A 55,603-nucleotide genomic window follows, 5' to 3' on the forward strand; every position below is an offset into this window, starting at 1 on the left:
GGCTGCAATTGGCGCGGTCTCCTTACTGTGCAACAGGGTGTTTTCATCGCCCCGCAGGGAGTCACCGCATTGTGGCTTTTCCGGCGTCGTGGCGTAGACGTTGAAGGAGAGGCGATTCCCGCGGTCCTCAGGCAGAATTTTGAGCGGTTCGACCTGACGTTCGGGAGGAAGAGTTGTTCCATTACTGAGCCATTCGATCGTGTAGCCAGCAGGGGCTGCCTCAGTCTTATCGCACCCTGAGAATTCCGCTGGAGCCCCCATTCGAAGCTCTGACCCTACGTACGGCATTCCAACCAGGGAGACGATTCCATCCATATCAATATGGTGGAGGGGGAGAGTATCTGCCGCCGCTGCCGGCGCAGCGCCACCACCAGCCACGGTGGTTACGAGCAAGGCAGCGGTGACGCCGGCACTCGCCAACGACAGCGCCTGCACCGCGGCAAGAACTCGTTTGCTCAGTGATGAGGAGATCATTCAGGCTCATTCCTGGGAAAGGGTCACGGCTGTTGCGGACCAACGCAGGCCCTCGGTATCAACCTATCCGCAGACTCTCCGGGACGGCAGGATTAACGTGGCGCGAATGCGATCTGTGGGAGGTGGCGGCAGCGTAACAGGTAGCGTGGCCACGGTTTTGGACGAAAGACGAGTACTGACTACTCGTGCACCAAGTCTGCCTGTTGGTCTTTACTAAATGCAGCGGAATCCAAATAACTGCCAATGACCCCCAACGTTTGGCGGTTGGTGCCCAGGGGTTCCGCCGGCCTGGACCGGACAACTGCAGCCAATGCAGATGTCCGGCCCTTAGCCCGATATTAGAACCGGATGTTGGAAGTTCTCCGGGGTCACGGGTTGGCCAGTGCCTTGTCTGAGCGCGCTCGTGCACCGTCAAGGGTCGCCTTATTTGAAATCAGCAAGGATTGCCGTGATGACCCAGAGGGTGATGTTCATGATGTTTGTACTTTCTTGAGGAAGGTGCAATCAGGAACCGGCCGGGTGGCCACTATCCGCAAGGATTTCGCGGACCATGGGAACCACCCTGCTGCCGTAGAGTTCTACTGCTTTGAGCCGGTGGCTGATCGGCTGGGCTCCGGAGGTGAAGATGAGGTCGAACCGGCCGATTTCCATGGCGGCGACTGCCCGTGCGATCTTCTTGGCCACCGTCTCGGCGGAGCCGATGTACATGGAGCCGTGCTCGATTTCCGCTTCAAAGTCTGAGCGGCGGACGGGGGGCCAACCGCGGAGTGCTCCGATGCGATCACGGACTATTTTGTAGTGGGGCCAGAAGATCTCTTTGGCTTCGTTGTCGGTATCGGCTATGAACCCGGGGGAGTGCATTCCTACAGGCCATGCTGTGGTGCCGAATTCTGCGGAGGCCCGGTTGTAGAGATCAATGAAGGGCGTGAACCGCTCAGGCTGACCTCCAATGATGGCGAGCATCAGAGGGAAGCCATACCTTGCAGTCCGGACCACGGACTCGGGCGTGCCTCCAACGCCGACCCAGGTCTTGAGGCCGTGCTCCGTCTTCGGATAGACATCCGCGTTCACCAGCGGCGTGCGCGTGGAGCCGGTCCAGGTGACGGGTTTCTCTTTCAGGAGTTGGGCGAAGAGCTCAATCTTTTCCTCAAAGAGTTTGTCGTAGTCCTTCAGGTCATAGCCGAAAAGCGGGAACGACTCCGTGAAGGAACCCCTGCCCAGAATTACATCGGCACGGCCGTTGGACAGTGCATCAAGGGTGGCAAACCGCTGGAAGACCCGTACAGGATCGTCAGAGCTGAGCACCGTCACGCCGGATCCAAGCCGGATGCGGGAGGTAACAGTGGCCATGCCAGCCAGGACGGTTTCCGGGGATGACACCGAATATTCGGGACGGTGATGTTCACCAACGGTGAAGACATCCACGCCCAGCTGATCAGCGATCACGGCTTCATCCACCAATTGCCGGATGGCGCGGGCGTGGCTCACGGGTATGCCGCTATCGTCCAGCGGGATATCGCCAAAAGTATCCAAACCAAAGATCACGTGCTCACGGCCCTTCGCTAATTGATACATCAATTACTTAATTGACGCGTCAATCATCACCCCAGTATTGTTGACATGTCAAGCGAGGGGAGAAGTTGTGATGGAGCAAAGCAGCAAGGGCGTCCGGCGGAGTCCAACTGCCGATGAGCTGGCTATTTGGCGTGAATACGTGGAGACAAGTGAGGACATCAAGCAGGCGATGGCTGCAGGGCTCCAGGCCACCTCCGGCGTGTCACCGGGGGATTACTCTGTGCTCCTGGCGCTAAGCGAAGCGGACGGACACCGTCTCAGGTCCTCGGCCCTGGCTGAAGGAATTGGGTGGGAGCGTAGCAGGCTGTCCCATCATTTGGGACGCATGGAGAGCCGGGGGCTCGTCTGCAGAAAAAAGTCCGGTAACGATAATCGCGGTGCGGTGGTGGAGCTCACCGACGACGGCGCACGCACTTTCCGCGCGTCGTCCGCGCCACATCTCCGGCTCGTACGCGAGCTGTTCATTGACGCGCTCAGCCCCGAGGACCTGGATGCCCTTGCCGAAATCATCAAGCGCCTACGCCGACATTTGGGAGAAGTCCTGGAAGGTCCTGACTCCCAGAACCCTTGAACGGACCGTTGAGACCGGCATCAATATGGCGCCGGCCTCAACGGATGGTATTTGGATAGGAACGAGCCGGCGCTAAACCGTGGCGCGTCGCGCCACGTTGTAGAAGCGGATGTTCTCGTATTCTTCGAGCCCCTCGGCGCTTCCTTCACGCCCGAGACCTGACTGCTTGACGCCCCCGAAGGGGGCGGCTGCGTTGGATGGGACGCCTTGGTTGATGCCGACGATTCCTGTCTGGAGACTGTCGGCGACATTAAGGGCACGGTCCAGGTTCTCGGTGAAGACGTAGCCGGCGAGGCCGAATTCTGTGGCGTTGGCGCGGTCAATTACTTCGGCCTCGGAGCTGAAGCGCTGTATCGCGGCGATGGGGCCGAAAATCTCGGACTGGGCGACGTCGGAATCTTCCGTAACGCGGTCCAGGACGGTCGGGGCGAAGAAGTTGCCTGCGGAATCGTATCCGTGGCCGCCGGTGAGCAGTGTGGCGCCCAGGGCCACGGCGTTCTCGGTGTAGGCCTGCATTTGAGCGACCGCACGGTCGTCGATCAGCGCACCGAGTCCTGTCTGCTGTCCGAGGCCGCTTCCCACCGCGACCTGGGCGAAGCGTTCGGTGAGCGCTGCTACAAAGTCATCCGCTATTGCGTCCTGGACGTAGATTCGGTTGGCTCCAATGCAGGACTGGCCGCCATTTCGCAGTTTTGCGGCAAACGTTCCATCCACTGCCCGCTGAAGATCGGCGTCGTTGAAGACGATGAGCGGAGCGTTGCCGCCAAGCTCCATTGAGCTTCGGAGCACGTTCTGGGACGCAAGCTTCAGGAGCTGCCGGCCCACCGGCGTCGATCCGGTGAAAGAAACCTTCCTGACTCTGGGATCGAGCAGGACGGCTTCGCTGAACGCGCCTGATTTTGAGGTCGTGATGACCTGGATAAGTTCTTCCGGTACGCCTGCCTCGATGGCGAGTTGAACAGCAAAGTACGTCGTGAGGGGAGTGAGGGTTGCAGGCTTGATGACTACGGGGCATCCAGCAGCCAGAGCGGGTGCGATTTTTCGGGTTGCCATCGCCAATGGGAAATTCCATGGCGTGATCAGGACCGCCAGGCCGACGGGGGAGCGGCGCGTCAGGAGGCTCGCGCCACCATCCGGCGTTTCGCGGAAGTTCCCTGCGGGACGCACCGCTTCCTCGGCGTACCAGCGAACAAAGTCGGTACCGTATTTGACCTCGCCGCGTGCCTCTGCCAAGGGCTTTCCCATTTCGCGCGAAATCAGGTGAGCGAGATCTTCAGTGTGGGCAACGAGCTTGTCGTACCAGGCGTGCAGCACGCTGGCGCGCTGGCGAAGGGTGCTCTTGGACCAGGCCGTTCCAGCCTTGTCGGCCGTCGCAACAGCTTCCAGTGCGGTCTGAACATCAGCGTCGGGGACATGGGCTATGGTTTCGCCTGTTGCAGGGTCCTGGACTGCGATGCCGGAGCTGGGAAGGCTGATGGATTGGATGACGGCATCCGCGTGTTGGAGGCTGGCGGGGTCTGCCGCAATCAGGGATGCAGCGACGTCGGATATGAGGCTCATCGGTTCTCTCTTTCGGTAGTGGCGGTTGGCTCCCAGACCCTGGCGTTGGCGAGGACGCCGCGGAGTGGAGCATGCCTGAAGCAAATGTAGCCACGGAAAAGAGTAAACAAAAGCGAATATTTTCGACGTTTATCTGTAAGCGCTTCTTACACGAGGACAGTCTGCAGCGCTTGGGTAATTGTTTCCCGCACGGCTATCAGGGAAGCGCTGCGCTCCGAGCCGGACCGAACCAGGAACTGGATGCTGCGCTGTTGATCTGCCGGCAGCCAGGAACTAGGCGTCATCACACTGCCTGCTTCACGCACCACCATGTCAGGCAGGAAGGCAGCGGCCAGACCTTGTTCAACCAGGCGGAGGTGGAAAAGCAGGTCCGAAGAAACATAGGCGATAACCGGCTCGATGCCTAGTTCGCGGCAGACCCGCATGGCCCATTGTGAGGAGGCTGTGTGGAGTGGCTCTGCTACCCAACGCAGCTTCTTTAGATCGTCAAAGTCAGCGAACTCCGGGCCATGGGGGAGGTAGCCGCGGATGGGGTCCTGGCCGATCAGCGTGGTGTGCACTCCTCCGGGCGGAGCCACTGTAGTCCCCGGAAACGCATCGCTGACCACGGCATCGACCTGCCGCGAGATCAGCTGGACCACCGCCTGCTCGGGATCCTCGCGTCGCAACCTGACGTCGAGACCGGGATAATTTCGGGCCAGCTCCGCCAGCGCAAAAGGCATCACGCTACGGCTGATAGTGCTGAATGCCGCTATGGTCACAACCCCTTGGGGCCGTTCATGGGAGGTCGCAAGATCAGCCTCAGCGCGCTCCATCGCGGCCAGTATGGCCTCCGTATTGCGCACGAGTTCCTCGCCTGCCGGGGTGAGCCGGACATTGCGCCCCACCCGTTCGAGAAGGACGACACCAGTCTCCTTTTCCAACAAGCCGAGCTGCTGTGAGATGGCGGAGTGGCTGTAGGAAAGTTCGCGGGCGGCGGCACTCATGCTGCCGTGCAGCTTGACTTCCCTGAGGAGCGTGAGGCGATGGAGGTCGAGCATGCTGGTACCTGCCTGATTGCTGTCGGGTGCGTTCAACGGCGCACAGCCCCAGCGGCGTGACGGGGTGTGCTCCCATCCAATCAAACCAGTTGGGCAAGCCCATTGAGTGTGTCGAGCAACGCTATTGACCTTCTCCCACTCCAAAGAGCTCGCCGACTAATCAGATCAGCGTCCGCTACTGCCCGGAACCTGCCGAGCTCGACACTAATGCGACATTCGAGGATACGAGTAGATGCGGCAGATCGAGATGCCGGAGTGCGCGTGCCCCATCGGAATCGGGAAGAACGCGGTGGACATTGGTTCGCCGTGTGGATGGATCCAGGAAGTGCCGCCTGCTGTCTCATCCCCGTTGAGTAAACGTCCGGATCCGGCTTCAGCCACCCCGACTATTTCCTGCACGGATTCCATGCCAACGTTCGATTCCCCGTCGATGGCGGCGTAGGCGATTTTGAACCCTCGGCCGATCGCAGCGAACTCATCAGATCCGAGTTGGCGGATTATCCCGTAAGCGCACGTGCCGGTGGGGTCGGTTCCGATGGCTGTCACCCGCGTAGCAGTCATTCGAACATTCGAAAAGACGAGGTCGATCTGCGGCTGTTGATCGTTGAGGTAGAACCCGCGCTGTTGGCCGCCGGAGTGGTCAGTGTCGCTAAGAATAGGATCGGCGCGGGCGAGGAGGTCGTACGCGTCAGTCAGTGCTTGGAGGTCCTCGGCGCTCCCGGAATCAACGCCGAACGGCGATACGCCGAGGGCGCCGAATTCGCCGATCGCTTCAAAGATCTGCCCGACTCCCGTAATGTCGCGCCGCATTTCCGGGATGAACAATCCCTTGGATGCCGCAAGGAAGTTGCCGAAGATTGTCCGGCTGTCTCCGAAATAGAGATCGGGTGCCAGCAGGTCGATGGAGGGCGCGCACGCCTGCCAGATGTCGGCGACGTGGGGGAGCGGCCCACCACTTGGATAGATGCCAGGGCGCTGTCCTCCAGCAACAGCAAAGCCCGGAAGGTCGACGTCGATATCGCTGTCCAGCCAGGCGTTGACGAACAATGGAAGGGCAGAATGCTGCCGACCGGCATGAGCGACACGTTCGATGTGGGTGGCGATTCCGTACGCCATGAAGGCCTCGTCAGAGCGGTCGGGGGAGGGAAGTACTTCCGGCCACACGGTGATATTGGCGCCCAGTGCTTGTGTTGGTCGGCCTGCCAGGGCATCAACCACAGGCTGTGGCACTGGTTTGGCGAACGCAGCATTGGCCGGACAGGAATGATCCCGTGATGCGCCAAGGAGGCCAACCTCGTTCTCCACCTGCACCATGAGGACGGTTCTGTGATCGCCGTCGATCAGCTCGATGTGGCGCATCAGTGCAGCAAACGCCGTGGCATCCAACGACTCCTCGGTGAAGGGGGAAAGCGTGTCAGTGAGACGCCCATCCGCGAGAACGCATCGCGTAAAGCGGGTCCAGTCGCGCTTTACCCAGGCAGGGGCGTAGGTGGAGGCCCCATTCTTCCAGGCCCCGAACCAGAGGATGACCAAACGCAATCCAGCACTGCGGGTGGACTCAATCAAGCTCGTGACGTGGTCCAGTTCAAAGCTGCCCTCGCTGGGCTCGACTGTCTCCCACGACACCGGTGCCAGGACTGTGTTCGCACCAACACTGCGGGCTGACTCCAGTCCACCCTGGAGTGCTGAAGCAGACGAACTGGACGAGTTATGCAGTTCGACGCCGCGGACCAGGAAGGGGGAGCCGTCAACGATGAGTCGTGCCCGTCCAGTCGATCTATCCAGCGCCGGAACATGCGTCGAGCTCAACTTCACGTCGACAAGTACTTCGGTTGACACGATTGGGACCTCCATTGGTGAAAATGTGGCAAGTGCACGGTTTTAGAATATCAGAGCGTGGTAAATTTTCTAAAAATGTAGCGCATGCACTGTTTTTGAGCTAACGTCTTCCTTGTCGGACCTTCGTCCCCATGCAAAGGAGCATCGCACATGGCAATAACTTCCTCAGCCCCAGGCCAGTCCCAGGACGCTCTGCCGGCCCCACGACTAGGGCGCCTGGGACCACTTCTCTTCCTGGCGCACGCCGGCTGGATGCTACCGTTCAGCGCCGCCGGTGCGCTTATCCCCGCCCTCATGGCCCAGATGGATCCGGATCAAAAGGTCGCACTCTATGCCACGCTGGCAGCGGCTGGCTCGATCGCCAGCATGATAGCGACGATCGTCTTTGGTGCCCTGTCCGATCGGACGCGTACCCGTTTCGGACGGCGAAATCCTTGGATTGCAAGCGGGGGTATCCTCCTCGGCCTTGCCGCGACGATGATGTCGTTCACGAGCGAGTTCGCTGTCCTGGTCATTCTCTGGGTTGTGTTCCAGATCGGGCTTGCTGTCGTCCTCGCTCCGCTGTTCGCTGTGCTGCCCGAACGGGTGAGCGCCAAGAACCTTGGGAAGGCCTCCACCCTCATCGGACTCGGTCAGCTCCTGGCGCAGAGTCTGGGCGCAATCGTTGGTGGCGCTTACATCACCATGCCGAGGGAGGGACTTCGTTGGCTGCCTTGGCTCATTGCGGTGGCGATGATCGTCTTCGTCCTCCTCTCGCGTGAGAAGGACAACCGCGACGTCGTACGCGAACCTCTGTCCCTTGGCGCGCTGTTGCGCGGCTTCGTTCCTCCAAGGGACCGGGATTTCCTTCTCGCCCTTGTCGGGCGCTTCCTTCTTCTCCTGTCGTTCATGATGGTCTTGCTGTACCAACTCTTCGTCCTGACGGACTACATCGGACTCGATATTGCCGAAGCGGGCGCAGTTATCGGGACAGGCGGCGTGATCATGGCCGTCTCTTCAGGAATCGCCACGCTGATCTCGGGCCCGCTCTCGGACAGGATCAGGCGGCGCAAACCAATCGTCATCGTCGCTTCGTTGGTGTTCGCCGCAGCCGAACTTCCGCTCGTCTTTGCCGCCGACCTTAGTGCCTTCTACCTGTTCCTGGCCGTCGGGGGTTTCGCTTACGGAATGTATATCGCCGTTGACCAGGCGTTGCTCGCTGAAGTCCTCCCGGACGCCGAGAACCAAGGCAAGGACATGGGCATCCTTAACATTGCCAATACCGGACCGCAGATCATTGCCCCGATCGTCGCCGGGATAGTCGTATCGATCGCAGGATTCCAGCTGGTCTTCGGGATGGCGGTTGCGCTTGCGGTTCTGGCAGCGGTGGTCCTCGTTCCGATTCGCCGCGTCCGATGACGACAGACGGGGGGTCGGCCACCTGGTTGACCCCCCGGTCCGCGTAGCATTGCCACGTGACTACTTCCGCTACGCCAACCCCCAAAAGAGCTACGCGCGGCAGCTACGCGAAAACGGAAGCCCGCCGACGGCAAATCATCGAAGCCGCCACCATTGAGTTTGCCACCCGCGGTTACACCGGTGGCTCTCTCCGGGAAATCGCAAAGACCCTTTCGTTAAGCTTCACCGGCTTGATGCACCATTTTCCCAGCAAGGAACTGCTCCTCGAAGCCGTGCTTGAGCACGCGGATCAGCTGGCCGCCAGCGAGTTCGAACGCCGTCGACTTGCCGACGGCCTCCTCGAAGCGATCCTTTGGCTGGCCGAATATAACCTTGGGCATCCCCAGCTACTACGTCTCCTGGCCGTCCTCAGTGCAGAGGCATCATCACCGGGGCACCCAGCCCATGAATGGTTCACAACCCGTTATACAAACCTCCGCCAGGCTTTCACTGCTCACATTCGCGAGGATCAAGCTAAAGGACTCATCGATACAAGCTGTAACGCTGAGCTCGCCGCTGCCTCCATCGTGGCCAGCTGGGACGGGACCCAGCTTCAGTGGCTCATTGATCCAAGCTTTGACATGATGCCCGCCTTCCGCCACTCAGTCCGGACCGCAATACACGGCGTGGGGTAGAGCCAGGCGTGGTGCATCCGATGGGGATTCGAACCCACGACCCGAGGATTAAAAGTCCCCTCCTCTGACCACTGAGCTACGGATGCCGGAATCCCGCCATTCCCGGAAGGGTCAGCCACTTATCCCGGTCTCATCATGTGCTGCGCCAACAGGTTTGGACTCCGGTGATCCCCGCTGGCGAAGATAAATGGAAAGGACCACCATGGATCCCACTGCAAGGAACTCCGACTGCCAGTTCTGCAGGGTACGGTTCCAAAAGTCAGGTGATACCAGGTACTCAGCCCAGGAAAGGGGCTCTTGGAAGTTGCGCAGTTGCTCTTCGTTGAAGGCGACGTGACCTGCGATGGACTGAACCAGCCAGGACAGGACAAAAATCAGTCCCATCGTTCCGGCCAGCGAGTTCGAGAAAACCGTCAAGCGCCAATCTTTGGCCTTGGCCCATGCGGGGGACTTGGCGTTGGCGTGCTCACCCACGAGTTGTTCCTGGTCGGATTCCAGGCCGGGCTTGTCCAGCTCTTTTGATTCCGGCGACCCCTTCTGAAGCAGCCAGATGGTGGCTGTGATGTAGAGGAGAAACTGCAGGTACTCGGATTGCCAGTTTTCTGACACGTCAACCGCGAAGCTGGACGACGTGATGTATTGGACGAAGGTGATTTCATCAAGGCCGGCAGTGAGTTGGTCCTCGTTGAAGATGGCCTGTCCCGTAATGGCCTGACCCGCCAATGCGAGGATGAAGATCAGACCGAAAAACAGACTTAATCCGTTGTTCCTCAAGGCTTTTTTCACGTCGCGCCCTATCCGTGAACCAGTCCAACGGCGGCCAAATAGGCAAGTCCGCCGAAGATGAGAATGAGATAGAGAGTAAAGGTGACACGCATTGCTATCTGCCTCCTACTTCACAGGAATAGGGGGTTTCCTCCCTTGGAGTGCATCCGGCCGCAGTCACCCGCCAACTTGAGCCGGAAACAGCTACGAATACGGCATCCCCCTCGAACTGCACCAATGCTTCCCTGCCATAGGCTTCGGTTTTGACCACTTCTCCGGGGTTTCGAAGATGTGCGGACGCCAAGTGCGTCTGGCAGTCGTCACCGTCCTGCTGTTCAGCCTCTTCCCGGATTGCAGGCTGGAGCAAATCACAAGCAGCAGCCCAGTCTGAGGCATTGACGGCACGATGGAAATCCTCAGCGACCTTGGTTGCGCCGGAAGTATCTACGGCGCAACCTGTCGCAGCCAGGAGGAGAAGGGTGGCGGCAGTGGCGGGGATTATTCTGCGCATGCGCCCCAGCTTAAGAGACTGGACCAGGCAAGCGTAGCTTCGACATGCGCCCATGCGTTCCTCCCCGCCACCAACACTAAGCAACCTGATGATCTGGTATGGCTTTAGTGTAAACCCAGGATTAATTCTCCCGGTCATGGAGTCCTCGAACAGGCTCGGTCTCCTGCAAATACGCGAGTCGCGGGCCTCTGCTCACCCGACGGGCGACCCAACCCTGGTGACGCCCGCGATGTGCCGCGGGAACTGGTCCAGTTGCTCGCCAGCCTCCTCATACCACTGCGTCAGGGCGGCTGGAGGCTCGCCCAGTGTGACGGCATTGCTAAAGGACTCGAGCCATGAACCGGACTGTGCCAGATGATCGCTGATCACCGACATGTGATTGGCCATGGACTCTGCCTCGGCATGGACCTGAAGGCAGGTGATTTTCCGGCCTGATTCGTCGGCGAAGAAATGGAAAATAAGCATCCTGGGCTCGCGGCTCTCCACAAGCCGCGCCACCTCGCGGCATGCTTCGAGAGCTTCGTCCAGACGACCGGCTCGCACCGTATACGTGCTGAAGTAGATGAACGGCTCTGACATAATGGCCTCCTGAATCAACTGATCCGCACCGTGCGGATTACCTTCAGGATCCCGCTGGCGGCCCGCCCGGACATCGGCACTTCGGGCCGACTTCGCCATCGCGGCTTTGGGTAGTTCTGCCCAGTCCACCGATGCATACTGGTGATCAGGAGGTGGACGTGGCCGACGACGCAGATCACCTGGCGCGGGCCCGGACGCTCCACATGGACTACGAGTGGCGCGAGGCGTGCGACGAGTTTCGCGCCGCCGGCGGGCTCCCGGCCCTCGGGGTAGAGGATGTGGAGCGCTTCGCCGAGTGCGCACAGATCGCAGGGCTGAATGAGGATGCGATAGCCGCGCTTGAGCGTTCGTTCGAAGTGCGGGCAGCGGACGGTCAGGTGCGCGCAGCGCTGGCCTCAGCGTTCTGGCTGTGGCAGGCTTACAACCTCAATAACGAGTTCGCCCAAGCCAACGGCTGGATGGCAAGGGCTCGCGAACTCGGTCCGGACGACGTCGGCGGAGAACCCGGTTGGCTGCTCATCACCATGGCTTACGGTCGCATCGCGGCAGGTGCGTACGACGAGGCGGGCGTACTTCTGGCACGCGCCCGAGCGACGGCGACTGCCGCGCACGACGCCGATCAGCTGGCCTTCTCGACGCTTCTTACCGGCCGCGCACTGGTCAAGTCCGGCCACCTCGCGGACGGACTCGATTGGCTGGACGATGCGATGCTCCGCGTTCTGGCGGGAGAAACCACACCCAGAACCACGAGCCTGCTCTTCTGCGCGGCGATCGGCACTTGCCAGATGGAAGCCCGGGATGTGTCGCGGGTCCGCGAGTGGAGCATCGCCCTTGGATCCTGGTTGGATGCGGTGCCTCCATTCGGAGGGCCGTTCTACGGCAACTGCCTGACGTACCGGGCAGTCCACCTCCGGCTCGCGGGAGAATGGGCGGCGGCCCTCGCTGAGCTTCAGGAGGCATGTCGGAGCTTGGCGGACGGTGCAGGCACACGCCTTATCGGCCATGCCCGTTACGAGCTCGGTGAATCGCATCGTCTTCTCGGCGACTTTCCCGAGGCCGAGGCGGCTTTCCGGGCAGCTGCGTTCTCGGGAGGTCCTACGCAGCCGGGGCTGGCACTGCTGAGGCTCTCCCTCGGCGATGTTCCGGCGGCGGCCGCAGGTATCCGGCGTGCACTGGGGGAGTCCTCGGGATCGGGTGCCCGCGTGGATCTGCTGCCGGCAGCGGTGACGGTCCTCCTTGCGGCTGGGGCTCCACGGGAGGCCGCGGCCGCTGCCGAGGAGATGGGCAGTCTCGCGGAGCATTTCGCGTCCGACAGCGTTCGCGCAGCCCATGCGCGGGCCCTGGGCGAGCTGGCACTTGCCGACGGTGACTGTCAGAAGGCACTTCCCGAACTTCGACGGGCCGCTGACCTCTGGCGTGGGCTGGATGTCCCCTACGAGGTAGCGCGGTGCTCGGTCCTCCTCGCGACGGCGTGTCGGGGCGTGCGGGACAACGAGGCCGCAGGCTTTGAGCTTGAATCAGCCCGCCAGGATTTCAGGCGTCTCGGCGCCCGTGCCGACCTGGCCGAGGTGGAGAACATGCTTGTGCAGCCGGGCGTTCCCCCTCAATACGGACTCTCACCGCGCGAGTTGGAGGTGCTCCGTTTGATCGTGCGTGGCCGGACGAATCGGGAAATTGCCGGCGAGCTGTTCATCAGCGAGCGGACCGTTCACCGGCACGTTACCAACGTTCTCGAAAAGCTCGGCGTGAGCTCCCGCACGCAAGCGGCCACACATGCCATCGGCCAGGGAATCGTAAGCATCGCCCCGTAGCCGAGTGGTGCCAAGGCCAGGAAACGGGCCGCATCACGTCAAATGGTCGAAGTCTCCTCGCGCCCAGGCTGCATGCCGTTGGGCCGAATCGTGCAGAACGGCTTTGGCTTCGGAGGCGATGACGTTGTTGAAGTTGCCGTAGATCCTGTCGAACGTGAGTTCTTCCAGCTGTGCGGCGACCCGCAAAGCTACCGCTCCCGAAAGCGGTAGATGATTCGGGTAGCTGCGCATGAAGGCGATGGAGCGGCGGTCTGGATTAGGAAAGACGCTGTCACCGGTCAGCAGAACCCCTTTGCCGCCCGCTCCTGCAGTCCAGTGCGCTACTGCGCTTCCGGGGAAATGGCCTCCGGTCTGGTGCAGTGTCAACCCTTCGGTGATGGTCCTGCTGCCGGACCAGTAGGAGATGACCGCATCATCGCGGCCAACCCACCGCCGGTCGGCGTCCGCCACAAGGACGGGGACGCCGCCGAGCAGACGTGACCATTCCACCTGCACCCCGAACATGTGGGGATGACTGGCTGCGATCGCCACCACCGGGCCTCGCTCGAGGATTGCTTTCACAGCGATGTCATCAACGAATCCAACGGGATCCCACAGCAGCGAACCCTCTGGTGTCACTACAAGCTGGGTAGTTTGGCCGATCCCGACTTTCGGTGCGGTTCTGATGCCGATAAGTCCGGGCTCGTTCTCCTCCAGCAGTAACTGCTGGCCGTCCTGCGCCAACTCGTCGATTGAAAGCCACTTTTGCCCGTCCTCGGGCACGTATTGCCTTTCGTCGGTGCAGATCGGGCAGAGTTCGGGCGTCGGCTCATCGCGTTCGACGGCGCAGGTTGCGCATATCAGCATAGGTTCCCCTTCCCGGCCTAGGACCCGGCCGGATCCGGCCGGCGCCCGGATAGATTTTCGACCGCTTGCTCGATCCCCACTACCTCGCGTTCGACGTCCTCCATATACAGCCTTCCGGACGTGATCAGGCCGTCCTTTATTTCGAAGAGCGTGACCCCACGGGCTTGGAAGGGTTGTCCGTCGGTACGATTACCGGTCCATGACCATTCTGTCCACGTGCTGTTTCCGTCGTCGACTGAACGGATCATTTCTGTCCGGAAGTCAGGGATTCCAGCGAGCATCGCAGCCCAGTTCGCGTGCATCCGACCCCTGCCTGTGAACGTCCGGCCAGGGTGGGCAGGCTGCTCGCTGTGGTAATTCTCGTGGAACAGAGCTGCCATCCCCTCGAGATCGTGCGCGTTCATCGCCAGCAAGAGTCGGTCTATGACTTCGCTCAACCTTGGTTTCCTTCCGCTCAGTGATTGCCACCTTCAGCCGCGCTTCTGGACGCGCGTGATGAGATGCCCGGTTTGGCGCCAATTTACGCGCAATCAGCCCTCCACTCCAGACCGTGTATCTCCGGCAGGGTGTGGATTTCATCCGGAGGCGTGCCGCCAAAGTCCAAACAAGGCTTGCCCGTGATCCTGAAAACATATGTCGATCTATTTACGAGCGTCACATCTACGATATAAAATTGGAGATGGAAGCATGCTTGGGCGCCACAAGTGGTGGTCCGCTCCACATGCCCGTACTAGGGAGACAAAGATGTCTGGTTCACGCTCTGAAGAGATCAGGGAAAATTCACAGGAACTGACTATGGGCGCACTGCTCGATGAAGAGTTCCGCTCGGTTTTCGAAGGGTCGACGCCGGTTGCTGCACCGTGGGCGGGCCTCTACTTCATCTAGCCCGCCACCAAAAACCCCGGCGCGCCAGTCAGGGATGTAGCCTAAGACTCCAAGTCCATCCCTGAACCAATAGAGGTAGCGCTGAATGGCCAAGGCCGACGCCGCGCCCGACGTTGCCCCGACGCCGCGCCATCAACACCTGATCGTCACTGTGTATGGCTTGTATGCCCGCCATCAGGCTGGCACGTTCGCGATCGCGGACCTCGTACAACTGCTGGGGGACCTGGGAGTTGAATCAGCAGGCGTACGTTCGTCCGTGTCGAGGTTGAAGAAACGCGGAGTCCTGGTCAGCGTAAAACGGGGAAGTTCTGCGGCTTACAAGCTCTCGCCGGAACTCGAGGATGTGTTCAGTGCCGGCGACGAACGGATTTTCGCTCTCCGCCGCGCGCACAAAGACGACGCATGGCTCCTCGCCTCTTTCTCGGTCCCCGAGACACAGCGCCACCTGCGGCACAAGCTCCGGAGTATATTGACCCGCATTGGCTGCGGGCAGGTGTCTCCGGGATTGTGGATCGCACCCGGAAATCTTGCGCCCGACGTCGAACACCAGCTGCGGCGGGCCGGGCTCATGGACTATGTGGAACTCTTCAAGGCAACCCATCTGACCGGCGGCCACTTGGATGAGAAGGTGGGCCAATGGTGGGATCTGCCGTCGTTGGAAGCCCTCTACACGGACTTCATCGCACGGCATCAGCCCGTACTCCATCGCTGGGAGAAGCATGAAGACGAGGCTGCGTCAGCCGAACTGCTGAAGCAGGCCTTTGTGGATTACGTTCCCATGGTCACGCAGTGGCGGAGGCTTCCCTATATGGACCCCGGGCTCCCGGAAGAATACCTGCCGGAAAATTGGCATGGACTGGCTGCTCGGGAGCTCTTCACCAAGCTGCACGAGCTGTTGGGTCCGAAGGCCCATGATTATGCGCTGTCCATTGTTGGATCACCCGTGAAATCAGATGTGCCAGCAGTCGCATCCCTTTAGCAACCGTGTGAAAGTACGCAAACGTGAAAAGGGTTGGGACAGCTTTGCGCCCCAACCCTTTTCCAACGACCCATCCCGGGATCAGTGTCCTTGGAAGGCCTCCGCCAGCCACCAGGAGCCACCGTCCGAGGCGATCTTTGCGTCGATCACCAAGGGCCGGTCCTGCCCGCCGTCGCGGAACGCCGCAACCCATTCCCGCACTGGTTGAAGGTCCTCAAGAGTCCTGACGGTCACGCCGTCGGCTCCGTATCCCCGGGCGATCGCGGCAATATCTGTCTCCGGGAAGGACACGCTGCCCAATTCCTCTTGCGGGTGGTGCTCGGCGAAGTGGTGGACCTCAGCGCCGTACGCGGCATCGTTGTAGACGATGCATACCAGCGGCAGCTTCAGGCGGACGGCGGTCTCCAGTTCGCTGATGCCCATGAGGAACCCACCGTCTCCGGCACCCAGGACAGGCAACCGGTGTGGTTGCGCTATTGCAGCGCCGATTGCCGTGTACAGGCCAATGCCAATCGCCTGGAACGCTTGCGTAAAACAGAATCCGAATTCGTCCGGCACCGCCAGGTACTGGCTGGGGTAGCCCATGAAGTTGCCCGAGTCCACTGCGACGATCCTGTCTGCGGGAAGGATTATATCCAGTTCCCGGCTGATCACCCGTGGGTCGATGGACGTCGCAGTTCCAAGGTCCGGAGTCTCCACGTCCCGCCACCGTGCACTCTGTTTGATGGCGAGGGCGTTCTGCTCGGTGCGGTACTTTTCCGCCGCTGCGGGCTGGATCGTCCTGAGCATTTCCAAGGCGTCATCGGCCGTGAGGGCGGAATCACCCAGCACTCCCAGTGTGATCTGCCTGTTGGCGCCCAACGAGGAATCTTCGACGTCGATCTGGACTACTTTTGTTCGGGCCGAGATCAGCCGGCCGTGACGCATGGTCCACATATTCAGGGTGCAACCCCACCCGATAATCAGGTCCGCTGAGGTGATGAGTTCCGCGGTCAAGGGAGAGGAGAACCCGCCGGAGATTCCCAAGTTATGGGAATCGCCGTTGAAAAGCCCATTGGCCACGGCCGAGGTCGCCACGAGCGCCCCCGCATGCCGGGCCAGGGCCAGGACGGAATCCCGGGCGCCCCTGCCACCGCGGCCCGCGACGAACACGGGACGTTTCGCGTTCGAAATCAGCTCCACCAGTTGGTTCACTGCGCTGGTATCCGGACGAAGCCGCGCCGGTACAGGCACGACGACGCTACTCACAGTGTCTGCGGCGCTTCCGCTTTGGACATCCAAGGGCAAGCTGAGGACCACGGTCCTGCGCTCGTTCACCGCTGTTCGGAAGGCCCGGACGGTATCCGCTACAGCCGTTTCGGGGGAGTGGATCCGTTCCGCCACGGCCCCGACGCTGCGCGCCAGGGCATCCTGGTCGATCTTGAAGTTGGACCGGATGGCCGCCGCCTGCGTATCGGCCGTCAGCACGATCATGGGTGTGCGGCTCTTGGCAGCTTCTCCGACGCCGGTGATCGCGTTGGTCAGGCCACATCCTTGGTGCGTGGTCACCACGCCCACCTTGCCGGACATCCTGGAGTACGCATCGGCCATGGTGGCAGCGCCGCCCTCATGGCGGGCCGCGGTGTAGGGAATTCCGGCGTTCATCAGGGTGCTGGTGACGTCGAAGTTGCCGCTTCCCACCACGCCGAAGACGTGGCCGACTCCCAGCTTTGCCAGTGTCTGGCCCACCAGGGTAGAGACTCTTACGTGCTCGCTCATGCGCCGGGCTCCGATACTGAACTTGCTGAGCTGTCAACCAGAGCATAAACGCGGCTGGGGCTTCCCGTCCCGCCAACGATGGGCAGGGGTGCAACCACCAGCGTCGCGCCGGTGACCGGGAGGCGATCAACGTTCCGCAGCGATGTCACACCATATTTGTCAGCGCCGAGCAGGAACGAATGGACGGGGAACATAGGGTCCAGTGTTGCGGCCTGGCCGGCGTCGATGCCGACCGTTTCCACGCCGAAGCCGCTGATGGAGGCGTTTCCCGCTAGCCATTTGGCACCAGCCGCGGAGACCCCCGGAGTGTGGGGGCCGGCGTCGTCAGCGTTCATGAAGTCCGCGGCGTTGCCGCCACGGGCGGACCAGCCCGTGCGGAAGATGACCCAGCAGTTTTCCGGGAAGGGGCCATGCTCCTGCTGCCACTGCTCGAAGTGTTCGGGCTCCAGCAGGAAGTCAGCGTCCTGTGCGGCTTCGGCGGTCTTGTCAATCACCACGGCCGGCCCCACCAGGCGGTGTGGCTCGATCTGGTCAACAGACTTCCCGTCTTTGCCCGTGATCCAGTGGACGGGAGCGTCCAGGTGCGTCCCGGCGTGTTCGCCCACCGTGAAGTCGTTCCATGCCCAGGCCGGTCCGGCGTCGTCGAAATTGCTGACGGGCGTCAGCGAAAGTCCAACCGTGTTGGCCAGCGGTTTGGGAAGATTCAGAATGGGGGTGTCACCGCTGAGCGGCGTGGTGAGGTCCACGACGTCGATGGCGCCGGATGACAAGGCTGCGGTGAGCTCATTTAGAACAGACATTGTTCTCCTGTCGGGTTGATGTGTGGGTTCATTTCAGTTTCTGAGCAACCAAATGCCCCGATCCGCCGGATAGCCCAGGGCCGGGATGGGTGGACGCGCCGATGTGCCACAAGCCCTTGACGGGGGTTTTGTGGTTTGCGGCCTGGGGGAAGGGCCGCCAGAGGAGGTTCTGGAAGAGTTCCGCGGATCCGCCGTACGGATCGCCGTTGACGGCATTGGGGTTTTCCGCGGCCAGATCGGTCGGTGCCAGGATGTCCCAGGCCAGGACGGACGCCCTGGTGCCCGGCGCGAATTGTTCGAGCCTGGTCAGGACGCGCTCCATGTACTGTTCCTTAAGTTCCTGTGTCCAGCCGCCGTCCACGGCGAGCGCCCCTGCGGCATCCGCCACCGGCGAGAAGGGCACTTCCTGTAACTGCAGCCATAGCGTCGCTTTGCCTGCGGGTGCCCGGGAAGGATCCAGGACGCACTGTTGACCGACGACGACGGTAGGTTCCGTGGGCAACAGCCCCGCCTCGGCTTGGGCGCAAGCAATTGCAGTACTGTCCGAACCGTTGCTCAAGTGAACCAAGGGTACGGAATCCAACCGGGGATCGAGCCATGGGACCGGCTTGTCCAGGGCCAGGTGGATCTGCATGGCTCCGCGGCCGTTCTGGTAACGCGCGGCTGCTTCGGCCAGCCCGGCTGGTGGCTTGCGCAACAGCCTGGAATAGAGGGCCTGGGGTGACACGTTTGCCAGGACGGTGCGTGCGCTGACCAGTCCGTTGGATGTTTTCACTCCCGTTGCACCTTTGGAATCGACCAGGATTTCCTCGGCTTCTGTGTCCAGCATGATCCGGACGCCTTTATCCCTGAGGAGGGCCTCGAAAGCAGCGATGAAGTTCGAGGCTCCCCCTTTCACCACAGGGAGGCCAAAGCTGTGCATGCTCAAGGCCATGACCGGAAGCATGACGCCGCCGGTCGCTTGGTCGGGGCCGAGGCCGGCGTGAAGGAGCCAAGGGGACCACAGCTGGTCGGTTTGCCATCCGTTGAAGCGGCTGCGGAGGTAGTTGCGGCCACTCATGACTGAATCCCGGACGAAGGCCTCGGTACCCTTGACTTTTCCTCGCCTCAAGGCGCCTGCGGCGATCGCCAGCACCTCCTTGAAAGAGCGCAGTTCAGCACCGAACGCACCGAAGATGGTTCCTGCATTGCGGCCGAGGTCCTCCAGCATGGCCAGGTAGGCGCTTTCGTCTCCGTTCTCCTGCAAAGCCGAAGCAGTGAGTGCCGGGTCGCGATGGGCCACGACAACCCTGTGTTGCCCTGTCTTAGGATCGGCTGCCACGCTGGCCGTCACCGCGCCGTCGGAATTGCAGTATTCCAATCCCCTCGAATGCAGTTCGCTTCCCAAAGCCTGGTATGCGCCTCCGGAAACGAACAGGGGGTGCCAGGAAGAGAAGGAATCGTGGATGAAGCCAGGGAGCGTGCGTTCCCCCGAATGGATGAAGCCACCCAGCCTGCCGGACCGTTCAATGAGGCAGACGCGCTTCCCGGCCATGGCAAGCTCCGCGGCGGCTACCAGGGAGTTGATCCCGGAACCAATGATGGCAATATCGGTGGAGTCCGTCATAGAGGGCATCGTCATCTCAGAAGTCCGGGTGGTTGGTTGCGGCGTGGTATTTGCCGCTGTGGAACAGGAGTGGTTCCCCTCCAGCATTCTCGTACTTCTCCACCTCGCCTACGTAGATGACATGGTCCCCGGCATCGTGTCGTGAGACCGTCCGGCACTGGAACGTGGCAACGGCGCCGTCCAGCAACGGAATTCCGGCGATTCCCTCGGTGGTTTCCGCGCCGGCGAATTTATCTGTGGCCGGCGTTGCGAACTGGCGCGAGAGGACGTGCTGGTCACTGGCAAGGATGTTGATGGCGAAGTGCGTAGCGTCCTCGAAGTCCGCAAGGCTCGGAGCCCGCTTGCTGGGGCACCACAACACCAGCGGAGGTTCCATGGAAACGGACGTGAAGGAGTTGGCGGTCATGCCCACCTTCCGCCCATCGACTCCGAGGGTGGTGACCACCGTGACGCCCGTGGCGAATTGTCCCAGGGCGCCCCGGAAGTCCCTCAGGTCAAAAGCTGACGAATCTTCGTCCTTGCGTGCCTGCACGAACTCGGCGGCAGCTGCGGGATCGAACCACCATGGGTAGAACGTGCGGGGATCATCGAATCCTCCGGCGATGCTTGCGGCCAGCGCCGGGTGGTCAGTTGCTTCGGCCAGGACGGCCTGTTGGTGTTCCCGCCGGGGTTTGAGCATGTCATTCGTCCACGCCACTGCCCACTGGCCCCAGCCCCGCCAGAACTCGTCAAAGGTGCGTTCCATCCACTGCTTGTCAAAAGGCTGCTGCCCCCGCCGGATGATGGAATCCAGGTAGTACTTGGCGGCCAGCGTCGCGTTGTTGGACCCCTGACCGGTGAGGGGATCGTTGAGCAGGACGGCGTCGCCCAGGCCAAAGACAAGGTTGCCATTGCCAAGTTCGCCCACTGCTGAGCGAACGGTCGGGGTGATCCGGCCCAGCAGTGTTGCGCCCTCATCGGTGAGCGTTGCGTTGGCGAAGTTCTTCGCCTCGTGAGGGAAATGCTCTTCCAGGATTTCCAGTGATCGATTCAGCTGTTCTTCCGGACTTGTAACATCGGTCCAGTTATCCATCGGGCCGCCCACGACGCCTTCAAAGACCATCATCTGGCAAGGCCCGGACACGGTGAGTCCGGGAAAGGTGAAGAACTCCCCGACGCCGGGGACTACGGACATGCGAATGCTGTCACTGGGCTGCTCGGCCGGCCCTGTGGCTGAATCCGGTGCAACGGCATCGAATGACACCGTATCGAGTGAAACATAGTTCAGGGCGAGGACTCTTTGCGGCCGGTCGAACGGGGACTTGGACCTGTCCTTGGGGAAAATCTGGGCGATCTCTCCCTTTCCGGTGCTGACGATAACCAGTTCGTAGTCCCGTGCGAGCTCCTCCAGCATGCGCGGGGTGACTTTCTCTATACGGAAATCACCGCCGCCAGCCACAAAGGCCTCGATCCATGCCGCACTCTTGATCCGCTGATCCATCGAGTGGGCGGTCCCCTCAAGGGGCGCCTCCCACTCAATGGCGCCTGAGCCGGATTCGCCTTCCACGCGCAATCGGATGGCACTGATCCCCGGCACGGCTTCATCGTCATAGAGCTTGGTGAGAGCTGAACTTAGCTGCGCTTCGGCGGCCAGCGCTGTGGGGAACATGCATTGGCTGGACATCACCTTGCCGGTGCGGATTTGAGCGGCCGAACGGTCCGAGAACAGGGTGACTTCGTACCCCTCCCGTTGCAGGCCCAAGGCCAGTTGGGCGCCGGATTCGCCGGCTCCGATGATTGCGATCTTTCGCATGTCTGGTTTTCCTTCGAGGAACGTTGTTGCCAGGAGTAGTGGAGCGACTGTCAGGTCGCGGATACGGCGGAGTTCACGCTTGCAAGGTATGCAGTTGCCTTATCCGGGTCCATGAACCATTCCTGGAAGTCCGGCGGGTTGTTGAATCCGTTGGCGAAGCGGTGCGCGATTTCGGCCGACTGACCGGCCGCTCCCAGAAGCGAAAGGACATGCGGGGGCGGCGGAGCCAGCAGCGCGTTCGTCCACTGTGCTACGTGCTGTGCATAGTTCCAATACGTTTCGAAAGTGGCCTGCATGAATGCTGCGTCGAAGGCGCCGTCGCCGTGCGCCGCGATGCTCTGCAAGTAGGAAGCCGCGCATTTGCTGGCGTTGTTGGAGCCCTGGCCGGTGATGGGGTCGTTCAGGACCACGACGTCGGCGAGTCCCAGGACCTTCTTGCCGCTGGGAAGCGTGGCGATGGGATGGCGGACAGTGGGTGCGAACCGGCCCTGCAGGAACCCGTTGGGATCGGTCAGCTCGACGTCGGATGCCCGGCTGGCTTCCCACGGCAAGTACTGCTTCAGGATATTTTTGGACGTCTCCAGGTGTTCCCCGGGAGTCAGGCCCTTCCAGCAATCCATGGGTCCGCCGGGGATGCCCTCGAAAACCATGATTTCACACGGGCCGGTGGTGGTGAGCGCCGGGAAGGCAAAATACTCGCCCACCCCTGGAATCAGGTTGAAGGAAACGGCCGAGTGTTCTGCCCTGGGCTCCATCCCCGTGACGTACGTCAAAGCCAAAGCGCGTTGCGGTGCGTCGTAGGCGCTGCGCTGGGCATCACGGGTGAAGAGCTGCGCAATTTCTCCCTTGCCGGCAGCCACAATCACCAAATCGGAGTTCAGGGAGTACCGCTCGAGTTCATCGACGCCGGCGTCTTCGAACACGAGCTCGCCTCCCTGCGCCACGAACTCTTCCATGAACCTCGGGAATTTGACCCGCTGGTCAATGGACTTGGCCGGGTTATCCAGACGCGATGCCCAGCTGATGGCCTTCTCACCAGCAAGCTCAGGATGGGGGATCGTAAACGATATGCCGTCCACGGTGGGAGCGTCAGGCCAGAAGTCCAGGCCGAGCGCCCTCTCGTGTTCCAGGGCATCGTGGAAGATGCATTGGCTGGAGGAGACTTTTCCCTCATGGATTTCTTCGGCAGTGCGGTTGGAGATCGTGGTGACCGCGAATCCGGCCTTGAGCAAACCGATCCCAAGTTGCAGGCCCGATTGCCCTGCTCCGACGATGGTGATGTGGCGCTGTGTCATAGTGTTGACCTTGTCTTTCTGCTGTCTCTGCATCCGTAAATGATGGGGGAAGATATTTGGCCAGGCCTCGGCGTTGGCTCGGGATGGGTTTGTTCCCAGCCGGGAAGACCGATGTGTACGAGTCTGATGTCATTCATGTGTCGTCACCTCTTTTCGGCGGCGAGTAGTGGGATGGCTTCTTCGGCGCGCTCCGGCCCCAAAGCGGAGTAGCCGCCGTCGACGGCCCAGTCAGCTCCTGTCACGAAGCTGGCGGCGTCGCTGGCGAGGAAGGCGACCACGGCTCCGATCTCCTCTGGCCGTCCCACCCGCTTCAGGGCGTGGAACGGGGCTGCCACCGAGTCCGTTTTATCAATGTCGCCGCCGGACAGGGTGTCCATGATGTTGCTCCACACCCATCCAGGGCTGACCGAATTGACACGGATGCCGTCGTCGGCGAGATCCACTGCCATGCTCCGGGTCAGCTGGACCAGGGCGGCCTTGCCCGCGGGGTAGAGCCAGCGGCCTGTCTGGGCAACGGAACTCGAAATCGAGGTGAAGTTGATGATGGCTCCGTGCCGGGATGCCTTCAGGTACGGGCGCGCCGCCTTGCTTGCCATGACGGCGCTCACCACGTTGACGTTCAGTGCCTGCAGCCAATCGTTCCTGTCCGAAGCTGCACCGTCGTCCTTGTAAGTGCAGGCCAGGTTGACGAGGATGTCGATGCCTCCGTGCGTGGCTGCCGTATCGTCCATGAGTCGCGCTACGGCTGCGTCATCTGTGATGTCAGTGAGTGAAAAGCCGATGTCGCTTCCCAACGTGTGGAGCTGGGCGCCGCCGTCGGCGTCGATATCGGCGACCACAACGGTGGCACCGGCATCCCTCAACGCCATGGCGACGCCTTGGCCGATCTTGGTGACGCCGCCTGTGACGACTGCGGTCCTGCCCGAGAGTGCTGACATGGCCAAACCTTTCATAGTGAATCCATGGGGTGGGAAGTCTTGTGTATGCGTAACGCTCGTCGTTGCCGACGGAGTGGCTGCTTCACTGCCTACTTGACGGTGGGCCTGGATGCGGGCTTCGGATGAGTCCGTTTCCACTCGATTCGGCGGTCATGCACCAGCTTGACGTTCTTCATCTCTGCTCACCCTTCCGTCGGTTTCGTTGCTGCGTTTCTATGACGTGCGTCATACTTGTTCTAAGAGCGACTCTATTCACAGGCGAAAATCGGGTCTATCCGCTTGGCGCAGGGCTCATCCGAAAAACGAAAACCGGGGAAGGAACGCGCAATGGTGAGGATCCTTCCCCGTGATGTCCTCAGGGGCCTCCCGACAGTGACCACGACCGACGTGGACGAAGCGCACCAGAAGATCGCCGATTTGTTCTGCGGTCACGATCTCGTTCCGCAGACCCGGGGGACCTCGGTGGACATGAAGCTGCGTTCGCTGCACCGCGGTGATATTGGCATCGAATTCCTGGACTATGGCGCCGACGTCCGGATCAGTCCGGAAGGCCTGGAGAACTTCCATCTGATCCAGATTCCCCTCGCGGGCCACGCACACATGGAAGTGGGCTCATCCTCGGTGGAGTCCAGCCCCAAAACCGCCACAGTTCCGCCAATCGACCGCCCATTCACCATGACGTGGAATCGCGGAACCCCGCATTTGATTGTCTACGTGAGCCGTCTCGCCCTTGCTTCCGTAGCGGCGCAACTTTATAGCGAGGATCCGGGCGGTAATGACCTGCACGGCGGCGATCCGGAGAAGAGCGTGAAGCTCGGCTACGCGATGGACCTCACCGGCTCTGCCGGCCGGGCATTCCTGAGGTCTGTCGTCGAACTCCATGACGACATGATCAACCAGCAGCAAAGAACAGCCCCAGGCTTCGTCCAAAAGCTTCTCGCGGAGACGATGGTTTCCCGGCTGCTCCTGGCAATGAATCCTGTCACGGAGGCTGACCACTCCAGTCCGGCTTCCGAAAGCCGGTTGATACGGCAATTCCGGGAACTGCTGGAACGGCATGCCTCTGAGGAGCTGGCGGTTCCGGACATCGCAGAGAACCTGGGAGTCTCGGTGCGTACCCTGCAACTGGCTCTTCGCGCCGAAGTGGGGGCAACGCCGTCGGAGTTGTTGAGAAGGGTGCGCCTGGACCGGGCCCGGGAACTGCTTCTTGCTGCTGCCCCCGGACAGGAAACCATCGTTTCGATCGCTGAGCGCTGCGGTTTCTCCCATCAAGGGCGCTTCTCTGCCCTCTACCTTGACACGTTCGGCGAGCTGCCATCAGACAGCCTTCGCCGCTAGCCTCGCTATCCGATATCCCGGCTAACCGCTATTCGCTCGGGCGCAGTCTGTCCAGTTGGTCAACGTCAGCCAGCGAAGGGCGCATGCCGCGGTGGAGCACAATTCCCTCGGGAAGGTCCTCCACTTCCACCCGGGAGCCTGAGACCTTGAAGGAGAAGCGGGACCCACCCATGTCCACATTCGTAGCGTTGAAATCTCCCCAAGATGCCGGCAGCACAGGGTCGATCCAGAGCCCACCCAAGGACAGATGCGCGTCGTAACGCAAGAGGCTGCGGATCAACATGATTGGAGTGGTCGCTGCCCAGGCCTGGGGTGAACATGCCGTGGGATAGGGCAGCGGCTGGGGGTAGTCCGAGCGGCTGTAACCGCAAAACAATTCAGGCAACCTATGGTCGGTATGCTCGGCAGCCTCCATCAAGGCTGAAGCAAGCCGCTGGGCTTCCTCAACAAATCCATAGCGCAGCAGCCCAGCGACAATCAGTGCATTATCGTGCGGCCACACGGAGCCGTTGTGATAACTGACCGGGTTGTAGGCACCCATGTCCGTGGCCAGGGTGCGTACGCCCCAGCCGCTGAACATCTCCGGGGACATCAGCCGGTCAGCCACCTGCCGGGCCTTGTCGTCGTCCACGATCCCGGTCCACAGGCAATGGCCCATGTTGGAGGCACAAGCATCCACCGGCCGTTTGTCCCGGTCAAGCGCAATGGCATAGTACCCGCGTTCGGGCAGCCAGAATTGTTCGTTGAACCGTCTCTTGAGGAGCTCTGCACGTTCCCGTAGTTCGGCTGCCAGGGCGCGGTCGCCGGCGTCGTGGGCCATCCACGCACGGGCGGTGTAGGCGCTGTAAACGTAGCCCTGCACCTCGCACAACGCGATTGGCGTTTCAGCCAAGCGTCCGTCAGCGAAGTTGATGCCGTCCCAGGAATCCTTCCACCCCTGGTTGATCAGGCCCTGATCGTTGAGGCGTTCGTACTCGACGAACCCGTCGCCGTCGCGGTCGCCAAAATCCCGGATCCAGTCCAAAGCGCGGTCCGCGTGCGGTACCAAAGCGGCGATGTCCTCAGTGGCCAGGCCCCACCGGCTCACTTCACCGAGCAGGGCCACGAACAGGGGAGTGGCATCGGCGGTGCCGTAATAGGCCGACTTTCCACCCAGTGCCAAACCTGTCCCGACGCCGAGCCTCACCTCGTGCAGGATGCGGCCGGGCTGTTCCTCGGTCAGGGGGTCAACCACCATTCCTTGCCGCTCGGCCAGGGTTTGGAGCGTCCCCAAGGCCAGCGGCGCGTTGATGGGCATGACCATGAAGGAGGCCAGCAGGGAATCCCGGCCGAAGAGTGCCATGAACCAGGGCGCCCCGGCCGCGACGACCATCCGATCGGGATGCAGCGGGTCAACGATGCGTAAAGCACCGATATCGGCGTAACTGCGATAGACGGTTCGCTCAAGGGACCTGTTGCCTATTCGTACGGGAGGGATGGTGGCGTCCCAGGACTGTTGCCGCTGGAACTGCGGTGAGACAGTCTCTGAGGCCGCTGTGTGGACAGGCGGCTGGGCGGGAGCGCCGGAATCCGGCATGGGGTCGGCGGTTACCCGGACTCTCCACTCTCCATGCGCCGGAATCGAAAGGTGGAAAACGAGGCCTTCCGCCCCCGCCTCACCACCGGCCGCTCGAATGATCACGCCCTTCCGCGCACCCTCCCAGGCGGCCTCCATGATGACGGACCCGTCCCCATAGCGCCGGGTATGTTCCCATTGCCGGTGAAACCGACCTTCTTTGACCTCGAACAGATCTGCGAAGTCCGTGTCCACAAACAACTCGACGTCGCACGAGGCCGGCTGGGGTGCATGGTTCTGGATGGTGATGTCCTCAAACATCCCCACGCCGACTTCGCGCCGGCGCTCTACCGTCAACGGGCTGTCCGCCCTGCCGTCGGTGCCCACCGCCCTGCCGACGTACATTCCCTGATATGGCGACGGCGTCCACGCACCCAGGGGCTCCACAGGCTGGCCATTCACGTTGAGGGACCAGCGCGAGAGGATCCTGGTGTCCTCATGGAAGACTCCATGAGGGTGATGGGGAAAGATGTCCCCGTTCTGCAATGAGATGCAGAACGCGGATCCTTCCACGAGAGTTATGGCACCTTGCCCCACAGGACCCGCCGCGTTGTCTGCATTCCATCCGGCCACAGCAGGCTCCTTTGAAGTGCACCGCCTGTCACGTGATCTGAATCTACGCCGGTCCCGTAAAGCTTGCCAGAGCCCCTTGTCACCGGGGCCACTTTTAGCCGGGGCAGCGTCAGGTGGCCCTCACCTGCTCACTTGACCGGGAGGCCGTAGCTGCCAGCGGACGCCCCCGCAATCTTTGGAGCGTAGCGGACGGAGATTCCTTGTACTTTTCGCTGTAGTACGCGGCAAACCGCCCAAGGTGTGAGAACCCGGCGTCGAAGGCTGCTTCGGCGACCGTGGCCGCGGCTGGACCGGCCTGTCCCTCTAAAATCCGGCGTGCACGCGCCAACCTCATATCGCGCAGGACGTGCGCGGGACTCTGGCCGACGTGTGCCTGGAAGGCATTATGCAGCTGCCTTGTGCTGATACCGACGGCAGAGGCGACATCGTCAATCCGGATGTTTGCTCCCAGGTTCTGCTCCAGGTAATTGCAGGCGGACTCAACGTACGCCGGAGCCCCCTTGTTGCCAGGCAAGGGGGCGAAAGCCGGCTCCAAAAAAGGAGCAAGCCCGGCGGACATTGTGGCAAGAAGGATATTCTCAAGCCACGTGACAGATTCTCCCGGGAGGCCTTGGTCCAGCTGGCGGCAGGCTTCCAACCAGGTTTGCGACACCATGTTTGGATTGCTGAGCTGCAAGGGAACGTCGCTGGCAAGGGAAATGGGCTTGACCAGCACCCGGCTGGCCGTGGCAGCCAGATAGCTTTCCAGCACATCGGCGTCGACGCCGCCAACCAAGGCTCCGCGCAGTGGATCCGGAACCATCTTGGTCTGATGATGGGAGCTCAAAGCGAACGGAGTGTTCGCCACCCACTGGTTGCCGCAGGATTCCACGAGCATCGGACCCAGCGGGATGACGAGCAGCGCCCTACGGCCCGAGGGTGGACTGACAATGGTGACACCCGTACCGTACGAGACAAAAACCAGGCTGATGGCGCCAGCCACCAAGCCGTTGACCGTCCCGTCGATTCCGCGTCCCTGATGCGGAACCAGCAGATGCTCATCCGACGTCAGGCTGTTGACGGAGTCCCGGACAACCGCTGCCGAGGTGCTGCGGGTTAGAGCATGTGCTTCAAGGGGTCTATCCGCAGACAACTGATCTGAAACAGCGTCGACCGCCCCAGTTGAGTCCATGTAGTGACCTTTCCCTGACGGGGATCTTGATGCCGGTCCCGCCCGGAGCTCCTCTACCATCCGAACGATATATAGAGTGTCCTTGACGATAGTCATTGCTTCTATACATTGGCAAGTGCCGATTCGCGAACTCCCAGCTTCTCCAGGCGCGGGAGTACCTCCTGGACGAAGTACTCAAGCTCGCCGGCGTAGTCGACAAAGGCAAGTGTCATCCCGTCAAAACCGGCCTTGGCGAAACGGGCAATTTCTGTGGCCACTTCATCAGGTGTGCCAACGAGCGGGCAGGAGCCATGGCCCGCGGCAAAACGCGACCGCATGGTCCCCAACATGTCCTTGGTGAAGGACTCTGCGTGCAGTCCCTGGAGGTTCATCAGGTAATCCACCGCACCCCAATCAGCATTCTCTTCGGCGTAATACGCCAAGTAGTCCGTTGCCTCCTGATGGCTCGGCCTACACACCACATGGCTGAGGGTCAGAACACCAACCTCACGCTGGTACTTCGCCATCGCCTGGCTTTTCACGGTGCGGACAATTTCCGCCCCGTCCTCGGGTCCGCCGACCACGGTAAAGACGAAATCCGAATTCCTTCCAGCGAAATTCCTGCCTTGCCTGGACGAACCCGCATTAAGAATGGGAACCTTTCCACCGGTGGGCTTCGGCGACGCCTCAACATGCTTGAGCGAGAAGAACTTCCCGTCGAAATCAAAGATCTCTTCCTCTTGCCATGCTTGGCGCACCACGTCCCACCACTCCTGCGCGAAACCGTAGCGATCATCGTGGGCCTCCGCCATATCTACGCCCATGGTTTCGTACTCGGGTTGATTCCAACCGGCCACGATATTCAGTCCAGCGCGGCCACCACCGATCGCATCAAGGGTGGCGATCTGCTTCGCCGTCACCAGTGGATGGTTGAACGCTGTGTGAACCGTTGAAAAGACAGAAATCCTTTCGGTGGCGGCCAGGAGCGCGGCGGCCCATGGGATGGGCTCGAGTACTGAACCATGAAAATTCGTGTCGCCCTTGTAACCGATCCATCTCGCAATGGGCAGCAGGAAATCAATTCCTGCCTCATCGGCCGTGCGGGCCATCCGAAGGTTTTCCTCCCACGTAGCGCCCCACCTTTCGGGAATCTTTGTGACGGCCAATCCGCCGGAGCAATTTGCCGAGAATAGTCCGAGCTTGAAGTGGTCTTTTCTGTTCATGGGATGCATGATTCCTCTTTCTGGTCCAATGAAAGTGTTGGTGATATAGACGAACCGTCAGGCTTGGTTCTACGGTTTCCGCGAGTGCTGAAAGAGCAGAGGATCGAACGACTCCGGTTGCGTTATGTGCTCCACTTGGCCGACCAGAATCATGTGGTCTCCGCCCTCATAGCGGGCCCATAGCCGGCAGTCGAGTCGCAGCCCTACGTCCGGCAATGCGGGCGCGCCGGTAGATCCCACAAGGGGGGTGAGGCCTTCAAACTTGTCGCTGCCGCGCTGGGCGAAGCGGGGGACGTAGTGCCCGAGATCCTTCCCCAAAACGTGGATGGAGAAGTTATCTGTCGCCATCCAGATCTCAAAGCTGGACGATGCTTTGTCCACACACCAGGAGACAAGAGCCGGATCCAGGGAGACGGAGGCGAAGCTGTTCATGACCATGCCGGCCCGTCGGCTGCCCGCTGCGGTTGTCACGACGCTGACGCCGGAGGGCCAATGCCGCATGACGGACCTCAGGTCCGGCGGAACCACAGAGGGTTCGAAGTCTTTTGCTACAAACGGTTGCTGTTGGATGCTGTCAGTCAACATCGTGTGCCACCTCCAGTCAGTGTTGCGAACGTTCCACAATTCTGCGGACCGCAGGCTGACTGGACTATCCGTTCTTCGCTGACTTATGGCCGTTTTGCGCCAACCAGCGCCGCGTCCCAACCCCCAATCCAGCCGGGGAAAGTACGAGGCGGCGCTCCTGTCACGGGAACGCGCCCAGCTGGATGTTGACGGCAAGCACGACGGACGCCAGCGCGAGGATTCCCGCGCCGAGCTGCAAGAGGAAGCCGTCCTTGGAACGCGGCAGCCCTCCTGGCGTGGACCGTGGCATGGGGGAGACTGCACTGAAGCTGGTCACCAGTGCCGCGGCGATGATGACGCTCAAGCTCAGCATGGCGTCAGAACTTTCCCCGGCTTGGATAGCTTCCAGGGCGATACACGACGGCGTTGTCGCATGGTGGCTGCCTTTCGCAGACGAATGCAACAACAATATCGTCAATTGTTGACAATACACAAGGGGTTTGCCGCTGGCCTTCGCTCAGCCTTCTCTGGGGGCCTCGGTCGAAGGCAGGGACCGTTCGGCAAGTTCGCGCGCCATGTCGTTTCCGACTTCCCTGAGCTTTTCTGCCAAGAGTGCTGCACTGGGGGCCAATGGCCTATCCGGATGGAGCAACAGGCCCACTTGTTGAGCCAGCCCATTCAGATGAAGGCTGACAATCTTTACATCGGGTTCAGCCAAGGCCATGGACTCCGGCATGAGGGCCAGGAACCCGGCCTCCACCACGAGCGTACGCACGGTGGCCGGAGCACCGGATTCGACCTGTTGTGCAGGCGGGGCCAGTCCAGCATTCCGGAAGTTCTGTTCGAGCTCATCCCGAAGGGGCGTGTTGGCAAGTGGTACCACCCATCGGTAATCTGCCAGGTCCTGCAGGGAGACTTCGGGCATGGCATGGGCGGGGTGCCACGCAGCGGCGACGATGCGAAAGTCCTCCCGATACAGCGGGACGAGCCGCAGCCGGGCGGTACTGGGATGGTCGGTCACCCGGCCTACCAACAGGTCCAGGTCACCGTTACCCAGTTCGTGGATCAGCGTTTCGGGAGGTGCTTCGCGCAGTCGAACTTCCACCCGTGGCTTTTCGGCGGTGAGCCGGGCGACGGCCCGCGGCAACAGGAGATTGGCCCCTGTGACATGCGCGCCCACCTTGACAAGGCCCGACGCCGGATCGGCCAGTTCCTCCACCCGTCGCCGCAGGGTGCTGAGGTGGCCGACGATCGCCTTTGCATGCTCAAGGCATGCCTCCCCGGCCAGCGTAGGCACCATCCCACGCGCTGTTCTCTCGAAAAGAGGCGCGCCAATGGCATGCTCGGCTTCCCGTAAAGCCCTGCTCAACGCCGGCTGTGTCAGATAGAGTTCTTCGGCGGCCCGGACAAGGCTGCCTTGCTCCGCGACGGTGAGCACAATAACAAGGTGGCGCAGCTTTACGTGGGTTGTCAGCAGCGCCCGCAGGTCCATGTCTTCATCCTACGGGTCCTCCTCCTGCGGGCTGCTGCACCGACAGCGGGCCGTGATCAATCAGCGGGCAGCAACAGCAGCCGCCCGGCGCGGGGAGGCGACATCCCTGTCCCACTGTGCTGCCTCCCTGCCAGCGGCTTTGAGCACCTGCTTGCGCACTTTGCCGTTCTCGGTCTGGGGCAGTTCATCCACCACCCGCAGGAAGCGGGGGATAGCGAAGGAAGCGAGCCGGGGAACACAGAACTGGCACAACTCGGCAAAATCCACAGGCTCACAGAGGACCAGTGCGGCCATCACCTCATCTTCACCAAGTTCGGAATCCACTGCGTACACGGCAGCCTCCTGGACGGCGGGATGCTGCCGCAGAACCTGCTCAACCTCCACTGAGGAGATGTTCTCCCCGCGGCGCCGGATGACATCCTTGATCCGGTCAACAAACCGGACCCACCCGTCCTCTTCCAGGACAACCCTGTCCCCGGAATGGAACCAGAGATCCTGCCACGCCTTCGTTGTCGCTTCAGGCATGGCATGATATCCGGTGGCCATTGCATGGGGCTGGTCACTGCGGATGAGCAACTCACCCGGCTGTCCGTTGGGAACGGGCACTCCGTGGGCGTCCACAACACGTATGGAGAATCCGGGCCGCACCCGGCCAACGTACCCTGGGCGCCACTGAAGGGGCGTGGACCCGATCACCGAGTTCGTCTCAGTGGAGCCGTAACCATCCAGGAGGAGCACTCCGAACCGCTCCTGGAACGGTTCGACCAGCCGGGCAGGTGTGGCCGGGGAGAGGGCCAGGCGAATGTGGTGGTTCCGATCAGCCGGTCCCGGCTCCTTGCCAGCGAGTATTCCGACCATGGCGCCGAGAAGGTATGTCACCGTCGCTCCCGCCGAGGAGGCATCTGCCCAGAACCGCGAGGCCGAAAACCGTGGGCCGAGTACGTACTCGCCTCCGCAAGCGACGGCCTGCATGAAGGCATTGAGGGCGTTCGTGTGAAACAGCGGCAAACAGGTGTAGAGCACGTCATCGGGCCTCAGACCCAGCTGGTCTGACATATTCTCAGCCCACCAATAGAACTGCCCTTGAGGGCACAGCACACCCTTGGATACCCCGGTGGTGCCGGAGGTGTAGAGGATGGCAGCCGTGTCTGCCGGTCCTGTTTCCACTGGTTCCACTCCGGGAACGGGTTCAGGGACCGGCATAACCTCAAAAGCGGTGGTGATGTCCGCCGTCGGACCATCAAGTACCCACACCTTCTGTAGGTCCGGTATGGGACCAACTGCGGCGATATGTGGCAACAGTTCAGCTTCAGCTACCATCAGTGCCGGCCGGGAGTTGGTCAGGACGTGCCGCAACTGTTCGCCCCTGCTCGCCGTGTTCACGGGGACAGCGACGGCGCCGATCCATGCGCAGCCCAGGATGAAGTCCAGCAGCTCTGTCCTGTTGGAGGACATCAGGGCCACTGTTTGACCAGCCTCGATCCCGGCACTGCGCAACAACCCGCCGGCTCGGGCGGCGGCGTCGGCCATCATCCGGCTGTCCCGGCGAATTTTACCGCAGCGGAACAGCGGCGCTGCAGGAGCTTTCCTGGCTCGTTCAAGGAGCATTTCCGGGATGGTCAAGGGACGGAGGTTTGGGTCTGTCACCTGAGGGTTCATGGCTGATTCTCATTTACGTTTGAGCGGACAGGGATGAAGGCGTGGACGCCGGGGCCGGCGTTTGGGTTGTTGGTGAGCGGCAGGCTTTCACCCGGCACTGTGGTGCCGCCGGTCACGCGGGCAATGACATGAGGCCCGTTCGGGATGGTCAACGTGGCCAGAAGCGTGCCGTCGGCCAGTTGCGTTGTCTGCTGGACGTCTGCCTGCTCGGCCTGGACCGTCGAAAAGTCATCCTGTCCGCAGCGTGGACAGATGAGACGGGCCGGAAAGAGGAGGCTCCCGCATCCAAGGCAGGCTTGGATGGCGGCGCTCATTGGGCTGCCTCCAGCACCGACATCGTGGCGCAGGCCCCGTAACGGTAAAGGACCATCCCGTAACCGCTCACGACTGCGTGGCGTGCCGTGACCTGGCGGGCCCCAGCCCGCCCCATCAGCTGGGCGGCGGCTTCAACAAGTCCATGCATTCCGCCCGCAGCCCCAGCCTGCCCAGCCGAAAGCTGGCCTCCGGAGGTGTTGACCGGCAACAGGCGCGTGGCAATTCGGTGTTCGATGAAGTCGGCCGGGTTGTCCTGGTTTGAAAGAATGCCCAGATCCGCCAATTGCGCCACCACCATGGCCGGGTAGTCGTCATACACGCAGGCGAGGCCTATGTCGCTGGGACCGATCCCGGCCTGCTCCCAGCCGTTGGCGGCGCAGGCTTGCAGGCCCGTTGCCAAGCCGTCGTCGGACTGTTGGTCGGAGTTGTACGAGGCCTTTATGGAAAGCACTTTGGCGCGGGGAGTTCCCTTGCTCCGATCTGCCACGAGGACAACGGCGTCCGCCCCCGTAACGGGAGGTACACAGTCGTACCGGCCCAAGGGGGTGGCAACCATCGGGGCGTTAAGGTATTCGTCCATGCTCAGCGATTTGCGGTAGACAGCAGCTGGGTTATCCATGGCCCATTGGCGCTGCGCCACGGCGATGCGGCCGTAATCTTCACGGCAGAGTCCGAGGTGCTCCATCTGGCGGGAGGTGAGCATCGCAAAGAGTGCATTCGGTCCATTCATCGGCAGGGGTGCCAGATGGTCTTCAGTCGCCTTGTTGTAACTGGCAACAAGACGGGAGAACGCGGCCTGGTCCATGAGGTCGCCTGCGGCCAGGACGATGACGTTCGCGTCGCCTGCTTCAATGGCACGGACGGCATGCTGGAGCATCCCGCCTGCGCTGGCGCCCCCGTTCGTGTCCTGCATCAGCCAGGAGAGTCGAAGGCCCATGCGCCAGGCCAGATCGATGGCGTGATCGGGTGCGAGCGTGAAGCTGGATACCGCAAACCCATCCACGTCACTGGTTTGGAGGCCAGCATCATGCAATGCCTTGCTCACAGCCCGGGCAATAACCTGGGACGTCGTTGTCCCTGGTGAAGGGTGCCGGGTGTAGGGGGACTGTCCAGTCCCGATGATGGAGACCGTCATGGCCATCCTTTCTAAAGAACGACAGCAGAGCAGAAGAACTTTCAGGTGCCTACAAGAGAACTTCTGCCTCGTGGCCGGTCTTTTCCTTCTGGTCGGCTTTGATGCCAGGGCGGGAGAAAACCAGTGCAACGAGCGTGACCAGGACCAGGCCAATCACATAAAGGGATACCGGGATGGAGGAACCGTATTGCAGCAGCAAGGCTGTGGCGATCAACGGGGCGAATCCGCCGGCAAAGACCGCTGCGAGCTCGTGGGCGATGGCCATCGCGGAATACCGGACCTCGGCGGAGAACAGTTCGTGGAAGAATGCCGGCTGCGTTCCAATCATTGCGCCGTGGCAGAGGCCATTGCCCAGGAGGAAGGCCAGGATGACGATGGCGGGAGTGTTGGAATCAATCATGGAAAAGAACGGGAAAGCCATGGCGCCCATGCCAACTGCACCAAGGGCGTAGACAGGACGCCGTCCAATCCTGTCTGAGAGATGGCCGAAGAAGATGTAGGTGCCAAATGAGACAAGCATCGATACTGCCACAGCCATCAGCAGCAGGCCCTTGTCCACGCCCACGTGAACTCCATAGGCGATGGAGAAGGAGAGGAAAATGTACGAGCCGCCGTTCTCTGCCACACGAAGTCCCATGGCGACGAGGATTTCGCGGGGGTGGGTTTTGATGGCCGCAAGCACGGGGAGGCGGTGTTGCTTGCTGTGGCTGGCGGCGGTGAACTCCTTGCTTTCCGGTAGCCGGAAGCGGATGTAAGCACCTACTGCCAGCAGCACCACGCTCAGGAGGAACGGGAGGCGCCAGCCCCACGCCAGGAACTGGGTGTCCGGCATCAACTGGACCAGGAAGAAGGCCAACGAGGACAATACAAAACCAAGCGAAATTCCTCCCTGGCTGAAGGCGGAGAGCATGCCCCTGCGGGTAGTGGAGGAGTTCTCGCTGATCAGCAGGACGCCTCCGCCCCACTCACCACCTGCCGCGATGCCCTGGACGACCCTGAGCAGGATCAACAAGGCAGGGGCCCACAGTCCTACTTGCGCATAGGTGGGCAGCAAGCCCATGAGGGCTGTGCTGATTCCCATGATGGATAGCGTCATGACCAATGCGCGCTTGCGCCCCAGCCTGTCGCCGATGTGTCCGAAAATGATGCCGCCCAGAGGACGGGCTGCAAACCCGACGGCGAAACCGGCGAAGGCGGCCATGGTACCAACCAGGGGGTCGACGTCGGAGGGGAAAAACAACCGACCAAAGACGACTGCCGATGCAGTGGCGTAGAGGAAGAAGTCGTACCACTCCAGCGCGTTACCCACGAGCGAGGCAACAACGTACCGACGGACGCCGGGACGTTGTCCCGGCAAGGTGTGCTGTGGATGGGACATTGTTGCTCCTTAGTGCGAAAAACTCTGGCAATCGTCCGGCCAATTCGACGTATCGTCCTGGCTGAAACTCTGCGATCAGGTTGTCCGCTTCATGATCGAAACGGTCAATTGTGATGGGCGTTACAGCTGCTGATTTCAGTTTCCCCCGGGCTCAGGGGAACGTCGAATGCCGGTTTTGCCAGGGGCTATGCCTTTCCGGGTAACCCTTGCGATTTGCACAAAAACGCTGTTCCGGTGCGTATGAATGTGCTGCTAATGTCGCAGCCACAAGTCCTGTTGCGCACCGCCACGGGACCCTCCGCGCCCTCATCGACGGCGAACCCATCCCCAAGGAACTCTCATGGATACCAGCAGCAATATTGACGTGCGCCAAGGCAGCGTAGCCCAGGTGCTTGCCGGCCTCGCCACGGGCCGGATTGATGTCATTGACCTGACCACCAGGCTCTCGATCAACACTCCAACCCTCGAACTGCCGGAACCCTTCGCAAACCTCATCGACTTCAGCCTCGAAGAGGTCTCCGCCTACAACAGCCCCGGACCCTTCTGGAAGCATCACAACATCCACACCGGCGAACACATAGGCACCCATCTGGACGCGCCCGTGCACTGGATCACCGGGCGTGACGGCAAAGACGTCGCCCAGATCGAACCCGCCCGGCTCGTGGGCCCGGCCATCGTCCTTGACGCGACCGAGGAGGCCACTGCGGACCCGGACTTTCTCCTCGACCGTCACCACATCCGCCGATGGGAGGAAACCTACGGACCACTGCCCGACGGCGGCTGGCTCCTCATTCGAACGGGGTGGGACAAGCGCTCCCAAGACCGACAACGATTCCTGAACAATGACGAGCACGGCCCACATTCTCCCGGGCTCACGGTCGAATGCGCCCGATGGATTGCCGAGGAGTCTTCCCTGTCCGGCATTGGTGTGGAAACCGTTGGTATCGATGCCGGGGCCGCCGGTGGACAGGAACCCCCGTTTCCGGCCCACCACTTCCTGCTGGGAAACGACAAGTACGGAATCACCTCATTGCAAAACCTGGACCAACTGCCCCCAAGCGGAGCCGCCCTCATCGTTGCGCCCTTGCCAATCATTGGCGGAACCGGAAGCCCAGCCCGCGTGTTCGCGCTCAAAGAAGGAGAAATACGATGACCGTCACCACCAACAGCCCTGTACTGAAGGAGGACTCCACCGCGCTGGCCCCCGCATCCCGCTCCGACAATGTTGCCGAACTCGTGGGGAACACCCTCGCCGGGCTTGGCATCGGCCACGTCTTCGGAGTGGTGGGCAGCGGAAATTTCGTCGTGACAAACGCACTGCGCCGGGCGGGAGTGCCCTATACCGCAGCAAGGCACGAAGGGGGCGCCGCCACCATGGCTGATGCCTACGGGAGGATGTCAGGCAAGGTCGGAGTCGTCACTACGCATCAGGGTTGCGGGCTGACCAATGCTGTAACAGGAATCGGCGAGGCAGCGAAAAGCCGAACCCCCATGATCGTCCTCACCGCGGACACGGCTGCATCCGCCGTCAGGTCCAACTTCACCATCGATCAGGATGCACTTGCCCGAAGCGTCGGTGCAGTGGCTGAGCGGGTCCACTCGCCGCAAAGCGCAGTAGCAGACACCCTCCGCGCCTACCGGACGGCAGTAAACGAACGCCGCACTGTGGTCCTTTCCCTGCCGACAGACATCCAAAGTGCGGAGGCGCCGGCAGGAATCGGCCTCTTGGAGACTTTGGAACCCCGGCAGCGGATCAGGCCCTCAGGGGCGGCAGTCAGCAAACTGGCAGAACTCATCCAAGGCGCGAAGAAGCCCGTATTTGTGGCTGGCCGTGGAGGCCGCGAGGCAGGGCCGGACATCGCAGCGCTCGCCGAAACCGCAGGCGCGCTCGTGGCGACCTCCGCAGTCGCTCACGGACTCTTCAACGGCGACGCATTCAACCTCGGTATTTCCGGTGGATTCTCCTCGCCGTTCACCGCGGACACTGTGCGGGAAGCGGACTTGATCGTCGGGTGGGGCTGTGCGCTGAACATGTGGACGATGCGCCATGGTTCGCTCATTGGCCCGGGAACAAAAGTGGTCCAAGTGGACCTTGAGGACTCGGCACTGGGGGCAAACCGGCCCATCGATCTGGGCGTACTGGGGGATTGCAGCGAGACAGCCCTTGCTGTGCTCAATGAACTGCGTTCTGCCGGACACCAGGCGGTTGGCCTGCGTACCCCACAGATGGCTGACCGGATAGCTGTGCACGCGCGCTGGAACTCGGTGGACACGGAAGACCTGTCCACTGCGGGGACCATCGATCCCCGGGTGCTCAGCCGCGAGCTTGACCGGATCCTGCCCGACAATCGCATTGTTTCCGTTGATTCAGGCAATTTCATGGGGTACCCGAGCGCCTACCTGTCCGTTCCTGATGAGTATGGCTTTTGCTTCACGCAGGCTTTTCAGTCGATTGGGCTGGGGTTGTCCACTGCGATCGGCGCGGCGAAAGCCCAACCGGAACGCGTGCCGGTCCTGGGCACTGGCGATGGTGGCTTCCTCATGGCCATTTCGGAATTGGAGACGCTGGTCCGTGAGCGGATTCCCATGGCGGTGATTGTCTACAACGATTCCGCGTACGGCGCCGAGGTCCATCACTTCGATGCAGGTGATAAAGACCTGGAAGTGGTTCGATTCCCCACGACTGATATCGCCTCCATCGCCGCCGGTTACGGTGCTGCCACCGTAACAGTCCGGTGCGTGGCGGATCTGGCCCCGGTGGAGGAGTGGGTTGCGGGTCCTCGGAATATCCCGCTGGTCATTGACGCCCGGATCGCTTCCGATGGTGGCGCGTGGTGGCTGGCCGAGGCCTTTAAGGGCCATTGAGGCTAAACGGCGGAGTCGCTAGTCTGGCACGCAGTGATGTCGATCCCGGGTCATCCCGATCGGCGTACGGTTGGAGGCGGCATCCGGGTTGCCTCCCATGCGAAGGAGTACATTATGGGAATCCTCTCCGTCGACCTTTTCATCACCCTTGATGGCGTGTACCAAGGCCCGGGTGGACCTGATGAGGACCGTGAGGGCGGCTTCGAATTCGGCGGCTGGCAGGCGGCCTATTCCGATGAGGAAACCGGCCAGGCGATCGTCGCAGGAATCAACCGCATGGATGCGCTGCTCTTGGGGCGCAAAACCTACGACATCTTCGAGGGATACTGGCCCAACCGGGCCGATGACCCGATTGCCGATACGTTCAACGCCCTGCCGAAGTTCGTCGTCTCCCGCTCGCTGACCGACCCTGGCTGGGCGGGCACGACGGCGTTGTCCGAGGTGGCGGAAGTGGCTGCCCTGAAGGATCGGTTCGAGGACATCCACGTCATAGGCAGCGGCGAGCTCGTGCGGTCCTTGCTGAAGGCCGACGTCGTTGATCGACTGAACCTCTTCCTCTACCCCATCACGCTTGGAGCCGGAAAGAAGTTGTTCCCCGACGGTGCCGGTGTGCCGGCAGCGTTCCGGTTCGCGCAACCACCGCAGGGGTTCCCGACGGGCGCGGTGGCCCTCGCCTACGAGCGCGCGGGTGTGCCGGTTACAGGCATCGACATCGGCGAAGGGTAGTCAGGATCCTGGACGGCCGGGCCATTCCTTGCCGGCCCAGGGGTCATACTCGGCGATGAGTTCCTCCTGGGGTGGGCGCTTTGCTTCGGGGACGTGTTGCAGGTTCACCCGCACCCTGTACCAGAGCGAACTCGAGCCGCGCATCCCGTCGATGAGTACATCCGCCGGGTGCAGCTCCGGGACCACGTCAGCATGCCGGGCCTTCCATTCATCGAGGGCGGCCACCGCTTCGGGCTTTGTCTTGGTGCGGGCCACCTCAATGAGTGGCATCGTTGAGACCCGGCGGCCTGACCCGTCGCCGGCGCGCGGTGCCTTCCCGGCGGGACCAAGTTCCTTGGCCAGCGCCAGCAGGCCCTCAAGGGACCCCACGGCGTCATCGATGCCAGCATGGGGATCGCCCAGCTCCGCGAAGCGGTCGGGCACTGAGCGGACGGTGAATTGTTCGGGCCTCGTGGACGTGACCTCGGCCCACGTCAGGGGAGTAGAAACCCGGGCATCGGGCCGGGGCCGGACAGAGTAAGCCGAGGCAACAGTCCGGTCCTTCGCATTCTGGTTGAAGTCGACGAAGACGCTCTCGCCGCGTTCTTCCTTCCACCACTGTGCCGTGGCGAGCCCGGGTGCGCGGTTCTCGGCCTCACGGGCAAGGGTCTCCGCAGCGAGCCGTAGTTCGCTGTAAGACCACTGCGGGGCGATTCGCACCAAAATGTGCAGTCCCCGGGACCCGCTCGTCTTGGGCCACCCCACCAGCCCGACGTCGTCAAGCACCTCGCGCGCCACATAGGCGACGTCGACGATTTGCGACCAATCCACACCGGGCATGGGATCGAGGTCGATTCGGAGCTCATCGGGATGATCAAGATCCTCGGCACGGACGGGGTGGGGGTTCAGGTCGAGGCAGCCAAGATTGACCACCCACGCCAGACCGGCGGCGTCCCGGATGACAGTTTCTTCTGCTGAGGTCCCCGATGAGTAGTGCAACGTCGCCGTATCAATGAACTCCGGATGGTTTTCGGGAACGCGTTTCTGAAAGAACGGCTCAGCGTCGATGCCCTTGGGGAAGCGCTTGAGCACCATGGGGCGGCCGCCGGCGCCCCGCAACGCACCCTCCGCAACTGAAAGGTAGTAGCGGACTAAATCCAGCTTCGTTAGTCCGGGTTCGGGGAAAACCACCTTGTCCGGATTGGAGACGCGAACTTCGGCGTCGCCTATGTCCAGAATCTCTGCCGGAGTCTTCGACGGGTTCATGCCGCCACGCTAGCAACGATCGGCGGTCCCAGCCAGACCAAGGGCGAGGGCGACTATATTGACCATGTCAGTCCACCACCACAATCGCGGGAGTCTGCACACTATGGCCAAGGAACTTGCCACCCAGCTCATCGAACAACTCCAGGCTGCCGGCGTGCAGCGCATATATGGAATCGTCGGAGACAGCCTCAATCCAATAGTGGACGCTGTGCGTCAAACGGGAGGCTCGGCCAAGGGCGGTATCGACTGGATCCATGTCCGCCACGAAGAAGCGGCCGCCTTTGCTGCAGCCGCGGAGGCACAACTGACCGGGAAGCTTGCTGTTTGTGCCGGCTCCTGTGGTCCTGGCAACCTCCATCTGATCAACGGACTCTACGACGCCAACCGCACTGGGGCGCCCGTACTTGCCATCGCTTCGCACATCCCCAGCAAGCAGATCGGCAGCGGATTCTTCCAGGAAACCCATCCTGACCGGATCTTCACTGAGTGCTCGGTGTATTCGGAACTGGTCAGCACTGCCGAGCAGGCGCCCCGCGTGATGCACAGCGCGATCCAGAACGCTGTAGCCCTTGGGGGAGTCGCCGTCGTGACTCTTCCCGGCGATATCGCCGGACTTGAGGCCACCGCGCCGACGCCGTTGCCCGCTACGTTTCGGCCCGCGCGCCTGATCCCGGACCATTCGAGCGTCCAGGAACTGGCTGACGCAATCAACGACGCCGGAAAGGTCGCCATTTTCGCGGGGGCGGGCGTCCAGGGAGCCCACGACGAACTCATTGCTTTGGCGGAACTGGTCAACGCCCCGATTGGCCACTCACTGCGCGGCAAGGACTTCGTCCAGTACGATAACCCGTTCGACATCGGCATGACCGGCCTCCTGGGCTACGGTGCGGCAGCGGAAGGCATCGAGGACGCCGATCTGCTGATCCTTCTCGGTACCGATTTTCCCTACGACCAGTTCCTTCCGGACACCCGGACGGCACAGGTTGACCGGGCGGCGCAGCGGCTGGGGAGGAGGACCGACGTCGACATTGCCGTTCATGGCGACGTCCTTCCTACCCTGACCGCCCTTCTGCCCTTGGTGAATCCAAAGAAGAACCGCCGCTTCCTGGACCAAATGCTGAAGAAGCACGACCGCCTGATGAACAAGGCCGTGGGCGCGTACACGCGGAAGGTCGAAAAGAAGCAGCCCATTCATCCGGAGTATGCTGCTTCCCTGCTGGACCAAGTAGCGGCGGATGACGCCATCTTCACCGCGGATACCGGAATGTGCAACGTCTGGACGGCCCGCTATATCAACCCGCTGGGCACGCGCCGGCTGATCGGCTCCTTCCTTCACGGGTCCATGGCCAACGCCCTTCCGCACGCCATCGGCGCGCAGGTGGCCTATCCCGGGCGCCAGGTGGTTTCAGTCTCCGGCGACGGTGGCTTGTCCATGCTGCTTGGTGAGCTCATTACCGTGGCCGCGCATCAACTGCCGGTAAACGTCGTGGTCTTTAACAACTCAACGCTGGGTATGGTCAAGCTCGAAATGTTGGTGGACGGGCTGCCCGATTTCGGCGTCGACGTTCCTGACGCAAACTACGCCGCCGTTGCGAAGGCCTTGGGCTTCCATGCTGTCCGGGTGACAGATCCGGCGAATATCGAGGAAGCGTTTCGGGAGGCGTTCGCCCACCCGGGTCCTTCGCTGGTGGAACTCATCACTGATCCGAATGCGCTGTCCATCCCGCCGAAGATTTCCGGGCAACAAGTCATCGGTTTCGCGACCGCCATGTCCAAAGTGGTCTTGAACCGCGGAGCCGGTGAAGCTGTGAGCATGGCCCGGAGCAACCTGCGCAATATTCCGCGGCGCTGAGGGGAGTCTTTGCCGGCAAGAGCTTCAAACCGCGATAGCAGGCAAAATCCCCTGGCTTATGGATGCTCGTCGAGCAGGGCACCAAGGATAGTGAGGGCTTTTGACAGTTGGAGGTCGGACACTGCGCCATACCCGATGACCAAGCCGTTCACTGGTGGGCGCTCGGCGTAATATCCGGCCAGGGGAATCACCCGCACGCCCTGTTCCAGTGCCTTTGCAGCCAGGTCCGCCGCGTCAGGCTGTTCGAAGCGGATCACTGCATGCAATCCGCCGTCGAGGGCCCCAAGCTCCACATCTGTCCGCGAGCCCAAGCGCTCAATGAGCAGGGACCGGCGATGGGAATATTCCCTCCGGGCGCGGGCAATGTGCCGGGACAGGCCGCCGCCCTGCAGGTAATAGGCGATGGCCGACTGCAGCACCCCGGCCACCGGAGTGTCCAAGGCTTCACGTGTGGCCTTCAGACGTTGGCCGGCATCGCCCCGGACCACCAGATATCCGCAGCGAAGCCAAGGACTCAGGTTTTTTGAGAACGTTCCGAGAAGTACGACGTCGGCAGCTGTAGGTAGGGATGCGACGGCAGGCAGGGGCATTCTGCTGTGACGGAATTCGCTGTCGTAGTCGTCCTCCAACACGAGCACGTCATGGCGGTTCGCCCACTTCAGCAGGCCGAGCCGTTCCTGGACTGCCATCCTGCCGCCAAGAGGGTACTGGTGGCTGGGGGTGATGAGGACGGCATCGGGGATGAGGTTGAGTCCGGCGAGTTGGGAGCTCTTCAGGCCGTCTTCGTCCACGGGAAGCAACTGAAGTTGGGCACCAGCGGCGCTCATCACGCGTCGCGCCGTGGGGTAACCCGGGTCCTCAACCAGGATGCGCGGATTGTTCCTCTTGCGGCGAAGCATGGCCACTGCCAGGTGCAGTGCATCACTGGTGCCGGCCGTAATGATAACGTCCTCCGGGTCTACGGCCAGGCCCCTCGACACCGCCAGGTGACCGGCCACGGCTTCCCGAAGGTCCAACGTTCCAAGGGCTGGTGGCAGATGCGTGTTCCCTTGCTCCGCCAAGGCCCTTTTCCATGCGTTGCGCCACTCCCTGTCTCGGAAGGGCGATCCGGAGGGGCGGCCGGGGGTCAGATCAATCACCTCGGCACTGGCAGGGCTGCTGCCCTGCGCCTTCTCTTCGTTGGGGCGCTTTTGGATGTCCGGCCGGACAGCCACTTTGGTCCCACCAGTGCCGCTGCTTTCCAGGAATCCTTCCCCGGAGAGTTGCTCAAAGGCCCGCACCACCACGCCACGGGATACCCCTAAGTCCTTGGCCAGCCGGCGCGTTGCGGGGAGCGTGTGCTCAGGCTGGAGGAGTCCGCTGAGGATGGCGTTACGGAGCTGGCTTGCAACTTGGGCGGACAAGGAGGCCGGACTCTTCCTGTCGAGCTCGATGGGTATTTCCGATTCGCTCATTGGACCTCCAGAGTTGTTCATTCTTGGATCTAGTGTAGGACCAAGCCCTTTGGCAGCATGAGACGCGTAGGCACTCATTTGCTGTGTTCGCATCCGGCCACAGCCACAAGAAAGCAGGATCGTAGTGTTCAACGGCCTCAGCGCATTCCCCCTGACACCCATGAGCGGTGAAAGTGTCGATCTGGACGCCGTTGCCCGGCTGGTGGCGCGCGCGGCAGAGTCCGGTGCGGATTCACTCGGTGTTCTTGGCTCGACGGGAAACTACGCTTATCTCTCCCGTGACGAACGCCGCGCGGTCCTTGAAACGTCCGTTGAAGCTGCGGGTGGCGTGCCAGTTTTGGCCGGTGTTGGGGCAGTGCGTACCCGCGACGTCCTCACGCTTGCCGGCGATGCACATACCGCTGGCGCCTCGGCATTGCTCTTGGCCCCGGTGTCCTATCAACGCCTATCCGAACTTGAGGTTTTCGGGCTGTTTGGGGACGTTGCGTCGGAGTCAGACCTTCCGATCGTTGTGTACGACAACCCCGGCACCACAGGCTTCACCTTCACCGACGAGTTGCACGCCCGGATCGCCCGTATCCCGGGAATCGCATCCATCAAGATTCCGCCGCCGGCTGCCACTGACATTGGCACCAGGCTCGGCAAGCTCCGCGCAGCTTTGCCCGGGCAAACATTTGTGGGTATCAGCGGAGATTGGATTGCCGCCGAAGCACTGCTTGCTGGTTGCGATCTTTGGTACTCGGTGATCGCCGGGATCCTTCCCCGCCAGGCCCGGGAAATCGTTGATCACGCTTTGGCTGGTCGGCGCGCTGACGCGATGGCGGCTTCCGCCGCGTTGGAACCACTCTGGTCCCTGTTCCGAACCTACGGGAGCCTCCGGGTCGCCGTGGCACTGGCTGAAGACCTGGCGCTCATTCCATCCTCAGCCTTGCCTTTGCCACTGCGTGGCTTGGATCCCGAAGGACGCAGCAGAGTTGCCGAGGCCATCCGCCAGTGTGGATTGGAGGCCTAGGTGGTTCGGAGGCCTGGCCAGCTGGCTGGAAACAACGCCAAGCAATCGGATCGGCCCAAGAGCCGGGGGAGGAGGACATGAGCCTCATCGACGGCCGCAACGCCAGCCGCCCAGCTACGAGTGAGCAGACATCACCGGGCGGTTTGGCCCGCTATGTCCTTGCAGCCACCCTGGCCCGCAGCGCCGATGGGGGTGCCGTCGTAGCCATTGTCCTGCTGGTGACAACCAGCGGGGCGCCGGGTTGGCTGGCCGGAATACTCGGTGCCTGCATCACGGCACCGCACCTTTTCGGTCCGTTCGTTGCCAGGACACTCGACACTGCCCGGGACGGCAGGACGGTGATCGCCTGCGCGTGCCTCATGCACGGCGTTACCCTGGCTGCCGCTGTCCTGCTGTACCCGCTGACTCCTCCCGTCGTTCCGGCTCTACTGCTCATTGCGTCCGGACTGGCAGGTCCTTTATTGACAGGCGGCATCAGCAGCAGGCTCTCGGCGATCGCTGGCGGCAGCAGGACCAGCCAGCGACGCGCACATGGATGGGATGTAGCAACGTATGGCATCAGCGGAACCATTGGTCCCTCTTTGGTCGCAGCTGTTTCGGCCTGGGCGAATCCGGCACTGGCGGCATTGATCCTTGCCGGATTAACGTTTGTCGCCGCCGCCCTCGTCAGGCTTTTGCCTTCCTCTCCTCGAGCACCGGTTCCCTCGGAGGTGCCGCGCCCCGGACGCACGTTGCTGATGATGCTGTCTACAGGGCCTTTGCGCCGCACTCTCTACATGACGGTCATCGTCGCCTTGTCGGTCGCGGCGTTGGCTATCACCGCGGTGGCGTCGACTACAGAAATGGGGGTCGGGCCAGCCGCGGCCGGGGTCCTGACGGCCGCATATGGTCTTGGCGGGCTTCTAGGATCCGCCGGTGTCATGATCCGGCCGTTGCGAAGCGATGCGGACCACCTCATGACCTGGCTGGGAGCTGCTGTTGGGATTGCCCTGTGTGGGGCAGCGTTCGCCGGGATCTTCACGGTAGCGGTGGTGCTCTACTCCCTCGCCGGAGTGCTCAACTCCTGCTTTTTCGCCGCAACATTGGCCGCGCGCAGCGAATATGCACCGGCTGGCGCGCGAGGTCAGGTCTTCGTGTGGATTGGGGCCTTGAAGATCACTGCAGGTTCTGCCGGCACAGCGTTGGCTGGGGCCATGGTTGTACCAATGACACACCTGCCCTTGCTTTTGGCGTCGGCCCTCATTGCCGTGGCCGTGGGCGCTTCCGTAGTTGACCGCCGTCGTGAGCGTTCCCAAACGGCAGGAAACGCCTCAAGCAAAGACCAGCCATAAGGCTTACCACTGCTTCCCGAACGTTTTGTCCAAGGCGTTGAGGATGTCGTCAATAAGGTCTTCCGGGTCCTCAAGGCCGATGGACAGGCGCAGGTGTCCGTATTTGTGAAACTACGCCGGGATCCTCGGTGCTCACGGGTGCGAGGGCATCAAGAATGAACAACGCCGAGGTTGTATCGTCCCGTAATTGCGTGCGTCGGGCCTGGCGCCAGTTCCAGCGCCGGCAAGTGACGCCGTCGTCGTCGCACCAAACAACCTCCCCCGCATCGGGGTGTTCGACCTTGGGCTCTCCGCTGGCAACCGTGTCGAACGGCTCCTGGCCTGTTGCACGGATCAGCCGTGGCGCCCCACTGTAACTGGAAAGGTCTTCGCCGCCGAGCGGAATCTGGTGCAGTACGGATACGGCGTTGTAGAGGTCCGTGAGCCTGTTGACCCTGGGCAGGCCGGCATCAGCGCGGCGAAGCAGTGCCTCAAGGCTGTTGCGGGTGCGGTTGGGCTTTGCTCCGAAGGATTGGTAGGCCTTCCGCCACGCGGCAGCATGCGGGAGGTGTTCGACCTTCTGCTCGCCGAGCGCCGTGCGGGCTGCCGTTTCCGCCTGATGTAACAGGGCATCGCTGGCATCATCGCTGGGACCCGGAACGAGACCATCGACGGCGATCAAGAGGGCCTGGTAGTCCGGTTGAAGTTCGAAGACGGCAGGTTCAACGTGGGCTGCGTGGAGAATTTCCTGGAGGGATTCAACCCTAAGCATTGTTCGCCTCCCGATGGCGCCGATCCCACTCCGCGTTCAAAGACAGCGAGTGAGAACCTTGCTGCGTCAGTGCCGTTGTTGCCGTAGGAATGGCCTACGTCTCCCGGGAAAGACAGCGAGTCGCCGGCCTCGAGGACGACCGTCTGCTCTGCAGCAACGACGGTAACGGTGCCTTGCAAGTACTCCGCGTCCGCCTGCTGCACTGCTCCACAGCAAGGCACCTTCACCCTTTCGTGTCACCTTGACTCCCTTGGGCTCGGGGGGCTGGACCAGGTCCGGCAGGCCTACACCGAGCGCGGCGCTGATCCTCAGAAGAGTGCCGACACTGGGGTTGATGGTTGCTTGTTCCACGTTGATGAGCATGCGTCGGCTGACGCCGGCAGCTTCGGCCAGTTGGTCAAGGGTCCAGTGGCGTGCCTGGCGCTCCTGTTTAACCCGTCCCCCGATAGCCGAGGCGAGCGATGCGATGTTTTCTTCCGTTGATGCGGCATAGTGCACTCCCAGTGCACAGAACAAGACGCTTGCCAACTATGCCCAACGAAGCAACAGCCCAAAAGAAGCAACAGCCCAATGGGATATGTTTGTACCGGCCAACTTGCTGGACACGCTAGCCGCAGCGGCATTCCTGCATCGAAGGACGCCCAAACCCATGTTCGCATCCCCTCAGACAGGAACGCCCGTGCCGAAGAGTCCACGTGATGAGATAGACGCGCAGATTCTCGCCGAGCTGCGGCGCAATGCCCGTATCAGCCTTGCCCAGCTGGGGGAGAAGGTGCTGCTCTCCCGCAACGCGGTACGGCAACGGATTGAGCGGCTTGAACGGGACGGGTATATCCACGGGTACACCATCAAGGAATCCGCCGGAGAAGGCTCGCCCACGGTCAATGCGGTGCTTCTGATCCAACGACATGACAGGATGCGGGGCGGGGACGTGATTGCCGGACTGAAGGCAATTCCTGAAATCGCCACTTGCGATGTTGTCAGCGGCGAACTGGATATCGTGGTCAGGGTTGAGGCCCCCGACGCAGCACGAATCCAGGAAATCTGGAGGAAGGTCTCAGAGTTTCCTGGAGTCCGCGACATCACCACTGCCTTGTCCCTTTCCACGGTCATCGACAGGCAGGCGCCTCGCTAAGGCAGCGTGAACCATGCTGGGCTTAAATGGTTCCGGCGCTGCGGAACCCAAGTGGTTACGCAACGCCGGATCGGCACAGCCTGCTTTATTGACGGTAACGCCGGACGATCATCATGAAGTGATCGCTATGACCTTGGGCTGCGTCATTTCCTCGTAGGCGAAGCGGACGCCTTCCCGGCCCATGCTGCCGTATTTCGAGCCGCCAAAAGGCATCGCATCAAGGCGGTAGTCCGAAGAATCGTTGATCATCACTCCGCCTGCGTCAATGGCCTTGGCGGTGGCCAGCGCACGGGCCAAGTCCTTGGTGAATACCCCGGCCTGCAATGCGTAGTCGCTGTCGTTGGCCAGTTCGATGGCTTCCTCGGCGGAGTCGAACGGTTCCACCAGGACCACGGGTGCGAACAGTTCTTCGCTCCAGGCCTCGCAACTGCGCGGGACCCCGGTAAGGACAGCAGGTGTCAGGAGCGCGCCGTCCAAGGTGCCGCCAGTCAGCAGTTGCGCCCCGGCCGACACTGCCTCGTCGATCTTACGCTTCGCTTCTGCGGCAGACGCGGCGCTGATCATGGGTCCAACGTCGGTCTGCTCCTTACGGGGATCGCCTGTCGTCAGGGCAGCCGTTTGGGCGACAAAGGCGTGAAGGAAGGTGTCGAAGACTGACCGCTGGACGAGGATCCGCTGGGCGCCGATGCAGTTCTGTCCAGCGGCCCAGAAGGAACCGGAAACACTGGCCTCGACGGCGGCAGGAATGTCCGCGTCGTCGAACACGATCACGGGCGCGTTGCCGCCAAGTTCCATCGACAGGCGCTTTATTCCGGCGTTGGCGGCGATGGCCCGGCCCGTGGAAAAGCCGCCCGTGAAGGAGACCATTCGAACCAGTTTGGACGAGATGATGGTTTGCGCGATGGTGCGATCGCCCAGGACAACAGTGACGAACTCCGCCGGCAGGCCTGCCTCGCGCAACAGGTCCACGAGAAGAATGGCCGTCAAGGGTGTCAGCTGGGACGGCTTGAGGATGACGGTGTTACCTCCGGCAATCGCCGGCCCCAGCTTGTGCGCCACCAGATTCAGGGCATCGTTGTAAGGGGTGATGGCGGCGATAAGCCCCAACGGCTCACGGGTGAACCATCCCTGGCGGTTTTCGGAGCCGGCGAAGGAGTCGAAGGGAACTACTTCGCCAACATTACGGCGGGTTTCCGCTGCCGAGAGCTTGAGCGTATTCACTGCACGGGAGACCTCTTTGAGCGCCTGCGTGATGGTCTTCCCGGCCTCGGCGACGATTAGCCCAGCCACTTTCCCCGCCCGCTGCTGGAGCAGGTCTGCAGCGGTATCCAGGATCCGCCCCCGCTCATGACGGGGCATGGCCGCCGCTGCGGGAGCGGAGGCCGCGGCGCGGATGAGTTCGACGCGTACGTCTGCCTCGGTGCACTGGGGAAGGGTCGCCAGGACGGAACCGTTAAACTTGTCGTACACCATCAGGTCAGTGATAGCGGCTGCGGTAGTGGCGTCGGCGATGGCTGACTCAGGCACGGACCGCTCCTTTGGCGAATTCGTTGACGGCGATGATGTCGGAGATGAGGGCATAGGCAGTTTCCACGCGGCCGGCTCCAGGGCCTGACACTGTGACGGCCCCCAGCAAATCCGTGCTGAATGACACGGCATTGGTGGCGCCGGAAATTCCGGCCAGCGGGTGTTCACCCGGTAGGGCGATGGGTTGGACGGTAGCTACGATGCGACCATCATCTTCCCGGCGGGCTTCGCCAATCAGCTTCCAGCGGTAGCCGCTTGCCAAGGCCTGTGCCACGTCTTCGCTCTTGATGTCCTGTATGCCTGTGGTTTCCACGTCATTGGGGTGGATGTTGGCACCGAGCAGCTCGTTGGCCAGGATGGCGACCTTCAACCGGACGTCCGAGCCGCCGATGTCTGCAGTCGGGTCCGCTTCGGCGTATCCGCGGTCCTGGGCCTCGGCGATGGCTTCATCCAGGCCCAGCCCGCCCTCCATCCGGCCCAGGACGTAATTGCTGGTTCCGTTCAGGATGCCTTGAACGGAGTTCAATTCGAGGCCACCCAGCATTTTGTGTGCCAGTCGAATGACGGGCGTGCCACTCATGACTGAACCCTCGTACTCAAAACGGACACCATTGTTGGCAGCAAGCTGGCCCAGTTCCCGGCCATGCAAGGCCACAGGACCCTTGTTGGTGGTCACCACATGCTTGCCGGACTCGATGGCCCACTTGACGTGCGAAACTGCCGGTTTGCCGTCGATCGGACTGGTGAAGGTAGCCTCAACGACGATGTCGGCCGGGCTGTTCTTGATGACGTCTTCGTTGCGGGGATCCTGGCTGCCACCTGGCAGTTCCTCGAACGAGGACCCGCGGGGCATCGCCAGCACGGCGGCCAGATCGATGCCGTCTCCCTGGACGAGCGAGCCGAAGGCAAGATCGGTGATGGCCACGACGCGAAGCTCGAATCCGAGTGAGGCAAATCGCTGGGGTTCGTCACGGATGAGTTCGGCCAAAGCGCGGTTGACGCCTCCGAAACCGATGAGGGCCAGGTTGTAGGTAGTCACGTGATCTCCTTGGTAGGGCGGTGGTGCTGTCCTTTAAGCCTCGGTTCCAGGAGTGTCAGTTCCCTAGACGCGAATCGCCCGCCAAGGATGACGAAACGCCCAAAAAAGCTGCCAACCATGCTCAAACGCCCGCAGTGCGGCCCCTCCTTGGAAGAGAAGCCGGTATGACGGGTTGCTGTTGGCGGCGTCCGCCGCGCTGGGCGGCGGCACCGGCGACAATGACGACCAAGAGGCCTGCGAGTTGCAGCATCGATGGCAACTGATGCAGGACGATCGCGCCGAGCAGCAAGCCGATGGCCGGTTCCAGTGCCAGGAGGGTCCCGAATGCTGTGTGTCATGCGGCGGAGGGCCAACATTTCCAGGATGTAGGGCAGGACCGGTATCAGCGCTGCCAAGGCGGCGGCAACGGCCACAGTTTCCCGGGTGATGTGGCCCATGGCTTGCGGCAGTCCAAACGGTGCCGCGGCGACAGCAGCAATCGGAATGGTCAGGGCGAGGGCACCGATTCCACTGAAGCGGTCACCCACCCGCTGGGTCAGAAGGATGTAGATTGCCCACCCAACCGCGCCCATCACTGCAAAGCCGACTCCGAGCAGGTCCACGCTACCTGCCCACGGTTCGGTGAGGAGCACGACGCCTGCCAGTGCCGTTGCCGGCAGGATCAAGGAACGGGCCCCGCGGCCGCGCAAGGCTGCAACCGTAAGCGGGCCGAGGAATTCAATGGCAACCGCCGTTCCCATGGGAATGCGTTCCATGGCGGCAAGGAAGGTCACTGACATTAGGGCGGTGGCGACGCCCAGGCCAACCACCACCGGAGAGTCACGAAGTCGCAGGTTCTTCAGGGGTGGACAGGCCAGTGCCAGCAGGATGAGCGCTCCCATACTCAGGCGTAGCCATGCTGTCCCGAGCGGACCCAATGTTGGTATCATCCCCAGTGAAAGGGCGGAGCCCAGTTGGATGGAGAACATTGCTGCGACGGTCAGGAGCCACGGAGGGATTGGGCCTTTGAAAGTGGTCTTAAGGCATAAGACTGCACTTCTAGTGCAGTCTTATTCTTTACCGCTCGACGGCGGCTACCGCACTGATCTCCACCAGCGCCCCGGGAACGCCCAAACGGGTCACAAACGCTGCTGTCACGAGGGGCGGCTCGTCGGCGGCGAGGTCGGCACCGTCCACGAAGAGAACCGTCCACTGCACAACGTCGCGGAGGGTTGCCCCAGCAGCCGCGAGCGCGGTCTTTGCGTTCGCCAGGGCGCGGGCAGATTGCACGCCAACATCACCCTCGCCGACGAGCAAACCGCCGCTGTCGACCGAGTTCTGGCCGCCGACGTAGATGGTGGTGGCATTGGGAGGGACGATGGCTACGTGGCTGAATGCCGGGCTGGAGACGAGCCCCTCGGGCCGGATGCGCTGGATGGATGACATGACTGTATGCTGCCATCCCCAGCCAATTGCCAAAAGGGGTGCGCCCCAATGCCCCGGCTGGTCCGGCCTCGTCACCCAGGTGCTCGTCACTCAGGTGCTCGTCACTCAGGCACCCGTCACTCAGGCGAGGGCCGCCGTCGTTGCTGTTTGGTTGCCGCCCTCTGTACTTTTGCTGCGCGATGCCGCTGGGCGGACCCGCGTGTGGGTTTCGTTGCCCTGCGCACGGTCCTTGGGGCAAGGCCCGCCACCACAATGTCAGCGAGCTTGGCCAGGGCGCTCTCGCGGTTGCGTAACTGCGAGCGCTGCTCGGAGGCTGTAACAGTGATGACTCCGTCGACGAGTCGCTTCTGCAGTCGACGCAGCAAGATCTCCCGTTGGCTTTCTGTCAACGCCTCCGAAGTGGCTACGTTCCAGGAAAGCTCAGCCCTGCTGTCGGTCGTGTTGACGTGTTGTCCGCCGGGTCCTGACGAACGCGAGAACCGCCAGGCGAGTTCCGAGGGCGGAATCGTGAGGGAGGGCGAGATTTCCAGGTCCATGGGACAAGCGTTGCACGTCGGGGCGGGTCTTCCCATCCGAGCCGTGCTTCGGCATGACGTGTCAGAGCAGGTTTGCGTGTGAGAGCAGGTTTGCGCGTCAGAGCAGATTTGCAGTCAGCGTTGAGGCGATGAACCGGCCGTACTGCTCTGCGCTCCACCCTCGTTTCAGGACGAGACTCTCGAACAGTTCGGGGGTGGTGCACGCGAACATGATGTCGGCGGCCTCTTCCGGGGACATGCCGGGACGGAGCAGGCCGCGGGCCACCAGTTGACGCGCGTTGTGCAGCATCCGCCGATGGCGGGCGTCGTCGACATCCTTCAGGAGACTGGCCATGTCGGCATCCCCTGTTGCGGCGGCGTCGCGGATGAGCAGGCTGACCGGCGCCGCAAGGGGGCTGACTTCTGCGGTGAACCGCCCGAACTGCTCCATCAGTTTCCGCGGGTCATCTGCCCTTACTTGCGCGAGGTCTGAGCGCTGTTCGGCTGACGGCCCGCCCTTGCCAAGGAGGCTCTGCTCGTGGAGGGCACGGACGAGGCCAGCCTTACCGCCAAAGTTTTTGTAGATGGACTCCGCCGACACCCCGGACGAAGCAGCAATTTCGGTGATGGTGGTTGCGCCGAAGCCTTGCAGGAGAAATAGTTCCCTGGCGCGCGCGAGGATAGTGCGACGGGATGCCTCGGCCGCTTGGCGGCGACGGCTTGCATCGTAGGTGCGTTGACTCCGGGATGTTCCAGCGGGACTCTTGCTTCCGGCTCCCATGACTTCTAGACTCCAATCAATACAGAGAACTGTATTGAATTCAAGATACCAGCCCTGCCCGCCCAGTGAGGGGAAAATTGCGGGGCACCAAGGAGTCACCATGGAAACCGTGGAGGGCCTGGAGCGCCTTCCGGAAGGACCCGTTCGCCGGATGTTCGCCGCTTCCGGGCGCCACGACCTTGACGCCTTGGTTGCCGAATTCGCCGACGACTATGTCAACATCACGCCGATTCATCCCGAACGGAATTTCTCCGGCAGCGCCCAGGTCCGCGCCAACTGGACCAGCCTTTTCGCTGGCATCCCTGACCTCACACCGGCAATCGCCGACGCCGCTGAAGGCAGGCACGGAACCGTTTGGGTGGAATGGGGCGCCAGGGGCACAAGACGCGATGCCACGCCGGTAGAACTTGCCGGCGTCGCGATCTTTACAGTGCGCCAGGATCGGATCGCCTCCGTCCATTTCTATCTCGAACCTGTGGAACGTTCTTCAGGTGACATCGACGACGCCGTGCGGGCCACTGCGGGCGCGGGTCTTCAGGCTGGGGCCGTACTTCCGACATCGAAGGGGTCATGATCCTCGTAGTGGGCGGCACCGGCCGCCTGGGTTCGCGGCTTACCGGGGAGCTGATTCGGCGCGGCGCTTCCGTGCGGGTCTTGGCCAGGGGCGAATCCCAGCCGTTCCCGGGGAAGCCGATCGACGGCGTCGAGCTTGTCCGCGGGACCCTCGCCTCAGGCACGGACTGCGGGCGGGCCGTTGCCGGATGCAGCCAAGTGGTGTTCGCGGCGTCAGGCTTTGGGCTGAAAAGGGGCGGCAACCCACGCAGTGTGGACCGCGACGGCGCACTCCGGCTCATCGATGCCGCATCCCGGGCGGGCGTGGTGCAGATGGTCATGATGTCGATGCATGGCGCCGCTCCCGATGCCCCTCTGGATTTCCTGCGCATGAAGTACGCAGCGGAGGAGGCGTTGAAGGCCTCGGGCATGGCGTGGACGGCGATCCGAATGGGGGCAAACCTTGAGCAGTTCCTCGATTCAATGAGCCAGCCCCTACACACGAAGGGCAGGGTGCTTGTCTTCGGTTCGGGACAGGCACCCGTGACATTTACCTCGACGCCGGATGCTGCTGCCGCTGTTTTGTTGGCTCTTTCCGACCCTTCCTTGCGTGGAAGGACCATTGAGTGGGGGTCCGAAACCCACCCCTTCAACACGCTCGCGGAAGCTATCCTCGCGGACGCTGGAAAGGGCTCGATCCAGCGGATACCAGTGGCGGCCCTACGGGTGATGGCCGCCGTTGCACGTCCGATTTCGCCGTTCATGGCCCGGATGGCGAGAGCGGCGCTGTGGATGGAATCAGGCGCTGCGGCCTTCGATCCGGCCGTGGTACGTGCCGCTTTCCCTGAAATTCCTGTGATCGGACTGCGTGAGAGTTTGGACCAGATCAGGAGCAGGTGAGTCGTGGTGCAAACCGGCCGTCGGGAGGACAATGCTAGGCACAACCCAAATCTCGTGAGGAGCAGCCGTGGGCGAGCCAACTACAGAAGCGACATCAGCGCAGTTGATGGTGGACTTGATCATTTCCCTGGATGGGTATGCCTCAGCGGAGGGGTGGCCCGGTTGGTGGGGACTTGAATCCCCGGAATACCTTGCCTGGCTCGAGGAAGAAGGCAAGAAGGACTTCACCACCCTTATGGGCGCCAACACTTATCGGGTGATGTCAAGCATGTCGGAGCAGGCTGCGGGCGAAGACTCGGGGTTCTCCGAGGAAGAGGGAGCGGCCCTGACCGGGCTTGCGGCCCTGCCAAAGGTC

At 62.0% G+C, this 55,603-nt stretch carries 54 protein-coding genes and 1 tRNA gene (2 of these 55 cut by a window edge); 17 read left to right on the forward strand and 38 right to left on the reverse strand.

The window, feature by feature from the left end; all coding sequences use genetic code 11:
• Positions 1–474, reverse strand: partial view of an FG-GAP repeat domain-containing protein gene (locus ABIE18_RS10970; RefSeq protein WP_499722772.1) — the start only. 828 nt of this gene lie to the left of the window's left edge; 474 of the gene's 1,302 nt are visible here — the first part of the coding sequence; it begins with the start codon at positions 472–474; the stop codon falls past the left edge of the window.
• A gap of 504 nt (positions 475–978) precedes the next feature.
• Complete coding sequence (locus ABIE18_RS10975; protein WP_499722773.1) at positions 979–2,049, reverse strand: LLM class flavin-dependent oxidoreductase; 1,071 nt, start codon at positions 2,047–2,049, stop codon at positions 979–981.
• Between the two features lie 70 nt (positions 2,050–2,119).
• Between ABIE18_RS10975 and ABIE18_RS10980 the strand changes: the two genes are divergently transcribed.
• Entirely contained in the window at positions 2,120–2,620 is a 501-nt protein-coding gene (locus ABIE18_RS10980) for a MarR family winged helix-turn-helix transcriptional regulator (protein ID WP_499722775.1), read from the forward strand.
• Between the two features lie 72 nt (positions 2,621–2,692).
• Here the strand turns inward: ABIE18_RS10980 and ABIE18_RS10985 are convergent, their stop codons facing one another.
• From ABIE18_RS10985 to ABIE18_RS10995, 3 genes are all read right to left on the reverse strand, one after another.
• Positions 2,693–4,180, reverse strand: a complete 1,488-nt coding sequence (locus ABIE18_RS10985) for an NAD-dependent succinate-semialdehyde dehydrogenase (protein ID WP_499722776.1) — start codon at positions 4,178–4,180, stop codon at positions 2,693–2,695.
• 146 nt (positions 4,181–4,326) lie between these two features.
• Positions 4,327–5,220, reverse strand: a complete 894-nt coding sequence (locus ABIE18_RS10990) for a LysR family transcriptional regulator (RefSeq protein WP_499722777.1) — start codon at positions 5,218–5,220, stop codon at positions 4,327–4,329.
• Positions 5,221–5,424: 204 nt separating this feature from the next.
• Entirely contained in the window at positions 5,425–7,059 is a 1,635-nt protein-coding gene (locus ABIE18_RS10995; protein ID WP_499722779.1) for a DUF5597 domain-containing protein, read from the reverse strand.
• A gap of 150 nt (positions 7,060–7,209) precedes the next feature.
• On the opposite strand from ABIE18_RS10995, the gene ABIE18_RS11000 reads away from it, so the two are divergent.
• Both ABIE18_RS11000 and ABIE18_RS11005 read left to right on the forward strand, forming a co-directional pair.
• Positions 7,210–8,457, forward strand: coding sequence for an MFS transporter (locus ABIE18_RS11000; protein ID WP_499722781.1), 1,248 nt, complete (start codon positions 7,210–7,212; stop codon positions 8,455–8,457).
• 56 nt (positions 8,458–8,513) lie between these two features.
• Entirely contained in the window at positions 8,514–9,131 is a 618-nt protein-coding gene (locus tag ABIE18_RS11005) for a TetR/AcrR family transcriptional regulator (protein WP_499722782.1), read from the forward strand.
• 9 nt (positions 9,132–9,140) lie between these two features.
• Here ABIE18_RS11005 and ABIE18_RS11010 read toward each other — a convergent pair.
• From ABIE18_RS11010 to ABIE18_RS11025, 4 genes are all read right to left on the reverse strand, one after another.
• Positions 9,141–9,217, reverse strand: a tRNA-Lys gene (locus ABIE18_RS11010).
• A 25-nt stretch (positions 9,218–9,242) separates the two neighbouring features.
• Complete coding sequence (locus ABIE18_RS11015) at positions 9,243–9,917, reverse strand: DUF6766 family protein (protein WP_499722783.1); 675 nt, start codon at positions 9,915–9,917, stop codon at positions 9,243–9,245.
• 94 nt (positions 9,918–10,011) lie between these two features.
• Positions 10,012–10,407: a hypothetical protein gene (locus ABIE18_RS11020; RefSeq protein ID WP_499722785.1), complete on the reverse strand. Its 396-nt coding sequence runs from the start codon at positions 10,405–10,407 to the stop codon at positions 10,012–10,014.
• A gap of 192 nt (positions 10,408–10,599) precedes the next feature.
• Positions 10,600–10,986: a hypothetical protein gene (locus ABIE18_RS11025; RefSeq protein ID WP_499722786.1), complete on the reverse strand. Its 387-nt coding sequence runs from the start codon at positions 10,984–10,986 to the stop codon at positions 10,600–10,602.
• Positions 10,987–11,144: 158 nt separating this feature from the next.
• Between ABIE18_RS11025 and ABIE18_RS11030 the strand changes: the two genes are divergently transcribed.
• Positions 11,145–12,797 carry a LuxR C-terminal-related transcriptional regulator gene (locus ABIE18_RS11030; RefSeq protein ID WP_499722788.1) on the forward strand — a complete coding sequence of 551 codons (1,653 nt, stop codon included), beginning with the start codon at positions 11,145–11,147 and terminating at the stop codon, positions 12,795–12,797.
• A 33-nt stretch (positions 12,798–12,830) separates the two neighbouring features.
• Here the strand turns inward: ABIE18_RS11030 and ABIE18_RS11035 are convergent, their stop codons facing one another.
• A complete protein-coding gene (locus tag ABIE18_RS11035; protein ID WP_499722789.1) occupies positions 12,831–13,643 on the reverse strand; it encodes an MBL fold metallo-hydrolase in 813 nt (270 codons plus the stop codon).
• Positions 13,644–13,660: 17 nt separating this feature from the next.
• Positions 13,661–14,080: a nuclear transport factor 2 family protein gene (locus tag ABIE18_RS11040; protein ID WP_499722791.1), complete on the reverse strand. Its 420-nt coding sequence runs from the start codon at positions 14,078–14,080 to the stop codon at positions 13,661–13,663.
• 307 nt (positions 14,081–14,387) lie between these two features.
• On the opposite strand from ABIE18_RS11040, the gene ABIE18_RS11045 reads away from it, so the two are divergent.
• Together ABIE18_RS11045 and ABIE18_RS11050 are read left to right on the forward strand one after the other, a co-directional pair.
• On the forward strand, positions 14,388–14,528 hold the full coding sequence (locus ABIE18_RS11045; RefSeq protein WP_499722792.1) for a hypothetical protein: 141 nt from the start codon (positions 14,388–14,390) through the stop codon (positions 14,526–14,528).
• An 85-nt stretch (positions 14,529–14,613) separates the two neighbouring features.
• Entirely contained in the window at positions 14,614–15,507 is an 894-nt protein-coding gene (locus ABIE18_RS11050; RefSeq protein ID WP_499722793.1) for a PaaX family transcriptional regulator, read from the forward strand.
• A gap of 81 nt (positions 15,508–15,588) precedes the next feature.
• Here the strand turns inward: ABIE18_RS11050 and ABIE18_RS11055 are convergent, their stop codons facing one another.
• From ABIE18_RS11055 to ABIE18_RS11080, 6 genes are all read right to left on the reverse strand, one after another.
• Positions 15,589–17,265 carry a thiamine pyrophosphate-binding protein gene (locus ABIE18_RS11055; RefSeq protein ID WP_499722795.1) on the reverse strand — a complete coding sequence of 559 codons (1,677 nt, stop codon included), beginning with the start codon at positions 17,263–17,265 and terminating at the stop codon, positions 15,589–15,591.
• Entirely contained in the window at positions 17,262–18,065 is an 804-nt protein-coding gene (locus tag ABIE18_RS11060) for a cyclase family protein (protein ID WP_499722796.1), read from the reverse strand. Before ABIE18_RS11060 ends, ABIE18_RS11055 begins: the two co-directional genes overlap by 4 nt.
• A gap of 28 nt (positions 18,066–18,093) precedes the next feature.
• Positions 18,094–19,671 (reverse strand): phytoene desaturase family protein, encoded by a 1,578-nt coding sequence (locus ABIE18_RS11065; protein ID WP_499722797.1) that lies wholly within the window; start codon positions 19,669–19,671, stop codon positions 18,094–18,096.
• Positions 19,672–19,687: 16 nt separating this feature from the next.
• Positions 19,688–21,463, reverse strand: a complete 1,776-nt coding sequence (locus tag ABIE18_RS11070; protein ID WP_499722798.1) for a flavin reductase — start codon at positions 21,461–21,463, stop codon at positions 19,688–19,690.
• A gap of 50 nt (positions 21,464–21,513) precedes the next feature.
• Positions 21,514–22,758 carry a styrene monooxygenase/indole monooxygenase family protein gene (locus ABIE18_RS11075; RefSeq protein ID WP_499722799.1) on the reverse strand — a complete coding sequence of 415 codons (1,245 nt, stop codon included), beginning with the start codon at positions 22,756–22,758 and terminating at the stop codon, positions 21,514–21,516.
• Between the two features lie 143 nt (positions 22,759–22,901).
• Positions 22,902–23,696 carry an SDR family oxidoreductase gene (locus ABIE18_RS11080; protein WP_499722801.1) on the reverse strand — a complete coding sequence of 265 codons (795 nt, stop codon included), beginning with the start codon at positions 23,694–23,696 and terminating at the stop codon, positions 22,902–22,904.
• A gap of 327 nt (positions 23,697–24,023) precedes the next feature.
• Between ABIE18_RS11080 and ABIE18_RS11085 the strand changes: the two genes are divergently transcribed.
• A complete protein-coding gene (locus ABIE18_RS11085; protein ID WP_499722802.1) occupies positions 24,024–25,034 on the forward strand; it encodes an AraC family transcriptional regulator in 1,011 nt (336 codons plus the stop codon).
• A gap of 28 nt (positions 25,035–25,062) precedes the next feature.
• Here ABIE18_RS11085 and ABIE18_RS11090 read toward each other — a convergent pair whose 3' ends face one another.
• From ABIE18_RS11090 to ABIE18_RS11135, 10 genes are all read right to left on the reverse strand, one after another.
• Positions 25,063–27,222, reverse strand: a complete 2,160-nt coding sequence (locus ABIE18_RS11090; RefSeq protein ID WP_499722804.1) for an amylo-alpha-1,6-glucosidase — start codon at positions 27,220–27,222, stop codon at positions 25,063–25,065.
• Positions 27,223–27,331: 109 nt separating this feature from the next.
• Positions 27,332–28,393, reverse strand: a complete 1,062-nt coding sequence (locus ABIE18_RS11095) for an AraC family transcriptional regulator (RefSeq protein ID WP_499722806.1) — start codon at positions 28,391–28,393, stop codon at positions 27,332–27,334.
• Between the two features lie 101 nt (positions 28,394–28,494).
• The gene (locus ABIE18_RS11100) at positions 28,495–29,595 is read right to left on the reverse strand and encodes an LLM class flavin-dependent oxidoreductase (RefSeq protein ID WP_499722807.1); all 1,101 of its coding nucleotides are present in this window, start codon (positions 29,593–29,595) and stop codon (positions 28,495–28,497) included.
• Between the two features lie 69 nt (positions 29,596–29,664).
• A complete protein-coding gene (locus tag ABIE18_RS11105; protein ID WP_499722808.1) occupies positions 29,665–30,180 on the reverse strand; it encodes a flavin reductase family protein in 516 nt (171 codons plus the stop codon).
• Positions 30,181–30,340: 160 nt separating this feature from the next.
• Positions 30,341–30,532 (reverse strand): hypothetical protein, encoded by a 192-nt coding sequence (locus tag ABIE18_RS11110; RefSeq protein WP_499722810.1) that lies wholly within the window; start codon positions 30,530–30,532, stop codon positions 30,341–30,343.
• A gap of 144 nt (positions 30,533–30,676) precedes the next feature.
• The gene (locus tag ABIE18_RS11115; protein ID WP_499722812.1) at positions 30,677–31,651 is read right to left on the reverse strand and encodes a LysR substrate-binding domain-containing protein; all 975 of its coding nucleotides are present in this window, start codon (positions 31,649–31,651) and stop codon (positions 30,677–30,679) included.
• 60 nt (positions 31,652–31,711) lie between these two features.
• Positions 31,712–33,310, reverse strand: a complete 1,599-nt coding sequence (locus tag ABIE18_RS11120) for an ATP-dependent acyl-CoA ligase (protein WP_499722814.1) — start codon at positions 33,308–33,310, stop codon at positions 31,712–31,714.
• The gene (locus ABIE18_RS11125) at positions 33,307–33,624 is read right to left on the reverse strand and encodes a zinc ribbon domain-containing protein (protein WP_499722815.1); all 318 of its coding nucleotides are present in this window, start codon (positions 33,622–33,624) and stop codon (positions 33,307–33,309) included. The genes ABIE18_RS11120 and ABIE18_RS11125 overlap by 4 nt, the downstream gene beginning before the upstream one ends.
• Entirely contained in the window at positions 33,621–34,760 is a 1,140-nt protein-coding gene (locus tag ABIE18_RS11130; protein ID WP_499722817.1) for a thiolase family protein, read from the reverse strand. Before ABIE18_RS11130 ends, ABIE18_RS11125 begins: the two co-directional genes overlap by 4 nt.
• Positions 34,761–34,809: 49 nt before the next feature.
• A complete protein-coding gene (locus tag ABIE18_RS11135) occupies positions 34,810–36,138 on the reverse strand; it encodes an MFS transporter (RefSeq protein ID WP_499722819.1) in 1,329 nt (442 codons plus the stop codon).
• A 340-nt stretch (positions 36,139–36,478) separates the two neighbouring features.
• Here ABIE18_RS11135 and ABIE18_RS11140 point away from each other — a divergent pair, with 340 nt between their 5' ends.
• From ABIE18_RS11140 to ABIE18_RS11150, 3 genes are all read left to right on the forward strand, one after another.
• Complete coding sequence (locus ABIE18_RS11140) at positions 36,479–37,291, forward strand: cyclase family protein (RefSeq protein WP_499722821.1); 813 nt, start codon at positions 36,479–36,481, stop codon at positions 37,289–37,291.
• Entirely contained in the window at positions 37,288–39,003 is a 1,716-nt protein-coding gene (locus ABIE18_RS11145; protein WP_499722823.1) for a thiamine pyrophosphate-binding protein, read from the forward strand. The genes ABIE18_RS11140 and ABIE18_RS11145 overlap by 4 nt, the downstream gene beginning before the upstream one ends.
• 114 nt (positions 39,004–39,117) lie before the next feature.
• Positions 39,118–39,729, forward strand: coding sequence for a dihydrofolate reductase family protein (locus ABIE18_RS11150; RefSeq protein ID WP_499722824.1), 612 nt, complete (start codon positions 39,118–39,120; stop codon positions 39,727–39,729).
• Here ABIE18_RS11150 and ligD read toward each other — a convergent pair whose 3' ends face one another.
• Entirely contained in the window at positions 39,730–40,974 is a 1,245-nt protein-coding gene (ligD, locus tag ABIE18_RS11155; protein WP_499722825.1) for a non-homologous end-joining DNA ligase, read from the reverse strand. It abuts the gene before it with no gap.
• Between the two features lie 103 nt (positions 40,975–41,077).
• Between ligD and ABIE18_RS11160 the strand changes: the two genes are divergently transcribed.
• A complete protein-coding gene (locus ABIE18_RS11160; RefSeq protein WP_499722826.1) occupies positions 41,078–42,826 on the forward strand; it encodes a pyruvate dehydrogenase in 1,749 nt (582 codons plus the stop codon).
• A gap of 56 nt (positions 42,827–42,882) precedes the next feature.
• Here the strand turns inward: ABIE18_RS11160 and pdxR are convergent, their stop codons facing one another.
• Positions 42,883–44,280 carry a MocR-like pyridoxine biosynthesis transcription factor PdxR gene (gene pdxR, locus ABIE18_RS11165; RefSeq protein ID WP_499722828.1) on the reverse strand — a complete coding sequence of 466 codons (1,398 nt, stop codon included), beginning with the start codon at positions 44,278–44,280 and terminating at the stop codon, positions 42,883–42,885.
• A gap of 124 nt (positions 44,281–44,404) precedes the next feature.
• Here pdxR and ABIE18_RS11170 point away from each other — a divergent pair, with 124 nt between their 5' ends.
• Positions 44,405–45,292: a dihydrodipicolinate synthase family protein gene (locus ABIE18_RS11170; RefSeq protein WP_499722830.1), complete on the forward strand. Its 888-nt coding sequence runs from the start codon at positions 44,405–44,407 to the stop codon at positions 45,290–45,292.
• 77 nt (positions 45,293–45,369) lie between these two features.
• The gene (locus ABIE18_RS11175; RefSeq protein WP_499722832.1) at positions 45,370–46,623 is read left to right on the forward strand and encodes an MFS transporter; all 1,254 of its coding nucleotides are present in this window, start codon (positions 45,370–45,372) and stop codon (positions 46,621–46,623) included.
• Between the two features lie 70 nt (positions 46,624–46,693).
• Here the strand turns inward: ABIE18_RS11175 and ABIE18_RS11180 are convergent, their stop codons facing one another.
• From ABIE18_RS11180 to ABIE18_RS11190, 3 genes are read right to left on the reverse strand one after another with little or no spacing between them, the layout of a single operon-like run.
• Positions 46,694–47,374, reverse strand: a complete 681-nt coding sequence (locus ABIE18_RS11180; RefSeq protein WP_499722833.1) for a B3/B4 domain-containing protein — start codon at positions 47,372–47,374, stop codon at positions 46,694–46,696.
• Positions 47,281–47,553, reverse strand: coding sequence for a cupin domain-containing protein (locus ABIE18_RS11185; protein WP_499722834.1), 273 nt, complete (start codon positions 47,551–47,553; stop codon positions 47,281–47,283). Before ABIE18_RS11185 ends, ABIE18_RS11180 begins: the two co-directional genes overlap by 94 nt.
• Positions 47,441–47,872, reverse strand: coding sequence for a helix-turn-helix domain-containing protein (locus ABIE18_RS11190; protein ID WP_499723069.1), 432 nt, complete (start codon positions 47,870–47,872; stop codon positions 47,441–47,443). The genes ABIE18_RS11185 and ABIE18_RS11190 overlap by 113 nt, the downstream gene beginning before the upstream one ends.
• Positions 47,873–48,053: 181 nt before the next feature.
• Between ABIE18_RS11190 and ABIE18_RS11195 the strand changes: the two genes are divergently transcribed.
• Positions 48,054–48,509 (forward strand): Lrp/AsnC family transcriptional regulator, encoded by a 456-nt coding sequence (locus tag ABIE18_RS11195; protein WP_499722836.1) that lies wholly within the window; start codon positions 48,054–48,056, stop codon positions 48,507–48,509.
• A gap of 111 nt (positions 48,510–48,620) precedes the next feature.
• Here ABIE18_RS11195 and ABIE18_RS11200 read toward each other — a convergent pair whose 3' ends face one another.
• The 6 genes from ABIE18_RS11200 to ABIE18_RS11225 form a co-directional block, all read right to left on the reverse strand.
• Positions 48,621–50,036, reverse strand: a complete 1,416-nt coding sequence (locus ABIE18_RS11200) for an aldehyde dehydrogenase family protein (RefSeq protein ID WP_499722837.1) — start codon at positions 50,034–50,036, stop codon at positions 48,621–48,623.
• Positions 50,029–51,075 (reverse strand): homoserine dehydrogenase, encoded by a 1,047-nt coding sequence (locus tag ABIE18_RS11205; protein WP_499722838.1) that lies wholly within the window; start codon positions 51,073–51,075, stop codon positions 50,029–50,031. The genes ABIE18_RS11200 and ABIE18_RS11205 overlap by 8 nt, the downstream gene beginning before the upstream one ends.
• A complete protein-coding gene (locus tag ABIE18_RS11210; protein WP_499722839.1) occupies positions 51,072–51,956 on the reverse strand; it encodes an EamA family transporter in 885 nt (294 codons plus the stop codon). Before ABIE18_RS11210 ends, ABIE18_RS11205 begins: the two co-directional genes overlap by 4 nt.
• Before the next feature lie 175 nt (positions 51,957–52,131).
• The gene (locus ABIE18_RS11215) at positions 52,132–52,500 is read right to left on the reverse strand and encodes a Rid family hydrolase (protein WP_499722840.1); all 369 of its coding nucleotides are present in this window, start codon (positions 52,498–52,500) and stop codon (positions 52,132–52,134) included.
• Positions 52,501–52,616: 116 nt separating this feature from the next.
• Positions 52,617–53,036, reverse strand: a complete 420-nt coding sequence (arfB, locus tag ABIE18_RS11220) for an alternative ribosome rescue aminoacyl-tRNA hydrolase ArfB (RefSeq protein ID WP_499722842.1) — start codon at positions 53,034–53,036, stop codon at positions 52,617–52,619.
• A gap of 97 nt (positions 53,037–53,133) precedes the next feature.
• Positions 53,134–53,796, reverse strand: coding sequence for a TetR/AcrR family transcriptional regulator (locus tag ABIE18_RS11225; protein WP_499722843.1), 663 nt, complete (start codon positions 53,794–53,796; stop codon positions 53,134–53,136).
• A 100-nt stretch (positions 53,797–53,896) separates the two neighbouring features.
• Between ABIE18_RS11225 and ABIE18_RS11230 the strand changes: the two genes are divergently transcribed.
• From ABIE18_RS11230 to ABIE18_RS11240, 3 genes are all read left to right on the forward strand, one after another.
• The gene (locus ABIE18_RS11230) at positions 53,897–54,370 is read left to right on the forward strand and encodes a nuclear transport factor 2 family protein (protein WP_499722844.1); all 474 of its coding nucleotides are present in this window, start codon (positions 53,897–53,899) and stop codon (positions 54,368–54,370) included.
• Positions 54,367–55,248 (forward strand): NAD(P)H-binding protein, encoded by an 882-nt coding sequence (locus ABIE18_RS11235; RefSeq protein WP_499722845.1) that lies wholly within the window; start codon positions 54,367–54,369, stop codon positions 55,246–55,248. Before ABIE18_RS11230 ends, ABIE18_RS11235 begins: the two co-directional genes overlap by 4 nt.
• Positions 55,249–55,354: 106 nt before the next feature.
• Positions 55,355–55,603, forward strand: partial view of a dihydrofolate reductase family protein gene (locus tag ABIE18_RS11240; RefSeq protein ID WP_431120224.1) — the 5' portion only. The gene runs 345 nt beyond the window's last position; 249 of the gene's 594 nt are visible here — the first part of the coding sequence; its start codon is at positions 55,355–55,357; the stop codon falls past the right edge of the window.

The sequence above is a fragment of the Arthrobacter sp. 2762 genome (genome assembly GCF_040548745.1).
Classification (GTDB): Bacteria; Actinomycetota; Actinomycetes; order Actinomycetales; family Micrococcaceae; genus Arthrobacter.

Bases quoted from the DNA above. Each gene is read 5' to 3' on its own strand.
- ABIE18_RS11075 (WP_499722799.1), bottom strand. From the start codon at position 22,758: ATGACACAGCGCCACATCACCATCGTCGGAGCAGGGCAATCGGGCCTG.
- ABIE18_RS11225 (WP_499722843.1), bottom strand. From the start codon at position 53,796: ATGGGAGCCGGAAGCAAGAGTCCCGCTGGAACATCCCGGAGTCAACGC.
- ABIE18_RS11125 (WP_499722815.1), bottom strand. From the start codon at position 33,624: ATGAGCGCCGCCATCCAAGCCTGCCTTGGATGCGGGAGCCTCCTCTTT.
- ABIE18_RS10980 (WP_499722775.1), top strand. From the start codon at position 2,120: ATGGAGCAAAGCAGCAAGGGCGTCCGGCGGAGTCCAACTGCCGATGAG.
- ABIE18_RS11100 (WP_499722807.1), bottom strand. From the start codon at position 29,595: ATGAACAGAAAAGACCACTTCAAGCTCGGACTATTCTCGGCAAATTGC.
- ABIE18_RS11020 (WP_499722785.1), bottom strand. From the start codon at position 10,407: ATGCGCAGAATAATCCCCGCCACTGCCGCCACCCTTCTCCTCCTGGCT.
- ABIE18_RS11150 (WP_499722824.1), top strand. From the start codon at position 39,118: ATGGGAATCCTCTCCGTCGACCTTTTCATCACCCTTGATGGCGTGTAC.
- ABIE18_RS11085 (WP_499722802.1), top strand. From the start codon at position 24,024: ATGGTGAGGATCCTTCCCCGTGATGTCCTCAGGGGCCTCCCGACAGTG.
- ABIE18_RS11135 (WP_499722819.1), bottom strand. From the start codon at position 36,138: ATGTCCCATCCACAGCACACCTTGCCGGGACAACGTCCCGGCGTCCGT.
- ABIE18_RS10990 (WP_499722777.1), bottom strand. From the start codon at position 5,220: ATGCTCGACCTCCATCGCCTCACGCTCCTCAGGGAAGTCAAGCTGCAC.
- ABIE18_RS11060 (WP_499722796.1), bottom strand. From the start codon at position 18,065: ATGTCTGTTCTAAATGAGCTCACCGCAGCCTTGTCATCCGGCGCCATC.
- ABIE18_RS11035 (WP_499722789.1), bottom strand. From the start codon at position 13,643: ATGCTGATATGCGCAACCTGCGCCGTCGAACGCGATGAGCCGACGCCC.
- ABIE18_RS10975 (WP_499722773.1), bottom strand. From the start codon at position 2,049: ATGTATCAATTAGCGAAGGGCCGTGAGCACGTGATCTTTGGTTTGGAT.
- ABIE18_RS10985 (WP_499722776.1), bottom strand. From the start codon at position 4,180: ATGAGCCTCATATCCGACGTCGCTGCATCCCTGATTGCGGCAGACCCC.
- ABIE18_RS11025 (WP_499722786.1), bottom strand. From the start codon at position 10,986: ATGTCAGAGCCGTTCATCTACTTCAGCACGTATACGGTGCGAGCCGGT.
- ABIE18_RS11110 (WP_499722810.1), bottom strand. From the start codon at position 30,532: ATGCTGAGCTTGAGCGTCATCATCGCCGCGGCACTGGTGACCAGCTTC.
- ABIE18_RS11045 (WP_499722792.1), top strand. From the start codon at position 14,388: ATGTCTGGTTCACGCTCTGAAGAGATCAGGGAAAATTCACAGGAACTG.
- ABIE18_RS11130 (WP_499722817.1), bottom strand. From the start codon at position 34,760: ATGACGGTCTCCATCATCGGGACTGGACAGTCCCCCTACACCCGGCAC.
- ligD (WP_499722825.1), bottom strand. From the start codon at position 40,974: ATGAACCCGTCGAAGACTCCGGCAGAGATTCTGGACATAGGCGACGCC.
- ABIE18_RS11080 (WP_499722801.1), bottom strand. From the start codon at position 23,696: ATGTCAGCACTCTCGGGCAGGACCGCAGTCGTCACAGGCGGCGTCACC.
- ABIE18_RS11230 (WP_499722844.1), top strand. From the start codon at position 53,897: ATGGAAACCGTGGAGGGCCTGGAGCGCCTTCCGGAAGGACCCGTTCGC.
- ABIE18_RS11120 (WP_499722814.1), bottom strand. From the start codon at position 33,310: ATGAACCCTCAGGTGACAGACCCAAACCTCCGTCCCTTGACCATCCCG.
- ABIE18_RS11180 (WP_499722833.1), bottom strand. From the start codon at position 47,374: ATGCTTAGGGTTGAATCCCTCCAGGAAATTCTCCACGCAGCCCACGTT.
- ABIE18_RS11175 (WP_499722832.1), top strand. From the start codon at position 45,370: ATGAGCCTCATCGACGGCCGCAACGCCAGCCGCCCAGCTACGAGTGAG.
- ABIE18_RS11115 (WP_499722812.1), bottom strand. From the start codon at position 31,651: ATGGACCTGCGGGCGCTGCTGACAACCCACGTAAAGCTGCGCCACCTT.
- ABIE18_RS11140 (WP_499722821.1), top strand. From the start codon at position 36,479: ATGGATACCAGCAGCAATATTGACGTGCGCCAAGGCAGCGTAGCCCAG.
- ABIE18_RS11105 (WP_499722808.1), bottom strand. From the start codon at position 30,180: ATGTTGACTGACAGCATCCAACAGCAACCGTTTGTAGCAAAAGACTTC.
- ABIE18_RS11065 (WP_499722797.1), bottom strand. From the start codon at position 19,671: ATGACGGACTCCACCGATATTGCCATCATTGGTTCCGGGATCAACTCC.
- ABIE18_RS11095 (WP_499722806.1), bottom strand. From the start codon at position 28,393: ATGGACTCAACTGGGGCGGTCGACGCTGTTTCAGATCAGTTGTCTGCG.
- ABIE18_RS11160 (WP_499722826.1), top strand. From the start codon at position 41,078: ATGGCCAAGGAACTTGCCACCCAGCTCATCGAACAACTCCAGGCTGCC.
- ABIE18_RS11000 (WP_499722781.1), top strand. From the start codon at position 7,210: ATGGCAATAACTTCCTCAGCCCCAGGCCAGTCCCAGGACGCTCTGCCG.
- arfB (WP_499722842.1), bottom strand. From the start codon at position 53,036: ATGGACCTGGAAATCTCGCCCTCCCTCACGATTCCGCCCTCGGAACTC.
- ABIE18_RS11145 (WP_499722823.1), top strand. From the start codon at position 37,288: ATGACCGTCACCACCAACAGCCCTGTACTGAAGGAGGACTCCACCGCG.
- ABIE18_RS11055 (WP_499722795.1), bottom strand. From the start codon at position 17,265: ATGAGCGAGCACGTAAGAGTCTCTACCCTGGTGGGCCAGACACTGGCA.
- ABIE18_RS11070 (WP_499722798.1), bottom strand. From the start codon at position 21,463: ATGCGAAAGATCGCAATCATCGGAGCCGGCGAATCCGGCGCCCAACTG.
- ABIE18_RS11210 (WP_499722839.1), bottom strand. From the start codon at position 51,956: ATGGGAGCGCTCATCCTGCTGGCACTGGCCTGTCCACCCCTGAAGAAC.
- ABIE18_RS11235 (WP_499722845.1), top strand. From the start codon at position 54,367: ATGATCCTCGTAGTGGGCGGCACCGGCCGCCTGGGTTCGCGGCTTACC.
- ABIE18_RS11215 (WP_499722840.1), bottom strand. From the start codon at position 52,500: ATGTCATCCATCCAGCGCATCCGGCCCGAGGGGCTCGTCTCCAGCCCG.
- pdxR (WP_499722828.1), bottom strand. From the start codon at position 44,280: ATGAGCGAATCGGAAATACCCATCGAGCTCGACAGGAAGAGTCCGGCC.
- ABIE18_RS11050 (WP_499722793.1), top strand. From the start codon at position 14,614: ATGGCCAAGGCCGACGCCGCGCCCGACGTTGCCCCGACGCCGCGCCAT.